The organism is Actinotalea alkalitolerans, assembly GCF_023369855.1.
Taxonomy (GTDB): Bacteria; Actinomycetota; Actinomycetes; order Actinomycetales; family Cellulomonadaceae; genus Actinotalea.
Genome location: NZ_JAMBPP010000023.1, coordinates 1 through 48,532 on the forward strand (window position 1 = coordinate 1; position 48,532 = coordinate 48,532).

Consider the following 48,532-nt stretch of genomic DNA (forward strand, 5'->3'; position numbering starts at 1 on the left):
ACCTACCCCACCACCGGCCAGTACCCCATCACCCTGACCACCACCTGGACCGGCACCTACCAGACCACCCCCACCGGACCCTGGCTCACCATCGACGGCCACGCCACCACCACCGCCACCACCCCACCCTTGGACGTCCTCGAAGCCCGCACCCACCTCGTCGACAGCTACTGACCACGGTGCGCGTGTCTGACCACAGTGCGCACGTCGTGTCGGCGCTCTGATCTGCTGGACGGACCTGCACCCGAGTTGAGGAGTGATGACCGTGCACCCCACGGCCAAGGCCTGTATCCGGTGGGCTGTGGCGCTGACGGCCGTGGGCGCAGTCCTGCTCGCCTTCGGGCCTGACCTCTACGCACGTCTCGTGGACCTCGCGGGCGCCAACGCCACCACGGGGCTCCACCTGGTGAACCTCGTCCTGACGTTCGTGCGGGCGGCGATCTTCCCGATGGGGGCCGTGCTCGTCGGCACAGCCATCGTCATCCAGACACTCGCGGGCTCGGGCGTCGACGCACGCACACTGGCCCCGCACGACGAGCACACCGACCGCTGATCCCTACGGGTCAGCGGGCCTGCTCCCGACCCAGCCTGCGTACCGTTGCCTCGACGATCCGCTCGACCGGGTCCTCGAAGGAGTGGACCCATCCGGGCTCGTCCGGGTCGAGGGGCTCGAGGGTCGCCAGCTGGGAGTCCAGCAACGACGCCGGCATGAAGTGACCCGGACGCTCGGTGAGGCGTCGGACCAGCGTCTCGCGGTCACCGTCCAGGTGCACGAAGACCAGGCGAGGTGCGGCCTTGCGCAGCAGGTCGCGGTAGGTGCGGCGCAGCGCCGAGCAGCCGATGACCGCGCCGTCGTCCTCGTGCTGGGCGAGCCAGGCACCGACGCGCGCGAGCCACGGCCACCTGTCCTCATCGCCCAGCGGGATACCCGCGGCCATCGTGGCGACGCACTCGGGACTGTGGAAGTCGTCGGCGTCGGCGTAGACGCTGCCGGTGCGCTCCGCGAGCGCCTGGCCGACGGTCGACTTCCCGGAGCCTGAGACGCCCATCACCATCACGATCGGCGGTCGGAGCAGACCGTCACCGTCGTCCGGCTCCTCGACCCCGCGCGGGCCCGTCAGCATGTCGGGAACGCGGAGTCGACGGCCCGCTGCGCCTCACCGACGATCTCCCTCATGCCCTGCTCGGCGCCGGCGGCGTCCCCCGAGGCCACAGCCTGCGCGACGTCGGCGTGGAGCCTGACGGCCGACGGCTCGGGCCGGGCAGGCATGAGGTCGTGGTGGGTGCGCCCGGCGAGCACCTCACCGACGATCGAGGCGAGGGCTGCGAAGAGCTCGTTGCCGGATGCCTCGAGCAGCGCACGGTGGAAGGCGACGTCGTGCTCGAGGTAGGCGGTGAGGTCACCCTGCCGGCCCGTCACGGCCATGCCGATCGCGGCAGCGGTCAGGCGCCCGCAGTGCTCAGGAGTGGCCCGCTCGGCGGCGAGGGCGGCGGCGCGGGGCTCGACGCCGTGGCGCATCTCGTGCAGGGACCGGAGCACCGCCGCACGGTCGGGCCCGGCCAGGCGCCACCGGATCAGGCGGGGGTCCAGCACGTTCCACTCCGAGCTCGGACGCACCGTCAGTCCCACGCGCGGGCGAGCGGTGACCAGGTGCAGCGACTCGAGCACCTTGACGACGTCTCGCGCGACCGTGCGCGACACCTGATGCTCGATGACGATCCCGTCGATGGTCAGCACGGTGCCGGCGGGAACCTCACCCGAGGCGAGGGCGGGGCCGACCGTGCTCAGGACCCGCTCGTGCAGCCCGCTGAGAGGTGGGGAGTCGGTGGTCACGCCACCAGTGTGCCGCAGAACTCCGATTAGTACTACTATTTCGTGCCGGCTATTGTAATCATCATAGGAATAGGTCACTGTGGGACGAGCGCTCGGCCCGGGCGCGTCGCACCCAGGACGACCGCGACCCGTCGCGAAGACCAGGAAGAGCCCGATGCGCGCACTCGTCATCCACGGCCGGAACGACCTCCGCGAGTCCGAGGTCCCGACTCCCGAACCGGGTGACGACCAGGTCCGGGTGCGCATGGCGTACGCCGGGATCTGCGGCTCCGACCTGCACTACTACAACGAGGGCGCCAACGGGGCCTTCGTCGTGCGCGAGCCCCTGGTACCCGGGCACGAGGTCAGCGGCACGGTCGACCTGGACCCCTCGGGCTCCTACCCGCCCGGCACCCCGGTGACCGTGCACCCCGCGACCTTCGGCGTCTGCGAGCCCGGGCTCGAGCAGCACCGCCACCTGTGGCCCCACGGCGCCTACCTGGGCAGCGCGTCGACCATGCCGCACACCCAGGGCGGGATGAGCGAGTACCTGCTCGTGGCCCGCGAGGCGATCCGGGTGCTGCCACCCACCCTGCCGCTGCGTCGTGCAGCCCTCGCCGAGCCCCTCGCGGTCGGGCTGCACGCGGTCGCGGTGGCCGGTGGGGTCGGGGGAAGACGGGTGCTCGTCTCCGGCTCAGGCCCGATCGGCCTGCTGGCCGCGGCCGCGGCGCTGGCGTCGGGCGCGGCCGAGGTCGTCTGCACCGACGTGCTGCCCGGCCCCCTCGAGCGAGCCCGTGCCCTCGGCGTCCAGGGGACCGTGCAGGTGGGCCAGGAGAGTCTTCCCGAGTCCCACTTCGACGTCGCGATCGAGTGCTCAGGAGCGGCGCCGGCCATCAGCGCCGCGATCGTCGCCGTTCGACGCGCCGGCATCCTCGTGCAGGTCGGCATGATGGCCGCCGGACCCCACCCCATCGCCCTGGCACCGCTGGTCGCCAAGGAGATCCAGCTGCGCGGCTCGTTCCGCTTCAACGACGAGATCGACGAGGCCGTGCGCCTGCTCGACTCGACCCCCTCGATCGAGGCGGTCGTGACCCACGAGCTGCCCGCGTCGAGCGCCGTCGAGGCCTTCCGCACCGCCACCGACTCCGCCGGCTCCGGCAAGGTCCTGGTCAACCTCTGGCACGACCCGTCCTGACCGAGCCCCCGCCGAGATGGGGCTTTCCGTCGCTTTCCCGGAGCGGATAGCGACGGAAAGCCCGACCTCGGGCTACGGCAGGCCCTGGACGCGCGGTCAGGTGGTGGACGGGCGGTCAGGGGCTGTCGTGAGGCGGGCGAGCAGTCCGGCACGCACGTCGGGCCACTCGGGGGCGAGGATCGAGAAGTAGGCGGTGTCCCCGCGTGAGCCGTCGGCCGCGAGACGGTGCCCGCGCAGCACACCCTCGGCGACCGCCCCGAGCCTGCGCATCGCGGCGACGCTGCGGGCGTTGCGGGCGTCGGCACGAAGGGCCACCCGGTGCATGTCCCAGCCGTCGAAGGCGTGGGTGAGCAGCGCGAGCTTGCACGCGGGGTTGGTCCGCCCGCCCCACCACCCCCGGCCGTAGAAGGTGTGGCCGATCTCCAGGCGCCGGACGGTGCGGTCGACGTCGTAGAAGGACGTCGAGCCGCGCACCTCGCCGGAGGCCTCGTCGACCACGGCGAACGCGTACCGCCCCGGGGTGGCCAGCGCCGCGTCGACCCAGGCCGTCAGGTCTGCCACGCCCCGGGGGACGGGGGTGGTCATCCCGGCCCACAGCGGCTCGTCGATCAGGCCGAGCAGCGCCTCGGCGTGCTCGTGGCCGAGCGGCACGAGCGCCACACCGTGCGTCGCGAGCCTCAGGTCGTGGTCCACCGCTCCCCCGTCGCCCCTCTCCCGGCTGCCCGGCCTCCTCCCGCACCGGCACCGGCACCGGCAGCTCTCACCACCCGAGCAGCCCCAGCACCTGGCCCGCCACCTCGCGGGCCGGCCGACCGTCGTTGTCGACCACGGCGTCGTCCAGGTCCAGCGCGGTGAGCACGGCCTCGAGCTCGACGGTGCGGGCGAACGCCAGGTCCTGCCAGTACCCCTCGGGTTCACGCGCGGTCAGCCGCTCCACGCGCACGTGTTCTGCAGCTCGCAGACGCACGACGGTGACGTCGGCACCGTCGAAGGCCATCTCATACCGCTCGCGGTCGGCGGGGTCCTCGACGACCCGCGCCAGCACGACCCGCCGGTAGCCCTGCGCCGCCAGACCTGGGGCGAGCCCCGCCAGCCCGAGGAAGACCAGTGACTGCGCGTACGGGTCCTGCTCCGACGTCGGCCACACCTGGCACAGCGCGTCGACGTCGACCCAGCCGTGCGGCACCTCCCGCTCGCGCAGCAGGTCGCTCATCGCCGAGGCGACGGTCGTCTTGCCCGCGCCCATCGTGCCGTTGACCACCACGACCCGGGTCCCCGTACCGTCGAGCCACCGGGCGTAGCAGACCGAGTCGGCCTCCTCGACGTAGGGGCCGTAGTTGGGGATGCGCCGGTAGCCGGCCGACCGGTACAGCCCGATCGCCTCGGGCTGACGCACGCCCGTCTCGAGGAGCAGCCGGCGCAGCCCCTGCTCGACGGCCCGGCGCTCGAGCTCGGCGAGGACCAGCCGGGACAGACCACGCCCGCGGAAGGGCGGCCGGACGAACATCCGCTTGAGCTCGCCGACGCCGTCCCTGTACCCGTCCGCAGCGCGCAACGCACCGCAGCCCGCGACCTCACCGTCGACGCTCACGACCACGGTCGCGAGCATCTGCTCGACCGGCAGATCGGGCTCGATGTCCTCGACGCCGTCGTAGCGGGCCGCGAGCTCGGCCTGCTGCTCGTCGCGCAGCCGGGCGGCACGCTCGTCGTCCCACGGGACGGTGAGCACCTCGATCACTGGCGTCGTGACGCCGGGGTCGCTCATCTGTCCTGGCTCAGGAGACGAGGACGCCGAGCACCGAGGAGAACAGGCCCAGGCCGTCGGTGCCGGTGCGCGGCCCACGGGGCCCGTCCGGTCCGAAACCTGGCTCGACGGCGTGCTCGGGGTGCGGCATGAGGCCCACGACGTTGCCCGCCGCGTTGGAGATCCCGGCGATGTCGCGGCGCGAGCCGTTCGGGTTGGACCCCTCGTAGCGGAAGACCACCCGGCCCTCGCCCTCGAGCTCGTCCAGCACGTGCTCGTCGGCGACGAACTGCCCGTCCTGGTTCTTGACCGGGATGGTGATGTGCTGGCCGCGCGAGTAGCTGCGGGTCCAGGCCGTGTCGACGTTCTCGACGGTGAGCACCTGCTCGGTGCAGATGAACGTCCGATGGTCGTTCTTGATCATCGAGCCGGGGAGCAGGTGCGCCTCGCACAGGATCTGGAAGCCGTTGCAGATGCCCAGCACGGGCAGCCCGCCGTTCGCGGCGTGCACGATCTCACCCATCACCGGGGCGAAACGGCTGATCGCGCCGGCCCGCAGGTAGTCGCCGTAGGAGAACCCGCCGGGCAGCACGACGGCGTCCACCCCGTGCAGGTCGGCGTCGGCGTGCCACAGCGGGACGGGGGTGCCGCCGGCGAGCCGGACCGCGCGGGCGGCGTCCCGGTCGTCCAGGGTCCCGGGGAAGGTCACCACCCCGATGCGGGTCCCGGCCACGGCCGATGCCGCGTCGTCGGTGGGGGTCTGCGTCTGGGCCATCAGCCCTCGCCCTGGTCGGCCGCCACCCGCACGACGTCCTCGATGACCGGGTTGGACAGCAGGGTCGCGGCGGCCTGGCGCACGGTCTCCAGGACCTCCTCGGTGACCTCGCCGTCGACCTCGAGCTCGAAACGCTTGCCCTGCCGCACGCTGGTGAACCCCTCGAACCCGAGTCGCGGCAGCGCAGCGGCCACCGCCTTGCCCTGAGGGTCGAGGATCTCGGGCTTCGGCATCACATCGACGACGACACGTCCCACGTCAGGCTCCAGGGTGCTGGTTGGGCTGCGGCAGCGGTGGCTACGGAGAAGGCACTGCACGACGCCGTGCGCGGCCGGGTCCAGGGTACCCGGGCGCCTGGGCCGGATGTGGCGTCCGCCCACGCAGCGGTCCGGTCAGCCGGTCGCGGGCCACGGTGGGTCGTCGTGGAGCCGGAGTCCCTGGACCGCTCCGTCGGGAACCGGGCCGGCCAGCGGGGCCAGGGTGGCGACGGGCCGGGCCACGCCGGGCGCCGTGCCGCGCATGGCGATGTGCCAGACGTCGCGGTCGGCGAGATCAGCGGCCCGCGGCCCCTGGCAGAACCGCAGCGCGATCCACGCCCCCGGCAGCAGGACCAGGGACAACGCCCCGAGGGCGATCCCTGCACCGAGGACCAGCCGTCCGGTGACCTCGAACCATCCCAGGGCCAAGGCGGCACCCGACCAGACGGCGGTGACCACGACGCCCTGGGTCGAGATGCGGCGCAGGTACCGGTGCGGCTGCTCGGGGCACCGGTCGACCAGCCGGTCCAGGCGCCGACCGGTCAGCACACCACCGAGCAGGCCGAGCAGCAGTGCGCACACGAGGACCACCACGCCCACCCCGCGGTAGCCACCGATCGGACCCACCACGTTCTGCCAGGCACCGGGGTGATCGGGATCGAGGACGACGTGCAGGACCTTCGGTGCCACGAACGCCGAGACCACGGACGTCGCCGCGACCACGGTCAGGAGTCCCACCGCCCACGGGAGCACCGACCGGGCGGACGCCCTGCTGCCCGGGACTGCGGCGGGCACCAGGGAGCCCTCGACGAGGGGCTCGCCCAGCCTCGGCGCGAGCTGCCTGACCCGCGCCTGCCGACGCCGGCCCTCGGGCCACACGGCCATCGAGAGGAGGTTCGTCGCGAGCAGCACCCAGAGGAACGACACCGGGGGTAGCAGCGGTTCACCTCCGACCAGCTCCAACGTGACAAGGAAGGGGAGTACCAGCGACAGACCCGCGAGGTTGACACGAAGGACGTACCAGAACCCGTCGATGTCGTCGGCAGCCCACGGCCGGTACCTCTCCGGGAGCCTCCGGTCGAGGCAGCGGTACAGCAGCCACCGGCCCAGCGGCGGGTGCTCGCGCCACCGGGTGGCCCAGCCACCCCGGACGAGGTCGACGACGGCGCGCGCGTCGAGGCGGCGAGACCCGGGGGCTGCGAGGTCCACCAGCAGGCCCTCGAGCTCCGCGCCACGCGCGGCCCGCCAGCGGCGCGGGTAGGCACGCATCCACAGCCGCACGCTGCGCCCGAACCGTGGGTCCGGACCGACCGGCACGTCAGCACCCGACGGCTTCATCACACGCCCCCGAGCGCCGGACGGTTCGTCAGCACCGAGGTCGCGCGCCGGGTCAGCGCCCGCAGGCGAGCGGTCTCGGCTGTCACGGCGGCCGAGCCGGTCTCGGTGAGCCGGTAGTACCGCCGCAGCCGGCCGTCCACGACCTCTTCGCCGCAGGGCTCGACCATCCCGGCGCCGCCGAGCCGGTCGAGCAACCCGTACAGGGTGCCGGCCCCGAGGCGTGTGGCGCCGTCCGACAGGGCGGTCACCTCCTGGACGATCCCGTAGCCGTGACGCGGACGGTCGGCCAGCGAGAGCAGCACCAGGTACGCCTGCTCGGTCATCCGGAACGTCATCGACGATATATATCGTGCGACGACCTATCAGAACAAGCCCCGGGGATCACGGTCGACCCCGACGCTCAGCGCCTCGAGCGCGACCGCCCCCGGGCGTGGCCGCTCGAGCCGGCCCCACCGCTGAAGAAGATCGACACACCGAGCAGGAAGCCGAAGTCGTACCAGCCGCCCGTGTTGTGCACCTCGTAGACGCCCACGCCCTCGGCGAAGAGCGAGACGACGAAGGTCACCGGGGCGATGAACCCGTGCCACAGGCCCCACCAGAACCCCACCGCCGCGGTGCCGTCCGGGGCTGCGGTACCCACGGCCTCGTTGGCCCCGGGCGCGCAGGCGGCCAGCAGAAGCAGGGCGACGGCCGTGAGCACGAGGAGCGCACCCGTCCGCGGGGCAGGAGGGGCCGCAGAAGGGGACGTCGAACGTGGTGCCGGGCGAGGTGTCACGTGCAGGGACATGGGGGCCTCCCCCACCAGGCAAGCCCTGCGGTCGACCCGCCGCCAGGGACCAAGGTCGCGCTGCGAACCTCGCCACCGGACCGCGGCACCACCGGACCGCGAGGTCACGGCACCACCACGGTCATCCCCGCGCCGCCGCCCGGTCGATCCATCGCCGCGAGCGCGGCACCGGCGTGGTCCAGGTCGATCGTCCGCCCGACGAGCAGCTCGGGACGCAGCTCGCCGCTCGCGACCCGGGCGAGCATCGCGGGGTACTCGTGCGCGGCCATGCCGTGGCTGCCGTAGAGCTCGAGCTCCCAGCCGACCACCCGGTCCATCGGCAGGGCGGTGCGGGCGTGGTCGGCCAGCAGCAGACCGACCTGCACGTGCCGGCCGCGACGCCGCAGACCCAGCACCGAGGCGAGCGCCGTCGCGGGGTGCCCGAGGGCGTCGAGGGAGACGTGCGCACCGCCGTCGGTCAGCTCGGCGACACGTGTCGCGACGAGCTCGGGTGTGCTCACGTCGTCAGTCCCGGTCAGCGCCCCCGGGTCCACCACGGACTCGGCCCCCAGGACGAGGGCGGCCTCACGCGCCTGCGGGGAGACGTCGACCGCGATCACCCGTGCACCGCTCGCCGCGGCGATCATCACCGCGGACAGGCCGACCCCGCCGCAGCCGTGCACCGCGACCCGGTCGCCCGCCCGCACCCGGCCGTGGACCACGAGCGCGCGGTAGGCAGTCGCGAACCGGCAGCCCAACGACGCGGCGGTCACCGCCGTCATCCCCGGAGGCAGCCGGACCAGGTTCACGTCGGCGTGCCCGACAGCGACCTGCTCAGCGAACGACCCCCAGTGGGTGAACCCCGGCTGGGTCTGCTGCTCGCACACCTGCTGCTCCCCGGCCAGGCAGGCGGCGCACTCCCCGCATGCGCACACGAAGGGCACCGTGACCACGTCACCAGGCCGCCAGGCCGTCACCGAGGCGCCGACCTGCACCACGGTGCCGGCGAGCTCGTGCCCGGGGACGTGCGGCAGGGTGATGCCGTCGTCATGCCCCTGCCAGCCGTGCCAGTCGCTGCGGCACACCCCGGTGGCCTCGACCCGGATCACCGCGCCGTGCGGCGGGCAGGCCGGCACGGGGACGTCGCGCACCGAGGGCTCGACCCCGAACTCCTCGACCACCACGGCGCGCATGAGGTCCGCCGTCGACGGGCCGTGCCCCTGACCGCTCACGGCCGCAGCAGCACCTTGATCGCGGTCCGGCCGTCCATCGCCACGTACCCCTGCGCCACCTGGTCCAGCGGGAGCTCGAGGTCGAAGACGGGTGACGGGTCGATCACCCCGTCGAGCACGTCCTGCAGGAGCTCGGGCAGGTAGGCGCGCACCGGGGCGACCCCGCCGTGCACCGCGATGTTGCGGGTGAACAGGGTGCCCAGGGGAAGGCCGTCGGTGACCCCCGCGGGGACCCCCACGTACCCGACCGTGCCACCGGGCCGGGTGATCCCCACCGCGGTGTCCCACGAGGACTGCATCCCCACGCACTCGAGCACGTGCGGCACCCCGAGCCCGTCGGTCATGTCCGAGATCCGCGCGACGGCGTCGTCGCCGCGCTCGGTGACCACGTCCGTGGCACCGAAGAGCCGCCCGACGGCGATGCGGTCGGGGTGACGGCCGAGCAGGATGATGCGCTCGGCGCCGAGGCGTCGTGCCGCGAGCACCCCGCACAGCCCGACGGCGCCGTCGCCGACCACCGCCACGTGCGACCCCGGTCCCACCCCGGCCGAGAGTGCTGCGTGGTGCCCGGTGCCCATCACGTCCGAGAGGGTCAGCAGGGCCGGCAGCCGGGCGTCATCGGGGCTCACCGGCGCGACCACCAGGGTGCCGTCGGCCTGCGGGCAGCGGACCATCTCGCCCTGGCCGCCGTCGACCCGGTCATCGCCCCACCCACCACCGTGCAGGCACGAGGTGTGCACCCCGGCGCGGCAGTGCGGGCACGTCCCGTCGCTCCACATGAACGGGGCGATGACGACGTCACCGGGGCGCACGGTGCGCACGTCGGCGCCGACCTCCTCGACGACCCCGAGGAACTCGTGGCCGATGCGGGCCGGGCCGCCGGGCCGCTCGGCGGTCCTGCGGTAGGGCCACAGGTCGCTGCCGCAGATGCATGACAGCAGCACCCGCACCACGGCGTCGGTCGGTGCGAGCAGGACGGGGTCGGGGACCTCCTCGACGCGCACGTCGAAGCCACCGTGGATGATCGTCGCCTTCATGCCCTCATCCTGCCTGCCGTCACAGCGTCGTGTGGGTCCACCGGCCTGCGAGCATCGTCGCCACGACGGGCATCTGGCGCAGGGCGGTGGCCGGATCACGCGGGTCCGTGTCGAGCACGACGAGGTCGGCGGGCTGGCCGGCACCCACGTGGGTGCGCACCGAGCCGTGCAGCGCGGTCAGCCGGTCGAGCCGCTGCTCGGGGTGCCAGGCGGGGCGGCCGCCGCGGGTCCGGTGCACCGCGGCGTCGATCGCGACCCACGGGTCCAGGGGGGCGACGGGCGCGTCGGAGCCCAGCGCGAGCCGTGCACCGGTCCGGGCCAGGGTCGCGTACGCGAACGCCCGGTCGGTGCGTCCCACCCAGTGCCGGTCGGCGACGTCCCGGTCGTCCATCGCGTGCTCGGGCTGGATGCTCGCGACCACTCCCAGGGCAGCCATCCGCTCGGCGTCGGGCACGGTGAGCAGCTGGGCGTGCTCGATGCTCCCTCGTGCGCCGGTGGCCTCGAACGCGTCGAGGGCCAGGGTGTTGGCGTGGTCGCCGATGGCGTGGATCGCGCAGCTCAGACCACCGCCGTGGGCACGGGCCATCAGGGGGACGAGCTCCTCGGGCGGCACCGTGAGCATCCCGTGGGCGTGGGGCCCGCTCAGGCCCGGGTAGGGGTCGTGGCAGAAGGCGGTCCGGGTGTTGAGCGACCCGTCGCTGATGACCTTGAGGGGTCCCAGGGCGAGGAGCCCGCCGTCGAGCCCGGGCAGGAGGTCCCCCGAGGCCAGGCCGAGGGCGAGCGCGTGGTCGAGGTGCTGGGGCCACACCCCGGCCTCGACCCGCAGGGAGCGTGACCCCTCGCGGATGCGGCGGGCCCACGCGGAGATGTTGTCGGCGATCTCGAGCTCGACGATCCCCACGACCCCGCGGGCGGCGGCGGCGCGTGCGGCGTCGTGCACCCAGCGGTCGAGCACGTCACCCGTCACCTCGTCGATGCCGCCCGCCACGGCGAACCACTCGGCCTCGCGCAGCAGGCCGGTCTCGTGACCGGTCGACCCGAGGCGCACCAGGGCCGGGGAGCTGAGCCACCCGCAGTGCAGGTCGCTCGAGACCGCGACCACCGGGCTCGGCGGCAGCCCGGCTGCGGCGATGGCCCGGTCGAGCAGGTCGGCCGTCGGCGCGTCGTCCCAGAGCCCGTCCCGGAAGCCGTGGGCCACGAGCATCGCGCCCTCGGGAAGGGGCCGGTCGCGCAGGCGTGCGGCGATCAGGGTCGCCGCGTGGGCCGCCGACGTCGCACCCGCGAGGTCGAGGCGCTGGCGGGCCAGGGCCCACTGGTCCATGTGGACGTGCGCGTCCCACAGCCCGGGCATCAGCCAGCGCCCGTCGAGGTCCAGCACCTCGACCCCGGGTTCCACGAGCCGAGGCCCGACGGCGGCCACCAGCCCGTCGCGCAGCAGCACGTCCACCGGCGCGTCCTCGGGGGACGCGCCGTGCAGGGTGTCGACCACGCGGACCCCGCGCAGCAGCAGCGGCCGCGCGGACGCCGCGCCCCCGCCCACGCCGCTCACCGGCCCGGCCATGCGGCGTGCCGGGTCATCTCCGCGCGCATCTGGGCCGCGAGACGTGGGTTGGTGTACGGATGGTCGGCGTCGTGCGGGTCACGTTCGAGCTCGGCGACGACCCGCTGGGCGACCGCGAGCGGCTTGTCCTGGCTGAGCTTGGACTTGCCCTGCCATCGGGTCACCCGCAGCCGGAAGCCAACCGCCCCGGGGGCGATCTGGTGCGCGTACTCCTCGACCTGGGGCAGCGTCACCGGGTCGGGCATGACCCGCTCGTAGCGGTCCGTGGTGTCCGAGAGCACCGTGTAGGTGTCCTCGGGGCCGAGCAGCTCGGGCACCCCGTAGAGGTGCACGGCGAGGTAGTTCCAGGTCGGCACGGCCGGGCTGGTCCCGTACCAGCCGGGCGAGACGTAGCCGTAGGGCCCCTCGACCACGAGCATCACCTCGCTGCTGCCCAGGTCGTGGTGCACCTCGTCAGGCCGTCCCACGTGGCTCACCACGGTGAACGCGTCGGCGTCCTCGACGAGCACCGGGACGTGCGAGGCCACCAGGCCCTCGGCGGTGTGGCTCACCAGGGTGGCCCAGCCGTTGTCCCGGACCAGGGCACGCGCGCGGTCCTCGTCGGTCAGCGCGTAGACGGGCGTGTGGATCATGAGCGGCCCTCCGAGGTCGAGCGTGTCGCGGATGACGCCCCGAGGGGCGCGTGGACCCCAGCACCGCGGTCAGAGGCAGACTCTGCCACGAGCACCGGGCATCTGCGCCGCAAGCCGCCGTCGGCCTGTCCTGCGGCACGCCGGGCCAGGACGGGAGTCCTCGACCCGCTGACGGTCAGGACCCTGCGGCCCCGGCCGCCGTGACGGCGGCGATGCTCGCGGCCGTGGCAGCCGCCACGGCCTCGACGGCCTTGCGGACGGCTTCGCCGGCGAAGCCGCCCGCGGCGACCGCCTTGGCACGCCTGCGCAGCTCCCGCTTCGGGATGCCGACCTCACGCAGGACCTTGGGCACCTGGTCGACGGCCTGGAGCAGGGCGATGAGGGCGGACTCGTCGTGGGTCGGTGTGCGGCCGACGACGAGCACGTCGTGCAGAGCGTCCCGGAGCCTGCGCTCGTGCGCGACATCCACGGCGGGCCACGACCGCGTCGGGAAGACGCCCAGGATCCTGCCCTGCTCGGCACGCAGGACGCCACGGGACGTCAGCCGGTGCAACAGCTCGGGCCGCAGCCCCTTGCCGAGCGTCGACAGGGCCGACTGCGGCTTCTTGGGGCCCATCACCTGGATCCGGCGCAGCGCCTCGTCGAGGACCGTGTCACCGGTGGGCGTGAGGTCACGGACGACGAGCAGGCCCGCCCTGACCGGCTCCCCCGGACCGGTCACGTCCACCCGTCCGCGGGTCGCCAGGTCGAGCATCACCGCGCCGGACAGCGCCAGGTCGAGACGCGTCGTGTCCACGATCGCCTTGCCCGACACGTCGTCGAGCAGGAGGAGCAGCACGTCCTCGGCCAGGATCATCTGCCCACCGTAGGGCGCCGGCACGGTGGGCGCGGTGGGTTCCGGGCAGCGTCCCCGCCGGCGGGGTGGTGGTTCGCGCCGGGCCCTCAGGGATGGCTCGTCAGCCTTCCGCGCGGCCGACCCGCCAGTAGCCCATGAAGGCCACCGCGGTGCGGTCCACGCCGATGTCACGCACGAGGAAGCGACGCAGCGACTTGACCACGCCTGCCTCGCCCGCGATCCAGGCGTAGACACCGTCCGGCGCACGGGCCTCGAGGGGCACCTCCCACAGGGTGCCGTGGTCGAGGTCGACGTCCTCCGGCTCGGACCCCGCACGCCGGGCCGCGAGGCGCTCGGTGACGAGGAGCTCGGCGGCCTCCCGGACCGCTCGGTCCAGCAGGGACCCGTGCGCCGCGGTGGACCCTTCGTGGGCCCGGGGCAGCCAGCGGACCTCGACACCCGCGGCCAGACGCAGGTCCAGCTCGTCGTGCTCGGTCGGCACCTCGAGAAAGGCCTGCGCCTGCGTCCCGGCGGGCAGCGACTCGAGGATCGAGCAGATGGCCGGTACCGCGGTCTCGTCGCCGGCGAGCAGCAAGGTCGTCGCGTCAGCGGGCGGGCGCCACTCGATCCCGGTGGGCGGGCCGTCGTGGCGAGCGTTCGGGCCGATCAGCACCAACGGGTCGCCCGGTCGGGCTGCGGCGCACCACCGCACGGCCGGACCCACGTCGGCGGTGCAGCTGCAGCCGAGCACCCGGGCCAGGCCGCAGCCGCGGGTGGTGACCTCACCGGGGGCGACGCCGTGCAGCACCACGTCGACGTCGACCTCGCACTGCTCGGGACGCACGGCCCGGACGGTGTAGGTGCGCAGCGACTCGCGCTCGTGGTCGGGCTTGCTGCGCCATGCGGTGAACCAGTCATCGGCCACGAACATGCCCACGTCGACCCGCGCCCCGCAGGCGGCGGGCAGGACGAGCTTGATCCGCTGGTCCAGGCCGGTGGTCCCGAAGTCGCACAGGTCGGGACCGGTGAAGGTCATCCGCAGGAAGCTGGGGCTGAGCCGGCGGGCACGGAGCACCTGGACCTCGAAGCCCCGGTACGCCGGTTCGGCGCGCTGTGGGGCCGTGATCAGGGTGGCGGCCGACATGGTGCTCCTCGGGAGAGACGAGGGCCCACGGGCCCGCTCTGACGACCCGAGTAAAGCATAGGCTTACCTTAGTGAGGTAACCCTGTCTCGCCGTCCGGCTGTGAGCCCTGTCACGTCCCGACCGACGGCAGCTCGAGCTCCCGTCCGGTCAGCCGGCGGAACGCGTCCAGGTAGCGCTCGCGCGTCAGGTGCACCACCTCGTCGGGCAGGGGCGGGGGCGGGCGGTCCCCCGCACGGTCCCAGCCCGAGGCCGAGGACGTCAGCCAGTCCCGCACGTACTGCTTGTCGAAGCTGGGCTGGGCCCGGCCCGGGGCCCAGCCGTCGACCGGCCAGAAGCGCGAGGAGTCGGGGGTGAGCACCTCGTCGCCCAGCACGATCTCCCCGGCGTGCGGACCACCTGTCGCCCGTCCGAACTCGAGCTTGGTGTCGGCCAGGATGACTCCACGCTCCCGGGCCAGCCCCTCGGCCCGGGCGTAGACCTCGAGAGTCAGGTCGCGCAGCCGCTCGGCGTCCTGCGCACCGATCTGCGCGGCGACCGTCTCCAGGCTCACGTTCTCGTCGTGCTCACCCACCGCGGCCTTGGTCGCCGGGGTGAAGATCGGCTCCGGGAGCCGCGAGCCGTCCTCGAGTCCCGCAGGCAGCCGCACCCCGCAGACCGCTCCACCGGTGCGGTACTCGACCAGGCCCGACCCCGTCAGGTAGCCGCGGGCCACGCACTCCACCGGGAACATCTCGAGCCGCCGGCAGACCATCGCCCGACCCGCCACCTGCACCGGGACACCGTCGGGCCCGTCGCTCGAGGCCGTCACCACGTGGTGCGGCACCAGGTCGGACAGCTGCTCGAACCACCACAGGCTGAGCTGGGTCAGCACCGTCCCCTTGCCCGGCACCGTGGTGCTGAGCACGTGGTCGTAGGCGCTGATGCGGTCGCTCGCCACGACCAGGACGACGTCCCCCTCGGGGTGGTCCCCGGCGGGCAGGTAGAGGTCACGGACCTTGCCCGAGTACGCATGCGTCCAGCCCGGCAGATCGAGGATCGTCATGCCCTCAGCATCCCAGCAGGTCCACCGAGCCGGCAGCGCGGTCCGCGTGGCGACCCGTGGCGGCTGGGAGCACTCAGAGGGTCGGCATGGTCGCGGCGATGTCGGACCGGTGGTGCGCGCCCCGCAGCTCGATCAGGGCGAGCCCCGCGTACGCGGTCTCGCGAGCGACCGCGAGGTCGGGCCCGACACCCACTACCGACAGCACCCGCCCGCCCGAGGAGACCAGACGACCGTCGTCGTCGGCACTCGTCCCCGCGTGCAGCACGTGCACCCCGGCCAGCTCCTCGGCGTCGTCCACGCCGGCGACCTCATCTCCGGCCCGCACCGTCCCGGGGTAGCCGTGCGCCGCGAGCACCACCGTCACCGCGGCGTCGTCGAGCCACCGCAGCGGCGGCTGGTCGGCGAGGTGACCCGTCGCCGCAGCCAGCAGCACCTCGGCCAAAGGGGTCGCCAGCCGGGCCAGGACCACCTGCGTCTCCGGGTCGCCGAAACGCGCGTTGAACTCGATCACGCGCACCCCACGGCTGGTCAGCGCCAGACCGCAGTACAGGACACCCGCGAAGGGTGTGCCGCGACGGTGCATCTCGTCGACGGTGGGCTGCGCGACCCGCTCGACCACCTCGGCCACCAGGTCCTGCGGGGCCCACGGCAACGGTGAGTAGGCGCCCATCCCGCCGGTGTTGGGGCCCTGGTCGCCGTCGAGCGCACGCTTGAAGTCCTGGGCCGGGGCGAGCGGCACCACGGTCGTGCCGTCGCTCAGGCAGAACAGCGACACCTCGGGACCGTCGAGGAACTCCTCGATGACCACGGCCGCCTCGTCCTGCGCACGGCGCACCAGGCAGGCCCGTGCGTGCGCGAGCGCCTCGTCCCGGTCGGAGGTCACGACCACGCCCTTGCCCGCTGCGAGGCCGTCGTCCTTGACCACGTACGGCGGGCCGAAGGCGTCCAGCGCGTCGACGACCTGCTGCTCGGTCGTGCAGACGTGGGCCATCGCGGTCGGCACACCCGCCGCAGCCATCACGTCCTTGGCGAAGGCCTTGGAGCCCTCGAGGGCGGCAGCCTGCGCGCTCGGCCCGAAGCAGGCGATGCCCGCCTCACGCACCGCGTCGGCGACCCCCGCGACCAACGGCGCCTCCGGGCCCACGACGACCAGGTCGGCCCCCAGCTCGGTGGCCAGCCCCGCGACCCCGCGCGAGTCCATCGGGTCGACGTCGTGCAGGGTGGCCAGGCGCGCGATGCCGGGGTTCCCGGGGGCCGCATGCAGCTCATGACCCTCGGGAGCGTCCTCCCGGTGCAGCGCGTGGACGATGGCATGCTCGCGGGCACCCGAACCGACGACGAGGATCCTCACGGGCGGACGGCCTCCCGACCCTGTCGGCCCAGCAGGTCGTGCCGGACGATCGTCGCCTCACGGTCGGGGCCCACGCCGACCGCGGAGACCCGCGTGCCGGACATCTCCTCGATCGCCAGGACGTACCGCTGGGCGTTGACGGGCAGGTCCTCGAAGGTGCGGCACTCGGTGATGTCCTCCCACCACCCGTCGAGCTCCTCGAGGACGGGCGTCGCGTGGTGGAAGTCGCTCTGGTCGGCGGGCATCTCGTCGTGGCGCACGCCGTCGACGTCGTAGGCCACGCACACCGGGACCTTCTCCAGACCGGTCAGGACGTCCAGCTTGGTCAGGACCAGGTCGGTGAGCCCGTTGACCCGGCTCGCGTAACGTGCGATCACGGCGTCGTACCAGCCGCACCGGCGCGGGCGGCCGGTGGTCACGCCGTACTCGCCACCGGTCTTGCGCAGCCACTCGCCGGTGTCGTCGAGCAGCTCGGTGGGGAACGGCCCCTCACCCACGCGGGTCGTGTAGGCCTTGATGACGCCGATCACCGTGTCGATCCGGGTGGGCCCGACGCCCGACCCGGTGCACACCCCGCCCGCGGTGGCGTTCGACGAGGTCACGAACGGGTAGGTGCCGTGGTCGACGTCGAGCATCGTGGCCTGGCCGGCCTCGAACAGCACCGTCCGTCCGGCGTCCAGGGCCTGGTTGATCACCAGCGAGGTGTCGGCCACCATCGGCCGCAGCCGCTCGGCGTAGGCCAGCAGGTCCTCGACGGTCTCCTCGACGGTGATCGCGCGACGGTTGTAGACCTTGACCAGCAGGTGGTTCTTCTGGTCCAGGGCACCCTCGACCTTCTGGGCCAGGATGTGCTCGTCGAAGAGGTCCTGCACACGGATCCCGACCCGGCTGATCTTGTCCGCGTAGGTCGGTCCGATGCCGCGCCCCGTGGTCCCGATCTTGCGCTTGCCCAGGAACCGCTCGGTGACCTTGTCCAGGGTGCGGTTGTACGGCGCGATGAGGTGCGCGTTGCTCGAGACGAGCAGACGCGAGACGTCGACCCCGCGCGCGGTCAGCGCGTCGAGCTCCTGGAAGAGCACCGCGAGGTCGATCACCACACCGTTGCCGATCACGGGGGTCACCCCGGGCGACAGGATCCCCGAGGGCAGCAGGTGCAACGCGTACTTCTCGTCGCCCACCACCACGGTGTGACCCGCGTTGTTGCCGCCGTTGAACTTCACGACGTAGTCCACGCGCGAGCCGAGCTGGTCGGTCGCCTTGCCCTTGCCCTCGTCGCCCCACTGGGCACCGACGACCACGACGGCTGGCATGGCAGGTCCTCTTCCTTCGACGGGTGATCGCGGCGGACGCGCGTCCGACGCCTGGACGAGGTTACCGCTCAGCGCAGGGCGGCGACCTCGTCGGCCGAGGCACCCGAGTCGGCGAGGAAGGTCAGGCACCGGTCGGCCTCGTCCTGCTCACCGATCGCGTGCGCCGCCTGCCCCAGGGCGAGCAGCGCCCGCAGGAAGCCCTGGTTGGGCACGTGGGTGACCGGGACGGGACCGGTGCCGCGCCAACCGGCACGGCGCAGCGAGTCCAGACCCCGGTGGTAGCCGGTGCGGGCGTAGGCGTACGCCGCGACCGGGTCGGGAGCCTGACCGTCGGCACCCTCGAGCGCCTCCTCGGCCAGCAGCGCCCACAGGTAGGACGAGGCCGGGTGCTCGTGCACGGCCTCGCGGACCGTGGTCCGGGCCAGTGCGGCGCGCGCCGCGGTGTCGGGGTGGTCCTCGGGCAGCAGCGTGGGCGCAGGCCCACCGAGCAGGTTCTCCGGGTGCATCCCCCCATCCTGCCCCGGGCAGGGCGGCCCGAGCGACCACAGCCCACCAGGAGGGCTGTCCCCCTGCGTCGAGCGCTCGCCCGGAGTGCGCAGGACGAGGGGTACTGGTTACAGTCGACGGTGCCCGTACCCCCCCGGGCGACGCGAGGCACCGGAGTCCTGATGATCGAGATCGCGATGTCGCCCGCCACGACGACCCTGGCCATCGCGGGCGACCTCGACCTCGCCGAGCGTGAGCAGTTCCCGGAGATCGCCGCCCGGGTCACCGGGCTGCGCCGTCAGCTCCTGGTGATCGACATGTGCCGGGTGACCTTCATGGACTCGACCGGTGCCGCGTTCCTCATCTCGCTGGCCGACTCGAGCCGCAAGCGGGGAGGGGCGACCGTGCTGCGCGGCTGCGACGACAGGGACCTGTTCGTCCTGGAGGTCTGCGGCGCGCTGGAGATGTTCCGGATCGACGCCGACCACGCCTGCCCGCGGATCGTCGCCTGACGGCTCCCGAGGTCGTCGCGGAGCGAGGTCAGCTCCGCGAGGGCGACCGGCCCCCGGCCAGCGCCGCCGAGATCGGCAGCGGTCGCACCCGCGCCCACACCAGCTTGCCCGCACCGGCCGGCCGCCATCCCCAGTCCCCCAGGCGCTCGACGATCTGCATCCCATAGCCGCCGATCCGCCCCGGGTGCCCGTCCGTGGTGACCGGGGGCGCCGGGTTCGCGTCCTCGACCTCGATCCGCAGCCCCTCTCCGGTGTCGAAGAGCCGCAGCACCACGTGGCCCCAGCCGTGCAGCACCGCGTTGGCGACCATCTCCGAGACGACCAGCTCGGCACTCGCGGCGCCCTCGATCTCCCAGGCCGCGCACGTGCGCACCACCGCGTGACGTGCGCGCGCGATCGAGGCGGGGTCGCTCGGCAACGACCAGCGGCGCCGACGCGGAGCGTGAACCCCGGGCGTCTGCGCGGCATCGGGGTCAGGGACCCGCACGACGACGAGGGCGACGTCGTCCTCGGGAGCGTTGGCCAGGCGCGAGAGCAGCTCTTCTCCCAGGCCGGCAGCCTCCTGGACGCCCAGTCGCCCGCTCACGTCGACGAGAGCGGTCAGCCCGTCCCGCAGCGACCTGTCGCGACGTTCGATCAGGCCGTCGGTGTACAGCAGCAGCACGTCGCCCGGCTCGAGGTGGTGCGCCGCGGTGCTGCGGGCCTCGTGGCCGAAGCCGAGCATCGGGCCCATCGCCCCGGACAGCTGCACGACCTCGCCGTCACGGATCACCAGCGGTGGCAGGTGCCCGGCACGTGAGTACTCGAGCAGCCAGCCGGTGTCCTCGCGGCTCAGCGTCGCGAAGACCAGGCTCGCCGCACGAGGGATCCGCATCCCGGTGATCAGGGTGTCGACACGCTCGAGGACCGGGCCGGGCACGGTCACCTCGAAGGCGTAGGAGCGTACGACCGACCGCAGCTGACCCATGGCCGCGGCGGCCTCGACGTCGTGACCCACCACGTCACCGATGACCAGCCCGACGACGTCCGTCGAGATCTGCAGCACGTCGAACCAGTCGCCGCCCACCTGGGCGTGGCCCGCACTGGGTGCGTAGTAGCTCCACACGTCGAGATCGTCGACCTCGGCCTGCTCGGGGAGCATCGCACGCTGCAGGGTCTCCGCGAGCAGGTGCTCACGGGCGTACAGGCGGAGGTTGTCCACCGCCATGCCGACACGGCGCACCACGAGCGACAGGACCGCACGGTCGTCCTCGGCAAGGTCGGCGCAGGCCCCGCCGCCGTGCGGGGCCACCACGAGGAGACCGAAGGGGCGACGTCGGCCCGGGACGACCGTGACCACCACGCGAGAGATCTCGGGCGCGTCGACGAACCTGCTCCGCAGGTGCTCGACCAGCCAGGTGGTCGTGGGTCCGACCGGCGGGTCGGTCAGCGAGAGGTCGAGCGGTCCGTCGGCCACCCCGTCGAGAAGCTCTCGCACAGGGTCCGGGGGCGATCGCCGAGGGTCGCCGACGTCTCCGACGTCCTGCGGCGGGCGGTCCCCACGGGACCGGTGATGCTCGGTCTGCAGCGTCACGGCGGGGTGCAGGCCCGCGTCGTCGTCCACGAAGAACCCCGCCCACGCGACCATCTCCTGACGGAGCAGGCTCGCGATCTCCCGGAGCAGGTAGGGGTCGTCGAGGTCCAGCAGCAGGTCGGAGACGTGGGCGAGCAGGGTCAGGCCCGACCGCGCCCGACGCTCGACGTCGATCGACCGCTGCTGCGCATCGGCGTGGTCCATGTGACCGGTGACGTCGACCTGGATCCCGACGTGGTGGGTGACCCGCCCGGACTCGTCACGCACCGGCGAGATCGAGACCTGGTTCCAGAACGTCTCGCCGTCGGCCCGGTAGTTCAGCACGGTCGCCGTGATCGGCTCGCCCTGCGCGATGGCCCGTCCCATCCGTGCCACCACGGCCGGGTCGGTCGCGGGACCCTGGAGCAGGTCCGGCCCTCGGCCCAGGACCTCGGACAGCGCGTACCCGGTGGTGCGGGTGAACGCCTCGTTGACCCAGACGATCGGCCATCCGGGCTGCAGGGCGTCGGTGAGGACGAACGAGACATCGGTCGAACCCAGCGCCCGGTCGCGGATCCCAGCAAGCGTAGGGTTGTGATCTGGCGGGACGGAGTTGACCATCACCACCTCCGATCGTCTAGCGTTCTCACCATCTGCCGATCCGTGACGACGCACCACAACGGTGCACGTCGGGCGGGCAGTCCAGCCGAGGGGATCAACGTGCGAGACGGTAACAGCCCGACGGGCAGCGGGCCCGCTGAGGGCGGCTCCGCCACCACGGTCCAGGATGCCTCGACTTCGGGATCGGCGCGTGCCGAGGGCACCGGGTCCGAGGTCACGGTCACCGAGTCCCGCGTGTCCGAACCGGGCTCGGTGCACGTCATCGTCGAGCAGGACCGGACACGCATCGTGCTCTCGGGTGAGGTCGACGCCGATCTGGCGGCCGACCTGAGCGAGGCGACGAGCGACGCCGAGGCCACCGGCCTGCCGATCGAGGTCGACGCGCAGCACGTGACGTTCATGGACTCCTCGGGGATCGCCTTCCTGGCTCGCCTCGCGACCCGCAGCAGCACCAAGGTGCGTGTCATCCGCGCCCCCGAGACCGTGCGGTTCCTGCTCGCGGTGACCAAGATCGGTGACCTCGTCGAGATGGTCGAGGACGCCGCCCCGGCCGACGGTCTGCCGAGGATCGGCCCCGCGGGCCGGGCGCCGAGCACGCTGCCCACCCCTGACGACGACGTCTGACCCAGCCAGCAGCGCCGGCCAGCCGCGGGACGCAGGCCTCCACCCGGACGAGGTCCGGGCGCCTGCCCGCACAGGGACCGGGCGTGGCAATCCGACCATAGGCCCTGACACGCCTGCGTGAACAGGGTCCTGACGCACCTGCGTGAACGACGACGGCCGCGCCCCCCGCGGTGAGCGGGAGGCACGGCCGTCGGGTGTCGCGGTCGGTCAGCCGAGCTTGTTGCCGGCCGAGCGCAGCTGGCGGCTCGCCTCGACGATGCGCTGGGCCATGCCCGCCTCGGCGAGCTTGCCCCAGGCGCGCGGGTCGTAGGCCTTCTTGTTGCCCACCTCGCCGTCGATCTTGAGCACGCCGTCGTAGTTGCTGAACATGTGACCGACGACGGGACGCGTGAACGCGTACTGGGTGTCGGTGTCGATGTTCATCTTGATGACGCCGTTGTCGACCGCCTCGGAGATCTCGGCCTCGGTCGAGCCCGATCCGCCGTGGAAGACCAGGTCGAACGGGTTCTCCTTGCCGATGGACTCACCGACGGCCTTCTGGATCTCGGCGAGGATCGACGGGCGCAGCTTGACCGCTCCCGGCTTGTAGACGCCGTGCACGTTGCCGAAGGTCAGGGCCGTCAGGTACCGGCCCTTCTCGCCCGAGCCGAGGGCACGGACCGTGGCCAGGCCGTCCTCGACCGTGGTGTAGAGCTTGTCGTTGATGGCGGCCTCGTGGCCGTCCTCCTCGCCGCCGACGACGCCGACCTCGATCTCGAGGATGGTGCGGGCCGCGTTCGAGAGCTCGAGGAGCTCCTCGGCGATCACCAGGTTCTCGTCGAGCGGCACCGCGGAGCCGTCCCACATGTGCGACTGGAAGGTGGGGAGCTTGCCGGCCTTGACCTGCTCGGCCTCGAGGGCGAGCAGCGGGCGCACCCAGGAGTCGAGGTTCTGCTTGGCGCAGTGGTCGGTGTGCAGGGCGACCGTGATCGGGTAGCTCTTGGCCACCTCGGCCGCGTAGGCGGCGAGGGCCAGCGAACCCGCGACGCGGTCCTTGATGGTCGAGCCCGACGCGTACTCGGCGCCACCGACGGAGACCTGGATGATCCCGTCGGACTCGGCCTCGGCGAAGCCCTGGAGAGCCGCCGTGATCGTCTGGGAGGAGGTGATGTTGACGGCCGGGTAGGCGAACTTGCCTGCCTTGGCCCGGTCGATCATCTCGGCGTAGACCTCAGGGGTGGCGATGGCCATGAAGACTCCTGCTGATCAGAGGGGTGGTGTTCGCGGTCCATCGTGTCACGGATCACCCCCGGCACGCCGGGACCTCTCGCCGCGCGAGACCCCCGCCGACGACACCCACGTCCACCCCCACGCGCCGGGCACCGCCCACCCGGCCCTCACGCGCACCAGCGCCCAGCAGCCCGTCCCGACCCAGCGCCCAGATGGGGCTTTCCGCTGCTTTCCCGCTGCGGTAAGCAGCGGAAAGCCCCATCTCGGCGGGCGGGCGGGCGGGAGCGCGTGCGGGCGGGCGGGGTGCGGGCGGGCGGGTCGAGCGCTCAGGCGTGCTGGGCGATCCAGGCGTGCATCGCGATCGCTGCGGCGGCGCCGGCGTTGATCGAACGGGTCGAGCCGAACTGGCGGATGTGCAGGACGTCCTGGCAGGCCGCTCGCGCCTCGTCGGAGAGGCCGACGCTCTCCTGCCCGAAGAGCAGCACGCACCCGCGTGGCATGGGGTAGCCCTCGAGATCGACCGAGCCGGGCAGGTTGTCGATCCCCAGCAGGGGGAGCCCGGCGTCAACCGCCCACGTCACGAGCTGCCCGACGTCCTGATGGTGCCGTAGGTGCTGGTAGCGGTCGGTCACCATGGCTCCGCGTCGGTTCCACCGCCGTCTTCCGACGATGTGGACCTCTGCCGCCGCGAAGGCGTTGGCCGTCCGCACCACCGACCCGATGTTCAGGTCGTGCGCCCAGTTCTCGATCGCCACGTGGAACGGGTGCCTACGCGTGTCGAGATCCGCGACGACGGCCTCGAGGGTCCAGTAGCGGTAGCGGTCCACGACGTTGCGCCGGTCACCCTCGGCGAGCAGCTCGGGGTCGTAGCGCCGGACGCCGTCGACGTCCAGCGCCGGCCACGCAGCAGGACCTCCGGGCCACGGCCCGACACCGACCTCGACCGGACCGGCCTCGCTCTCAGTCACCCGATCCCCGCCACGCCTGGCTGGCCTTGAGCCGCTGCGAGGTGTGCAGCACCGATCCTCGGTAGAGCCGGGCCCCGAGGGCCACGAAGAGCACCGAGGTCGCCAGCACGATCGCGGCCGCGACCACCGGTTCCCACGGCTCGGCGTTGCCGAGCACCACCCGCGCGGGCATGAGCAGGGGCGAGGTGAACGGGATGTACGACAGGAGCCGCTGCGTCGGGCCGGGGTCGGTCGCGAAGACGGCGGCGAAGAACGGGATGATCACCAGCACCTGCATGAAGATGGTCGTGGAGTTGAGGTCCTCGACCCGTGAGGCGAGCGACCCGGCCACGGCCCACAGGCAGGCCAGCATCACGAAGCCCAGCAGGAAGAACAGCACGAACCATCCCGAGGCGTCGACGATCTGCCGCAGCACCGCGCCCTGCCCGACGAGCCAGGCCCCGATCAGCCCCACACCGAGGATCAGCACGATCTGACCGACGGCCATGATCGTGTTCCCGATCACCTTGCCGGCCAGCAGCCACCTCACCGGGACCGCGGCGACCAGCAGCTCCACGACGCGCGACTGCTTCTCCTCGACGACGCTCTGCGCGATCGACATGCCGAACGTGAGCACCGACAGGTAGAACAGGAAGGCGAACGCGAGCACCAGGAACTGGGGCGGCACCGACCCCGTGGGGCGGGCCTCGAGCAGCACCACCTGGGGCGGCACAGGACTGGTCAGCGCCTGCACCTGGTCCGCGCTCAGCCCGCCGTCCTGCGCCGCGCGGGCGATCTGCAGCTGAGAGGCGGCAGCCCGGAGCAGCACCTCGAGGTCCTCGGGCACGGACTGGGCGCCGAGCACCTCCAGGGCCTGGACGTCGTCCCCCACGACCGTCGCCGTCACGTCGCCGTCACGCACGAACCGTGCGGGGTCGGCGTCGGCCTCGAGCACCACCGACGTGATGTCCGCCGCGGGCAGCCCGCCCGCCCCCATCAGGGTCAGCATCGGGGGGGTCTGCTGCGCGGGGTCCTGGGCGTCCAGGCCCATCTCGGCTGCCAGGGCGACCACCTGCTCGGCCACGTCACCCTGGACGGCCACGCGGTAGGACGGCGTCTGCTGCGAGATGAGGACCGGGATCACCGCGGCGACGCTGATCAGCACCAGCATGAAGAGCGTCGTGCCGATGAACGCCTTGTCGCGCAGCTTGACGTACATCTCGCGTCCCGCCACGACCCGCACCGTGGTCCACCCGTTCATCGGACGACCTCCCGGAAGATCTCGGCGAGGGTGGGCAGCACCGGGGCGAACTCGCGGACCGCACCGTAACGCTGGGCGGCGGCCAGCAGGGCCTGGTCGTCGGCGTCGGGCGCGAGGTCCATCACCACGAGGGGTCCGTCCTGCGTGTGCAGGCTCGCACCCGGCACCTGGTCGAGGAAGGACGCCAGGCCCGTGGGCGCCCCGGCGGGCTCGGTCAGATCCGGACCGGCCGAGTCGTCGAAGGGGTCCACGACGATCCGGACCCGGCGCCCCGCCTGCTCGGTGCGGACCTGGTGGGCGTCCCCAGCGGCCGCCACCCTGCCGTGGTCGATGATGACGACGTCATCGCAGAGCCGCTCCACGAGCTCGAGCTGGTGCGAGGAGAACAGCACCGGGACGCCTGCGTCCGCACGGGTTCGCAGCTGCTCGGCCATGATGTCGACGGCCAGCGGGTCCAGGCCCGAGAACGGCTCGTCGAGCACCAGCAGGACCGGGTCGTGCACGAGCGCGGCAGCGACCTGGACCCGCTGCTGGTTGCCCAGCGACAGGGTGGTGAGCTGGTCCTGGGCACGGTCGGCCAGGTCGAGCCGGTCGAGCAGGACGGCGACCCGCGCCCGCGCGGTACGTCGGTCCAGGCCGTGGATGCGCCCCAGGAAGACGAGCTGGTCGACGACCTTCATCTTGGGGTAGAGGCCGCGTTCCTCGGGCATGTACCCGAACCGGCGCCGGATCTCGGGGGTGAGCTCGCGGTCGCCGAGGGTGATCCGCCCGGAGTCCGCCGCCAGCACGCCCAGGATGATGCGCATGGCCGTGGTCTTGCCGGCACCGTTGGCCCCGATGAACCCGGTCATCCGGCCCGGTCGGACGCTGAAACCGATGTCGTCCAGGGCCCTGCGGTCCCCGAACGTGCGCGTCACACCCGCGAGGGTGAGCACTTCCTGCACGGCGTTCCCTCCTGCTCGCAACCCGCCACGACCCTAGCGGGACTGCCGGCAGTGGACCCGGTCGAGCACGCCTCCGCCACGAGCGGTGCACCCGGGGCGGCGACGGGTCCTAACCTGGTCGCGTGACCCCGACCACGCCCCGCCCGTTGGCCTCGACCGAGGTCCGGGAGATCCACAGCTGGCTCACCGACATGGACGGCGTGCTCGTCCACGAGGGCAAGGCCCTGCCCGGTGCCCCCGAGTTCGTCCGCGCGCTGCGCGACGCCGACCGGCCGTTCCTGATCCTGACCAACAACTCCATCTTCACCGCACGCGACCTGCGTGCCCGGCTCGCATCCTCGGGGATCGAGGTTCCCGAGGAGGCGATCTGGACCTCGGCGCTGGCCACGGCCCAGTTCCTGGCGCAGCAGGTGCCCGCCGGCAGCGCCTACGCGATCGGCGAGGCCGGCCTGACCACGGCCCTGTACGAGGCCGGCTACACGCTGACGGAGTCCTCCCCCGACTACGTGGTGCTCGGTGAGACCCGCACGTACTCCTTCGAGGCGATCACCCGCGCCGTCCGGCTCATCCAGGGTGGGTCGCGCTTCATCGCGACGAACCCCGACGTGACCGGCCCGTCGGCCGAGGGCGACCTCCCGGCGACCGGCGCGGTCGCGGCGATGATCACCGCAGCGACGGGTCGCACGCCGTACTTCGTCGGCAAGCCGAACCCGATGATGTTCCGCTCGGCCCTGAACCGCATCGACGCCCACTCCGAGACCACCGCGATGGTCGGCGACCGGATGGACACCGACGTCGTGGCCGGGATCGAGGCCGGGCTCCAGACGTTCCTCGTGCTCACCGGCTCGACCGCGGCAGGCGACCTCGACCGTTTCCCGTTCCGACCCAGTCACGTGGTCGACTCCGTCCAGGACCTCGTCGCGCTCGTCTGACATGCCGGCGCCGCCCATCACCCCCCGCCCCGTGGGACGACCGCGCTCTGGCTCCCGTGGCGGGCCTCGCCGCCGCAGCCCGGGATGGGTCCCCAACCAGCACGGTGCCTGGGCGATGCTCGTGGTCCCCGTGGTCGTCGGCGCGCTGCGCGGCGGGCCCGCCTGGTCCCACCTGCTCCTGCTGGTCTCGTGGCTCGCGGCGTACCTCGCGTTCTACGCGACCGGCCTGTGGCTCCGGTCGCGACGTCGAGCGCGCTACCTGCCTCCGGTGCGCGCCTACGCGCTGGTCACCGCGGCCCTGGGAGGCGCGTTGCTCGTCCTCGAGCCCGGGCTCCTGGCCTGGGCGCCCGTCTACCTGCCCCTGCTCGCCCTCAGCCTGTGGCTCTCGGCCCGGCGGCAGGACCGGTCGGTGCTCAGCGGGATGCTCACCGTGACGGCCGCCGGACTGATGGCAGTGGTCGCGCAGGGCCTGGGGACGCGGGGGGACGACGACGCGTGGTGGGTCGCGGCCGTCCTCGTCACGTACTTCGCGGGCACCGTCCTGTACGTCAAGACGATGATCCGCGAGCGCGGGAGCCGGCCGGTGTACCGGGCCTCGGTGGGCCTGCACGCGACCGCCACCGCGGTGCTCGCGGTGCTGCTCGCCGCGGGATCAGGGCCGCCCGCGGGCCCCGGGCTGGTCGTGCTGGCCGTCCTGCTCACCCTGCGGGCCGCGACGGTGCCCCGGCGTTGGCCACGCGCCACCCCCCGGGCCGTGGGCCTCGGAGAGATCCTCGCGACCAGCGTCCTGGCGGTGCTCCTGGTGCTGGGCTGACCCTCAGGCGCCCGTGGCACCCGAGGTGCCGAAGTCGACCCGGGGCGCGGCCCGCACGGCGGCGTCCTCGATCTCGAAGTACTCCGCGCGGGTGAACGAGAACATGCCGGCGACGACGTTCGCCGGGAACTGCTCGACCTTGGTGTTCAGCTGGCGCACGTTGGCGTTGTAGAACCGGCGCCCGGCTGCGATGCGGTCCTCGGTGTTGGTCAGCTCGGCCTGGAGCTGGGCGAAGTTCTCGCTGGCTCGAAGGTCCGGGTAGGCCTCGGCGACCGCGAAGAGCCGACCCAGTGCCTGGGTCAGCTGGTTCTCCTGGGCCGCCTGCTGGGCCGGGCTCGAGCCGGGCTGCGCGGCCGCTGCCCGGGCCGTGGTGACGGCCTCGAAAACGCCGCGCTCGTGGGCCGCGTACCCCTTGACCGTCTCGATCAGGTTGGGGATCAGGTCGTGGCGCCGGTGGAGCTCGACGTCGATCTGCCGCCAGGCCTCCTGGACGAGGTTGCGCAGCCGGACGAAGCCGTTGTAGGTGGCCACACCCCAGAGCAGGACGACGACCACGATCACGATCGGTACGGCGATGAGCAGCTCCACGATGTCCCTCCCAGGGATCAGCTTGTGCCCGGATCGTAGCCGTGATCGAGCCACACGAAGCGAGGCACGGCGTTCACCACCGCGGCCATCACCTGCAGGCGGGGCCCGATGACGTCCAGCCTGGTCGCCCCCGGGGACCAGCACAGGATGTCGGTGCCCTCGATCCTCATCGACAGGCCGCGGGCATCGGCGCGCAGCAGCCGCTCCATCAGGCGCGGGTGCACGACGTCGTGGGCGAACCGGTTGTCCGGGGCGACCACCCGCCAGGCCTGGTTGAAGTCCTCGGACTCGAACTGGATGTCCTGCCCACCCAGGACCTTCGCGAGACGCGCCCCCAGCCCGTCCGGGGTGAGCTCGAGCGTCGGCAGGAAGGCCGGCAGCCGCATCGCCAGGACGTGGTGGGTCACCGTGGTCTGGTTCTTGCCCGAGCCGGTGGTGTAGCGGTAGGTGAAGGACACCGCCTGACGGCCCTGGAACGGGCCGGTCAGCGCCTCGGACACGCGCCGGGCGTGACCGGTGCCGAACGGCTGCCTGCTCCAGCGCGAGGCGAGCGAACGGTCCGAACCGACGTAGGACCAGCCCATCCGGCCGGCCCACTCCTTGATCCCGGTCAGGCGGCGGTGGTGGTACCAGAGCGCTGCGGCCGCGGCCACCGGGACCAGCAGCAGGACCAGCAGGAACACGCCCCCCGAGGCGTCCACGCCTCAGGCCGGCAGACCGAGGTCGGCCAGGTCGAAGACCGACAGGTAGGGCAGACCCTCGGCCTCGATCCTCTCGCGGGCACCCGTGCCCCGGTCGACGATCACGGCCACGCCGACCACCTCGGCACCGGCCTCGCGCAGGGCCTCGACCGCCGTGAGCACCGAGCCGCCCGTGGTCGAGGTGTCCTCGACGGCCACGACCCGCCGCCCCGCGACGTCCGGTCCCTCGATGCGTCGCTGCAGACCGTGGGCCTTGCCCTCCTTGCGCACGACGAAGGCGTCGAGGTCCTGCCCGCGGGCCGAGGCGGCGTGCAGGAGGGCCGAGGCGACCGGGTCGGCACCCAGCGTGAGGCCTCCGACCGCGTCGATCTCCGCGGTCCCCAGCCCCGCCTCCTCGAGCACGTCCAGCAGGACGTGACCCACCAGCGGCGCGGCACGGTGGTGCAGCGTGATCCGACGCAGGTCCACGTAGTAGTCGGCCTGCTTGCCCGAGGACAGCGTCACCGCCCCGTGCACGACGGCGAGCTCGGCGATCAGCAGGCGCAGCTGCTCACGCGGCGCGGGGTCCATCACGAGGTCTCGGTAGGCAGGGCTCACGGGGCCAGGCTACTGGCTGGGCTCAGGCCGACGGGGTCGGAGCGTCCTGGGCGGACGGAACGTCCCCGGCGCCGTCCGTGGCCTCGGCGTCGGGTGTCTGGGCCGAGGCCTGCCGTGCCCGCGCGCCCGCCGAGAACGCGCGGATCGCCGCGCGAGGAAGCAGCCGGGCGACCTCGGCCGCGAGCCCGTACCGCAGGCTCGGGGTGGAGATCACCGCACCGCGTCGCACGTCGGCAAGGGCTGAGGACACGACCGCGTCGGCGTTGAGCCAGGCGAACTCGGGGAACTCGTCCGCGCCGACCCCGGCGCGCTCGTGGAACTCGGTGTGCACCAGTCCGGGGCACAGCGCCGTCGCGGTGACCCCGGTGCCGCGCAGCTCGACCGCGAGGGCCTCGGTGAAGACCCGCACCCAGGCCTTGTCCGCCGAGTAGGTGCCCATGGTGGTCAGGGCAGCGACCGACGAGACGTTGAGCACCGCGCCCCGGCCCCGCTCGACCATCGGGCCGACCGCGGCGTGCGAGAGCACCATGACGGCGCGCACCATCACCTCGAGGGCTCGTTCGTGCAGGGACAGGTCCCCACCCACGAAGTGGTCGCGCAGCCCGAAGCCCGCGTTGTTGACGAGCAGACCCACCGGTCGCTCGGTGTCCCTGAGCCGCTCCGCGACGCGCTCGACCTGGTCGCGGTCGGCGAGGTCGGCAGGCAGGACCTCGACGTCGATGCCGGCGGCGGCGCGCAGCTGCCCGGCGAGACGCTCGAGACGCTCGGCGTCACGCGCGACCAGGACGACGTCGTGCCGTGCCGTCGCGAGCTGCCAGGCGAACTCCAGACCCAGGCCGACGCTCGCGCCGGTGATCAGTGCCGTTGCCATGCCGCCAGCCTACGGGCACGGACCGGTCGGGGCCTGGTGCACCGCCGGTCGGGCCGTCCGCGCCGGGGTGCGCGGGGCGGGTAGCGTTCGATGCATGCGGATCGCGACCTGGAACATCAACTCGATCCGTGCCAGGGCCGACCGTGCGGTCGCCTGGCTCGAACGCACCGGCACCGACGTGCTCGCGCTGCAGGAGACCAAGTGCCGTGACGAGCAGTTCCCGCACGCGGTGTTCGAGGCCGCGGGGTACGAGGTCGCCCACGTCGGCCTGAGCCAGTGGAACGGGGTCGCGGTGGTCTCCCGGGTCGGGATCCAGGACGTCGAGGTCGGCTTCCCGGACCAGCCGACCTTCGGCGCGGACACGCCCGTCGTGGAGGCACGGGCCCTGGGGGCCACCTGCGGCGGGGTCAGGGTGTGGAGCCTGTACGTCCCGCACGGTCGCTCGCCCCACGACCCGCACTACGCCTACAAGCTCGAGTGGCTCGAGCGGCTGCGCGCCGCCGCACGGACCTGGACCGACCCGACCACCGGTGACCCGACCGCGCAGGTCGCCCTGCTCGGCGACTGGAACGTCATCCCGCTCGACACCGACGTGTACGACGTGACGGCCTTCGAGGGCGCGACCCACGTCACGCCTGCCGAGCGCGCGGCCTTCGCGGCGTTCACCGACGTCGGCTACACCGAGGTCACCCGCGTGCACGTGCCCGGAGAGCACACGTACACCTACTGGGACTACCAGCAGCTGGCCTTCCCCAAGAACAAGGGGCTGCGGATCGACTTCGCCTACACCTCACCCGCCCTGACCGATCGAGTCCAGGGGGTCATGATCGACCGGGACGAGCGCAAGGGCAAGGGTGCCTCCGACCACGTCCCGGTGGTGGTCGACCTCAGGGACTGATCGGGTGACTTCGTCCACCCAGGTCCGGGCTCCTCTGCCGATCGGCCCTGCGCCCCGCTAGGTTGGCGGCCATGAGCACGACGCCGGGATGGCCGGCCCCCGATCCTGCTGGCTCGCTGCAGCCCTCCGGCACGCCACCCAGCGGGTCCTGGCAGCCCGCGGCCGGGCCCGGCCCGGTTCCGCCGCCCCCACCACCACCACCGATCGTCGCCCCCGGGTACGCCACCGGCCAGCCCTACGGCGCCGTACCTCAGCCGTACGGCGGGTACAGCGCGACGTCCGATCCGTACGACGTCGATCCGTACCGCGGGTCCAGCACGACGCCCGGTCCGTACAACGTCGATCCGTACCGCGGGTCCAGCGCGACGCCCTTCGGCGGTCACGGCGCTCCGCCCCAGCCCTACGTCGAGTACGCCGCCCCGCCGACCGGCTACGGCGCACCCCCGTCGACGGGCTACGGCGCACTCCCGGCTGCCGGCTACGGCGTACCTCCGTCTGCCAGCTACGGCGCCGCGCCCCAGCCCTACGGCGGGTACGGTCCGCCGCCGCAGTGGGCACCCCCCGCGATGAACGAACCGATGGCGGTCGCGGCTCTGGTCTGCGGCATCGCGAGCCTGTTCATCTCGATCACCGGACCCGTCGGTGTCGTGCTGGGCGCGGTGGCACTGCGCCGCATCGCGCGCACGGGCAACCAGGGTCGCGGGATGGCGATCGCCGGGATCGTGACGGGCGTCCTGGGCACCCTGTCCCTGCTGCTGCTCGCGCTGCTGCTCGCGGTGGGGTTCAGCGAGGGGTTCCAGGACGGCTACTCCTCCACGGCCACCGCGCTGCCGACCACGTCGTCCAGCTCGATCCTGCAGTCCTTCGCCGCCCCGGTCGCCCTGCACCGATGACCGGGACCGGCGCCGGGCCGCCCTACGGGAGCCCTCCCGGCGGCTACTACCCGCAGGAGGCGTACTACGCCCCGGGGTGGAGCGCACCCCTCGGGCCGCCGCCGCGACGCCGTGGCCGCCGCCGCGCGGGGATCGCCGCGATCATCGTCGGCGCGGTCGTCCTGCTCGGGGTCGCCGGGGCCGCAGCCGTCCCGCTGGTCCGCACCTGGACCCTGCGGCCGATCGGTGAGGTCACCGAGCCCCGTGAGGTGCATGCCCGCCGACTGGTCGTGGGCAGCTGCATCCAGGAGCTGGGGCCCGACGGCTCGGTCACCCGGGTCACCGTGGTGCCGTGCGACCAGCCGCACGAGGCGACAGTGGTCGGGGTGCTCGGTCTCGACGACGACAGCTGGCCGGGTCAGGGCGCCGTCGACTCCCGCGTGGGGGCCTGGTGCGAGATGGACACGACCCAGCTCGCCGAGGGGCTCACCGCTGTCGTGTGGTCGCCGTCGCAGGAGTCGTGGGAGCAGGGCGATCGCCGAGGGCTCTGCCTGGCCCGGTCCGGGAGCTGACCACCAACCCGCGCCCACCGACCCGGGCCCTGGCGGCGTCTGACGCGACAGCAGCACACTCCCTGGGACGTCAGCGGTTCAGCCCCGAGTGGTGCGGGACGGATGCGGTGATCACCGTGCCGTCGGCACGGAGCGTCCCGCGCAGCGCCGTCGCGTCCGGCTCACCGCTGATCTGCGGTCCCTGACCGTCCAGGGGCACGGTCACCGGCTCCGCACGGGACAGCATGACGTCCTGACCTCGCACCGAGACGACGAGGGCGGGGCCGGTCTCGACCGTGAGCTCGATCGCCTCCGCACGCACCTGGACCCGGACCCGGGTGCCTCGCACGGTGAGCCGGAACGTCAGCGACGGCCAGGACACCGGCAGGCGAGGGTCGAAGGACACCTTGCCCTCGTAGTCCCGCATGCCACCGAAGCCGTGGACCAGGGCGCTCCACACGCCGCCGGCCGAGGCGACGTGCACGCCGTCCGAGGTGTTGTGGTGCAGGTCCCCGAGGTCCACGAACAGGGCGTCGTGGAAGTAGCGCAGCGCGAGCTCGTGGTAGCCCACCTCGGCGGCGACGATCGACTGGACCACCCCGGACAGGGTCGAGTCCCCCGTGGTGATCGGGTCGTAGTACTCGAAGTCGGCCCGCTTCTCCTCGGCGCTGAAGTGCTCGCCCTGCAGGAAGAGCGCGAGCACGACGTCTGCCTGCTTGAGCACCTGGAACCGGTAGATGACCAGCGGGTGGTAGTGGAGCAGCAGCGGGCGCTTGTCGGCCGGGGTGCTCGGCAGGTCCCAGACCTCGCGCTCGTGGAAGTGCGAGTCCTGGGGGTGGATGCCGAGGTTGGCGTCGAAGGGGATCGCCATCGCCTCGGCGGCACGATCCCACTCGGCGACCTCACCGCCCCGCAGGTCGAGCCGCGCCACCATGCGGGCGTGCTCCTGCGGCCAGCTGGCCTCGAGGTGGCGCACGGCCTCCGCGGCCCGCCGGAGGTTGAAGCGCGCCATCACGTTCGTGTACAGGTTGTCGTTGACCACGGTGGTGTACTCGTCGGGACCGGTGACCCCGTGGATGTGGAACGAGTCCTCGCCGTTGCCCCGCCAGAAGCCGAGGTCGGCCCACATCCGCGCGGTCTGCACCAGGATGTCCACTCCCTCGCGGGCCATGAACTCCTCGTCACCGGTGGCCTGCACGTACTTGCTCACCGCGTAGGAGACGTCGGCGTCGATGTGGTACTGCGCGGTCCCCGCGGCGTAGTACGCCGAGGCCTCCTCGCCGTTGATGGTGCGCCAGGGGAACAGCACGCCGTGCTGCGTGAGCTCCTGCGCCCGCCGCTTGGCCGCGGGGAGCATCGTGTAACGGAAGCGCACCGCGTTCCTCGCGAACAGCGGCGAGGTGTAGATGAAGTACGGCACGACGTAGATCTCGGTGTCCCAGAAGTAGTGCCCGCTGTACCCCGACCCGGTCACCCCCTTCGCGGAGATCCCGTTGCCCTCGGCCCGCGCGGCCGCCTGCGCCAGCTGGAAGAGGTTCCAGCGGATCGCCTGCTGGACCTCGGGGTGGCCCTCGACCTCGACGTCGGACCGTTCCCAGTAGGCGTCGAGCCACGCTCGCTGGTCGGCGAACTGCTTGTCGGTGCCCTCCTCGCGCACCCGGTCCAGTGTGCGGCGGCACCGGTTGACCAGCTCGACGGCCGGCACGTTGCGCGAGGTGTGATAGCTGATCGTCTTGGTGATCCGGATCTTCTTGCCGGGCTTGGCCCGGAACCGGAACACGTGCTTGGCCTGGTCGCTCTCCACCTCGGTGAGAGTCTCGTAGTCGTTGTCGGTCTCGACCGTGTGGTCGGCCGCGACGGCGAGCGCCATGCGCGAGTTGGTGCAGCGGTACCCGAGGACCACGCGGTCGTCATCGCCCCAGTGGGTCATCGGCTGGAGCACCCGCTGCTCGAACTGCTCGCCACGGCGCGGGTCGACCATGCCCCCGGCGGCGGTGCGGCTACGGAACTCGTCGAGGCCGTCCTGGCGGTTGAGGATCTGCGAGGACACCACCACGGGCACGGGGTTGTCGAGCACCGTGACCTCGAGGGTCAGCACCGCGAGGTGCCGCTGGGTGAAGGACACCATGCGTCGCGACCGCACGTGCACGCGGTTGCCCGCGGGGGTGCGCCACAGCAGGTCGCGGGTCAGCACACCGTCGGCGAAGTCCAGCGTGCGGTCGTAGGAGATGAGGTCGGCGACCGAGAGCAGCATCGGCTCGTCATCGACGTAGAGCCGCATGATCTTGGCGTCGGGGACGTTGACGATGGTCTGCCCGACCTGCGCGAACCCGAACGCCTCCTCGGCGTGGCGGATCGGCCAGGTCTCGTGGAACCCGTTGATGAACGTCCCGTGGCTGTGGCTCGGTCGCCCCTCGGTGAGGTTGCCGCGCATGCCCAGGTACCCGTTGCCCACCGCGAAGAGGGTCTCGGTGGTGCCGAGGTCCTCCTCGTCGAAGAAGGCCTCGGTGAGCCGCCACGGGTCGGCGGGGAAGCGGTTGCGGTCGACGTGGTCGGGCAGGTCGCCGAGGGTGCCCACCGAGGGGCTGGGCGCCTCCCCGGTCATCGCGTCACCAGCTCGGCGAGGTCCTGCACCACGATGTCCGCACCGGCGTCGAGCAGCGTCTGCACCCCGGCGCCGCGGTCGACCCCGACCACCAGGCCGAAGCCCCCGGCGCGCCCGGCGGCAACGCCCGAGACGGCGTCCTCGACGACGACCGACCGTTCCACGCTGGCTCCCACGGCCTGCGCCGCGTGCTCGTAGGTCGCCGGGGAGGGCTTGCCCGCGAGTCCCGTCGCCCGGGCGACCTCGCCGTCGACGACGACCGTGAAGCGGTCGGCCAGGCCTGCCGCGGCCAGCACCGCCGGGGCGTTGCGCGAGCTCGAGACGACGGCCACCGCGGTGCCCCGCTCGAGCAGCGCGTCCAGCAGCTGCACCGAGCCGGGGTAGGGCTCGACGCCCTCGGTGGCCAGGATCGAGGAGAACACCGCGTTCTTGGTGTTCCCGAGCCCGCACACCGTCGGGGTGCCCGGGGCGTCCGACGGGTCACCCTCGGGCAGCACGACCCCGCGCGAGGCGAGGGCGGACCGCACGCCGTCGTACCGGGGCTTGCCGTCGACGAACGCGAAGTAGTCGTCATCGGTGTACGGGGGCTGCACGTCGTGCGCCTCGAAGTAGTCGGTGAACATCTGGCGCCACGCGTGCATGTGCACGTCGGCCGTGGGGGTCAGCACGCCGTCGAGGTCGAACAGCGCTGCGTCGTACAGGTCCCAGTCCATGGAACGACGCTATCCGGTGATCACGGCGCTCCACGACGTTGCCCGGGTGAATCGCCGTCGGTGTCAGCCCGCGGTCAGCACCAGGCCCGCCCCGTCCTGCTCGCCGCGGTCGACGACCACGGTCGAACCGTCCTGGACCTCACCCGAGAGCAGCAGACGTGCGAGCGTGTCCCCGATCTGACGCTGGACCAGCCGGCGCAGCGGGCGCGCCCCGTAGGCCGGGTCGAAGCCCTCGATCGCGAGCCACTCGCGGGCTGCTGCGGTCACCTGCAGGGTGAGGCGGCGGTCGGCGAGCCGCTCGGCGAGTCGCTCGATCTGCAGGTCCACGATGCTGCCCAGCTCGGCCAGGCTCAACGCGTCGAAGATGACGACGTCGTCGAGGCGGTTGACGAACTCGGGCTTGAACGCGGTGCGGACCGCACCCATGACCGCCGCGTGCTTGGCGGTGTCGTCGAGGAGCGGGTCGACCAGGAACTGCGAGCCGAGGTTGGAGGTGAGCACCAGGATCGTGCTGCGGAAGTCCACGGTGCGGCCCTGACCGTCGGTCAGGCGGCCGTCGTCGAGCACCTGGAGCAGGATGTCGAAGACCTCGGGGTGGGCCTTCTCGACCTCGTCGAGCAGCACGACCGAGTAGGGCCGTCGGCGCACCGCCTCGGTGAGCTGACCGCCCTCCTCGTACCCGACGTACCCGGGAGGGGCACCGACGAGCCGGGCCACCGAGTGCTTCTCGGAGTACTCGGACATGTCGATGCGGACCATCGCGCGCTCGTCGTCGAAGAGGAAGTCGGCGAGCGCCTTGGCGAGCTCGGTCTTGCCGACCCCGGTGGGCCCGAGGAACAGGAAGGAGCCGGTCGGGCGGTCGGGGTCGGCGACGCCCGCGCGCGAGCGGCGGACGGCGTCCGAGACCGCGCCGACGGCGCGGCGCTGCCCGATCAGACGGGCCCCGATGACCTCTTCCATCCGCAGGAGCTTGGCGGTCTCGCCCTCGAGCAGACGCCCGGTCGGGATGCCGGTCCAGGCCGAGACGACCTCGGCGATCTCGTCGGGGCCGACCTTCTCGGCGATCATCGGCGCCTCGGCCTGCTCGGGGGTCACGCCGTCGACGGCACCGTGACCCGCGCCACCCTTGCCGCGCTCGGCGGCCTCGGCGGCGGCGATCTCCTTCTCGACCGAGGGGATCTCGCCGTAGAGCAGCCTCGAGGCGGTCGCCAGGTCCCCTTCGCGCTGCGATCGCTCGGCGGCGACCTTGAGCTCGTCGAGGCGGACACGCAGGTCACCGAGGCGGTTCTGACCGGCCTTCTCGCGCTCCCACCGGGTGGTCAGCGCCGCGAGCTCCTCGCGCCGGTCGGCGAGCTCGGCCCGCAGCTTGTCGAGCCGGTCGCGCGAGGCGTCGTCCTCGGCCTCGGAGAGGTAGGACTCCTCCATGGTGAGCCGGTCCACCGCACGCTGCAGCGCGTCGATCTCGACCGGCGAGGAGTCCAGCTCCATGCGCAGCCGGGAGGCCGCCTCGTCGATCAGGTCGATCGCCTTGTCGGGGAGCTGGCGGGCCGGGATGTACCGGTCGGCGAGGGTCGCGGCGGCCACCAGGGCTGCGTCGGAGATCCCGACCTTGTGGTGGGCCTCGTAGCGCTCCTTGAGACCGCGCAGGATGGCGACCGTGTCGGGCACGCTGGGCTCGCCCACGAAGACCTGCTGGAAGCGCCGCTCGAGGGCCGGGTCCTTCTCGACGTGCTCGCGGAACTCGTCGAGCGTGGTCGCGCCGACCATCCGCAGCTCGCCACGGGCCAGCATGGGCTTGAGCATGTTGCCGGCGTCCATCGACCCTTCGGCGGCTCCGGCACCGACCACGGTGTGCAGCTCGTCGATGAAGGTGACGATCTCGCCGTCGGAGGACTTGATCTCCTCGAGCACGGCCTTGAGCCGCTCCTCGAACTCCCCGCGGTACTTGGCGCCGGCGACCATCGAGGCCAGGTCCAGGGAGATCAGGCGCTTGCCCCGCAACGAGACCGGGACGTCGCCGGCGACGATCCGCTGCGCGAGCCCCTCGACGACGGCGGTCTTCCCGACGCCGGGCTCCCCGATGAGGACGGGGTTGTTCTTGGTTCGCCGCGAAAGCACCTGCACCACGCGGCGGATCTCGCTGTCGCGGCCGATCACCGGGTCCAGGCGCCCGTCCCGTGCGGCCGCGGTCAGGTCGACGCCGTACTTCTCCAACGCCTGGTAGGTCTCCTCGGCGTCGGGCGAGGTGACCCGTGCGGAGCCCCGCACCGTGGGCAGAGCCGCAGCGAGCGCGTCACGTGTCGCTCCGGCGGAGCGCAGCACCTCGCCCGCGGCCGAGGCACCCGCGGCGATGCCGAGCAGGAGGTGCTCGGTCGAGACGTACTCGTCGCTCAACGCCTGGGCCTCCGCCTGCGCGGTGCTGATCACCACGCTCATCGAGCGGGAGAGCGTGGGCTGTGCCATCGAGCCGCCCGAGGCTGCGGGGAGGGCTGACCGCGCGGCCGCGACCCGCCGCGTGACGGCGGCACGGTCGGCACCGACCGCGTCGAGCAGGCCGCTCGTCACCCCGCCGGGGCGGCTGAGCAGCGACTCCAGGAGGTGTACCGGCTCGAGCTGGGGGTTGCCTGCGGCGGAGGCCGCCTGCAGGGCGTGTGCCAGCGCCTCCTGGGCCATGGTGGTGAACTTCGGTTCCATCCGGGCGTCCTCCGCATCGCGATGTCGTCTGGTCACGACAACCGCCTCAGACTTGAGCCTATTCCGCTCAACTCCGAGACGCGAGCCCGCCGCGGCCCGCGCCCGGCCCACGATCTCGGCCTGCGTCTGCCCGCATCCCTGTGGGAGGGTCGAGCATGCGCACTCCACGACTGCTCGAGGCCACGGTCCTCGCCGCCCTGACGACCCTCGCCCTGAGCGGCTGCGTGCGCCTGGACGTCGACCTCGCCCTGCAGCCCGACGACACCGTCGACGGGTCGATGGTCTTCGCGATCTCCTCCGAGCTCGCCGAGCTCTCCGGGCAGGACCCGGCCGACCTCTCCCAGGAGCTGCAGGACCAGCTCCTGGCCAGCCAGGACGGACCGGAGAACGCCCGCACCGAGCCCTACGAGCAGGACGACTTCACGGGGACCACCCTGCACTTCGAGGGCGAGCAGCTCGACCTCTTCGGGGGCGAGGAGGGTCAGGACGGGCTGGACGTCGTCCGCGAGGGCGACGAGTTCGTCGTCACCGGGGTGCTCGACCTCACGCAGGTGGCCGACGCCCAGGAGCAGGGCCTCTCGCAGGACTTCGACGTGCGGGTCGCCGTGACCTTCCCGGGATCGGTGAGCGACCACAACGGCGTCATCGACGGGCGTCGCGTCACCTGGGTCGCGGTGGCCGGCGAACGGCTCGAGATGCAGGCGCGGGGTAGCGCCGTCGAGGGCGGCGGCGGACTGTCCGCCGGCCTCCTGGCTGGGCTCGTCGCAGCGCTCCTGGTCGCCGCCGGCCTGGTCGTCCTCCTCGTGACGCGGTCCCGCAGCACTCCCGACCGCGACGACGCGGTCGCGGTCCCGCAGGGCATCCCCCAGCAGGCCGTGGTGAGCGACGGTCCGGCGGCCATCGACCCCTCAGGCCCTCCGGAGCCGGTCGCGCCCGCCGCTCCGCCGGCAGCCACCGATCCGCCCGCACCTGTCGCTCCCCCGGCACCCGCAGCGCCCTACCCGCCGACCGCGCCCCCGGTCGACCCGACCGAGGTCGTCCCCCCCGAGGAGGACCGACCGACCTCCTGAGACGAGTCGCCGGGCCGCCCGCGCCTGCGGGCACCCGCAGGCCCGGGCCTGGCATGATCACACCTGAGCGGCAAGGTCACCGTCGACCCGGTCGCACGAGGAGGACGACATGTCGATCATCGTCGGCTACACCCCCACCCCCCAGGGCGAGGCCGCGCTGCAGCACGCCATCGTCGAGGCCCGGACGCACGGGCACGACCTGGTCCTGGTGAACGTGTCCCCGGTGAGCGAACCCAGGTCGAGCTTCGCGACCGACGAGGACGTCGCCCGGGTCCGCGCGGCCCTCGACCCCACGGGTCTTCGGTACTCGATCCGCCAGCTGGTGCGCGGCAAGGACGTCGCCGACGAGATCGTGGGCATGGCCACCGAGCTCTCGGCAGCCCTCGTCGTCATCGGGCTGCGGCACCGGACCCCGGTCGGCAAGCTCCTGCTGGGCAGCAACTCCCAGCGGATCCTGCTCGAGTCGCCGTGCCCGGTGACGGCCGTCAAGGCCCCTCACCGACGTCGTGACGCGGGACCGAGCTCTGGCGCCTGACATGGGACACCCGCCGAGCACCGACGACCGCGCCAGCACCGGCGCCACCGTGCCCGCACCGTGGCGGCCCGACCTCCTGGGCGAGGGCTGGCAGGCCCGGACCCTGAGGCTGACGCCCGACGACCACGGTGAGGCGGTCGCCACGCTGGTGCGCCGCACGCCGTCGGCCGAGGCACCCCGTCGCCGGGCAGTGCTCTACGTCCACGGCTACGTCGACTACTTCTTCCAGCGACACCTCGGTGACTTCTGGGACGCCGCAGGCTACGACTTCTACGCCCTGGACCTGCGCACCCACGGCCGCTCCCTGCTGCCCCACCAGCTGGCGAACTACTGCACCGAGCTCGCGGTGCACGCCGAGGAGCTGGACCTCGCGGTACGGATCCTGCGCGAGGAGGAGGGACACGACCTGGTCGTCGCCAACGGGCACTCCACCGGCGGGCTGCTGGTCAGCCTGTGGGCCCACGCGCGCCGCGGGAGCCCGTCGGGCCCGGACGCCCTGGTGCTCAACAGCCCCTGGTTCGACCTCAACAAGCCGTGGTTCGACCGGGTCGTGACCACCCGGGTGGTCGACGTGGTCGGCCGGGTGCTCCCACGGCTCGTGGTCGGCGGGGTCGACCGCTACTACGGGGAGTACCTGCACGAGACCGCGGGCTGGGAGTACGACCTGGCGTGGAAGCCCGACCTGGGCTTCGGCGCACGTGCCGGGTGGCTCCGGACCATCCGGCGGGCCCACCGGGCGGTCGCCCGTGGCCTCGCGATCGACGTCCCCGTGCTGGTCTGCGCCTCGACCGAGACCGGGCCCTCGGACCGGTGGCACGACCGCCTGGACCGCACCGACAGCGTGCTCGCGGTCGAGCACATCGTGCAGCGTGCCCCCCTGCTGGGCCCCGACGTCACCGTGGTGCAGATCGAGGGTGGGATCCACGACCTCGCGCTGTCCCCCGAGCCGGCGCGCAGCGCATACTTCGACGCGATCCGCTCGTGGCTCGGTGACCGGCTGCCCTGATCGGGACCGCTCCTCAAGGACGGCCGTCTCGGTGTCGACAGCCCAGGCATGACCGCGACCCACGTCCAGCCTGGCTGGTACCCGTGCCCCGCGACCGCCGGGCAGCTGCGCTGGTACGACGGCGTGCAGTGGACCGACCAGGTCACCCCCGTGCCACCCCCGGCGGCTCCCGTGTGGCAGCACGGTGCACCCGCGACCGCACCACGGGGCTCGGGCGAGGAACCCTCGGACCCGCTCCACTGGATCGTCCCCACCGGTCGCTCCGGGGTCTCCATCGTGGCCGGCTACGTCGGTCTGATCGCCCTCCTGGTGTGGCCGTTGGGTCCGGTGGCCGTGTGGCTCGGGACCTGGGGTCTGCGCAAGGCCCGTCACGGGGGTCACGGATCGGGCCGTTCGGTCTTCGCGATCATCGCGGGAGCACTCGGCACCGTCCTGGGGGTCCTGGCACTGACCGGCGCCCTGTTCTGAGACCCGTGGGCAGCGCTTCGGAGACCAGTGGGTAGCGTGACGGGCGTGACCTCGCCGACCGACCGCTTCTCGCACGTCCCGGCCTCCGCGCACGACCCGATCCGGACCTTCCACCCTCGCCGCAGCCCGCTGCGACGCGGGCAGCGCAAGGCCGTCGAGACGCTCTGGGACGCCTACGGCTTCTCCGTGCACGACGACACGAACGGTGCACCACCGCTGACCCCGCAGGGTCACCTGGACACCACCACGCTCTTCGGCCGGTCCGCCCCGGTGGTGCTGGAGATCGGCTCAGGGATGGGCGAGGCCGTGGCGGCCACCGCGGCGGCGCACCCCGAGCACGACCACCTCGCGGTCGAGGCGCACGTGCCGGGGGTGGCCAGCACCTTGCGCCGCATCCGATGGCTGGGGCTGACGAACCTGCGGGTCGCCCACGGCGACGCTCTGGACCTGCTGCGCGACCAGGTCACGCCGGGCTCGCTGCACGCGGTGCACGTCTTCTTCCCCGACCCGTGGCCCAAGGCCCGTCACCACAAGCGCCGCATCATCTCGCCCGAGCACGTCGCCCTGATGCGTTCCCGGCTCGCGCCCGGGGGCACCCTGCACTGCGCGACCGACTGGGCCCCTTACGCCGCCTCGATGCTCGAGACGCTCGAGGCGGACCCCGGCCTGGTCAACCCCCACGACGGGTACGCACCGCGCCCGGCGGACCGACCGGTGACCAAGTTCGAGCAGCGCGGCCTGGACCTCGGCCACCCGATCCACGACCTGGTCATGACCCGCACGACGGCCTCCGTCCCGTAGCCGCCGTGCGGGTCACCGCCTCACGCGGGCGCTCGTCCCTCGGCCGCGAGCAGGGCCCGGGACTCGTCGTCGTCGAAGAGGCGCGAGCGGATGAGGAACCGCACCCCCTCGGGCGCCTCGAGGGAGAACCCGGCGCCCCGGCCCGGGACGACGTCGATGGTCAGGTGGGTGTGCTTCCAGTACTCGAACTGGTTGCGGCTCATCCACACCGGCACGGTGAAGGGCTCGGCGTCGGGCCCGGCGTCCTGGCCGGCACCGGGCCCGCCGTCCACGTCCCCCCCGGGCACCTCGCCGGGGACGCGCAGCAGACCCAGCTGCACGTCGGCGTCACCGGTGAGGAAGTCGCCGTCGGGGTAGCACATCGGGGACGACCCGTCGCAGCACCCCCCGGACTGGTGGAACATCAGCTCGCCGTGCTGACGACGCAGCGTCCGCAGCAGCTGCTCCGCGGCAGGCGTCAGCGCCACCCGTTCCGGGACCGCGCTCACCTCGTCCATGCCCGAACCCTCTCCCTCCGGCCGCCGCTCAGAAGAACCCGAGCTTCTGGGCCGAGTAGGAGACCAGCAGGTTCTTGGTCTGCTGGTAGTGGTCGAGCATCATCTTGTGGTTCTCCCGGCCGATGCCCGAGCCCTTGTAGCCACCGAAGGCCGCTGCTGCGGGGTAGGCGTGGTAGCAGTTGGTCCACACCCGGCCCGCCTGGATCTCGCGCCCGGCCCGGTAGGCGAGGTTCGCCTCACGGGTCCACACCCCGGCGCCCAGGCCGTACAAGGTGTCGTTGGCGATGGACAGCGCGTCGTCGTAGTCCGAGAACCCGGTCACCGCGAGCACCGGCCCGAAGATCTCCTCCTGGAAGATCCGCATCGAGTTCTTGCCCTCGAAGATCGTCGGCTGCATGTAGTAGCCCCCCGCCAGGTCGCCCTCGAGGTGGTTGCGCTCGCCGCCGGTGACCAGCGTCGCCCCCTCGGCCTTGCCGATGTCGACGTAGCTGAGGATCTTCTCGAGCTGGTCGTTGGAGGCCTGGGCGCCCATCATCGTCGCGGTGTCCAGGGGGTTGCCCTGCACGATCGCCCGGGTGCGCTCGACCGCGTCGCCCAGGAACCCGTCGTAGATGGACTGCTGGATCAGCGCGCGGGACGGGGCCGTGCACACCTCACCCTGGTTGAAGGCGAACATGGTGAAGCCCTCGAGCGTCTTGCTGTAGTAGTCGTCCTGCTCGCGGGCGACGTCCTCGAAGAAGATGTTGGGGCTCTTGCCGCCGAGCTCGAGGGTCACCGGGATGAGGTTCTGGCTCGCGTACTGCATGATCAGTCGGCCGGTGGTGGTCTCACCGGTGAAGGCGATCTTGCGGATGCGGGGGGAGGACGCGAGGGGCTTGCCTGCCTCGACACCGAACCCGTTGACGACGTTGAGCACGCCGGGGGGCAGGATGTCGGCGACCAGCTCCATCAGGACCATGATCGACACGGGGGTCTGCTCAGCGGGCTTGAGCACGATGCAGTTGCCGGCCGCGAGCGCCGGCGCGATCTTCCACACCGCCATCAGCAGCGGGAAGTTCCACGGGATGATCTGCCCGACGACCCCGAGCGGCTCGTGGAAGTGGTAGGCGACGGTGTCCTCGTCGATCTGCGAGATCGAGCCCTCCTCGGCACGGATCGCACCGGCGAAGTAGCGGAAGTGGTCGATGGCCAGCGGCAGGTCGGCGCCGATGGTCTCGCGCACGGCCTTGCCGTTGTCCCAGGTCTCGGCCACCGCGAGCATCTCCAGGTTGGCCTCCATCCGGTCGGCGACCTTGTTGAGGATCACGGCACGCTCGGTCGCCGTCGTCCTCCCCCAGGCGCGAGCCGCGCCGTGCGCGGCGTCCAGCGCGCGCTCGATGTCCGCGGCATCACCGCGCGCGACCTCGGTGAAGGTCCGGCCGGTCACCGGCGACGGGTTCTCGAAGTAGCGACCCGAGACGGGTGCGACGTACTCGCCGCCGATCCAGTGGTCGTAGCGGTCGCGGAAGGTGGCCAGGCTGTCGGGCGAGCCGGGAGGGGCGTAGACGGTCACGGGTGGAACCTCCATACCGGTGGGCCGGGTCCAGGTCGTGGGCCCGGGGGCGTCGCACCGTTGCGACGCGCCACGCCGTGACCGTAGGTCGGCCGAGGTTGCACAAGGGTTGCGCGGGACACCCTCGCGGACGGGCGGCGGACGTCTCAGTCCGTCACGCCGCCCAGCGTCCGGTCGAGCAGGCGGAGGCGAGCCCTCGCCCGGGCCGCCCCCGGTGACCCGGCAGGCATCAGCGCGGTCAGCCGCTGCCACGCGGACCAGTCCTCGGCGCCCGCCGCGCTCAGGGTCCACGCCACGACGGCCGCGACGTCGTCGGTGTCCTCGACCGCTGCCCGCACCTCCGCGTCGACCTCGTGCCGCAGGGCGACCACCCCCGGAGCCTGGGAGCGCGGCAGCACGGGGCCGGCGTAGCGGCTCACCGCCGCGGCGACGTCCCCCCGGGCCAGGTCCTCACGCACGTCGTCGACGTCGGTGCGCAGCGGCGTCGCGAGCCGGTAGGGCCGTGACGCCCCGAGCAGCGGGCCGACGGCGCGACGCAGCCGGGAGATCTCCGCCCGGACCGTCACGTCCGAGAGCGTGCCGGGGTGCAGCTCGACCGCGAGGCCGTCGGCGGAGAGCCCCGCGGGGTGGGTCGCGAGCAGCAGGAGCATCTCGGAGTGGCGCAGACCGAGTGCCAGGGTGGTCGACCCGCGACCCTCGGCAGCCGCGTGCAGCGCCCCCGCGGACCGCCCCAGCACCTCGAGCCTGGGCGCCGGTGCGGCGGCGGGACGCGGGCGAGCGCGGGTGACGGCCCGTCGTCGGACCGGACGGCGTGCGTGCGCGGCGTCGCGCAGCGCACGCACGGCCAGCTCGGCCTCCATCGCCGCGACGGTGGCCCGGGCCAGGGAGAGCATGTGGGGAGAGGCCGCAGCATCGCCGCCCGTGATGTCCAGGACGCCGAGCAGCGCACCGCTCACCGGGTCGTGGACGGGTGCGGCCGAGCAGCTCCACGGCTGGACCGCCCGGCTGAAGTGCTCGGCGGCGAAGACCTGGACCTCGTGGTCGGTGGCCAGTGCGATCCCTGGCGCGCTCGTGCCCACGTCCTGCTCGAGCCACCGGGCGCCCTCGACGAAGCCGGCGTCCTCGACCGCGCGCAGCACGGCCCGGTCGCCCTCGACCCACAGCAGCCGCCCGGCGTCGTCGGCCACACCGACGACCACGCCGTCGGAGCCGGCTCCGTCGATCAGGATCCTGCGGACGATCGGCATCAGGGGCGCCAGCGCGTGGTCACGCCGGTAGGCCGCGAGGTCCGGCGAGTCGAGGTCCAGGCCGATCTGGGGGTGCTCGGGGTCCACTCCCGAGCGCCGGCTGCGTTCCCAGGACTCCAGGACGATGCGACGCACCGCTCCCGCCGACCCTCCGGCGAGGAAGGACTCGTGGGCGCGGTGCAACCGCGAGGCCAGCTCGGTCGGGTCCGACCCGGACGGCCAGGCCAGCCACGGGCTGGTGGTCATGCCGATCCCTGCTCCCCTCGACACCGTCGTCGGGTGATGGTGCACGGTTCCTGTCTGACGACCGCAGCCTAACCGTCTGTGCGCTCCGTCGTCCGGTCGCCGTCCGGGCTGCGGGACGTCCACTAGCATCGGCTCACGACGAGCCCGACGGACATCTCTCGGGCGAACCCCACCGGGTACCTGCAGGACGCCCGGGCGGGGTGCGGTCCGCTGCGAGCCGAGGGAGAGGCGTGACACCGTCGAAGCCGGCGCGTACGCGAGCCAACCTCGAGGACGTCGCCTCGGTCGCCGGGGTGTCACGCGCCACCGTCTCGCGCGTGGTCAACGGCTGGGCGTCGGTGGCCCCCGAGCTGCGGGAGCGGGTCGAGCGGGCCGTCACCGAGCTCGGCTACGTCCCGAACAGCGCGGCCCGCACGCTGGTCACCCGACGGACCGACACCATCGCCCTGGTCGCCTCCGAGCCCGACCCACGCGTGTTCGGGGACCCGTTCTTCTCCGGGATCGTGCGCGGCGTCAGCCAGGAGCTCATGCAGGCGGGCGTGCAGATGGTCCTGGTGATGGCTCAGTCCGCCGACGACCTGGACCGCATCGGACGGTACCTGCGCACGGCACCGCTGGACGGGGTCCTGCTGGTCTCGGAGCACGCGAGCCACGACCCGATCCCCGGCGCGATGCTCCAGGCGGGGGTCCCGGTGGTCATCGGGGGGCGCCCCATGCGCCCCGAGCTGGACATCCCCTCGGTCGACAACGACAACGTCGGCGGGGCCCGCGCCGCCGTGACGCACCTCCTCGGACGGGGGCGGTCCACGATCGGCACCGTCGCCGGGCCCGCCGACATGGCCGCCGGACGCGATCGCCTCGACGGGTTCCGCGAGGGGCTCGGCACCGGCTTCGACCCCGACCGCGTCGAGCACGGCGACTTCACCCAGGCCGGGGGCGAGGCCGCCACGCGCCGGCTGCTCACCCGGGCACCCGACCTCGACGGGCTGTTCGTCGCCTCGGACCTGATGGCCCTGGGTGCGCTGCGCGCCCTGCGCCTCGCGGGACGCCGGGTGCCCGACGACGTCGCGGTCGTGGGTTTCGACGACATCCCGCTCGCGGCGACGGCCGAGCCACCGTTGACCACGGCTCACCAGCAGACGGTGCTCCAAGGGCGGGTCATGGCGCGGATGCTGCTGTCCCGGGCACGGCCCGACCTGGATCTCGCGGCCGACCCGGAGGTTCCCGACCTGGCCGGGCTCGACCGGGTGGTGCTGCCGGTACGACTGGTCGTACGCGAGTCCACCTGATCGGACCGCCGATCCTTCTCGCCCTCCGCCCTGCCCGCCGGTACGCATGACCCAGGGTGGTCGGTCGCCCGCCCGGCGCGGCCGGTCGCCTCGTCGCCTCATGGCCGCGTCGCCTCGTGGGCCCGCAGACCTTGTCTGCTCGAAAGCCGTGTGGATTCCGCAGAGAGCACTCTCTCGCGTCTCGGCCAGGGGCGCGACAACTCAACGGCGAGCTCGTCACGCCGGCCCTTCACCTGCACCAGGAGAGGCCTCGTCATGTCCGCGATCCAGTCCCTAGCCCTGCCCCGGCACGGTGGTTCCCCATCCCGCGGGCGTCCCCGCACCGCTTCCCTGTCCCGCTCGCTGCCCCGCGCCGGTGCGGCCCTCGCGGAGGCGGCTGCCCTGCTGGTCGCGCCCGCGGTGCTGCCAGCCGTGGCCGACGAGCACGAGGAGGTGCTCCCACCCACCCTGGTCGACGACTTCGAGCAGCCCCTGGAGCAGGGGTCCCAGGGCGCGGTCCCGCTCGGCTTCACCGCCGCCCAGTCGCCCGGCAGCACGGTGTCCTTCGACCGTTCGACCGCGCAGCTGACCGACCGGGGCCCGTGCCCTGCCGAGCGGCTGCCGGCAGGGCACGGGCCTCGTCTCGCCCGACGTTGTGGGGCCGCGCATGGTCGTGCAAGGCGCATCCCACTCGAAAGCGGACAGCAGAAAGGGCCACCCCTCACGGGGTGGCCCTTTCTGAAAGGGTGTTCGGCGGCGACCTACTCTCCCACACAGTCTCCCATGCAGTACCATCGGCGCAGAAGGGCTTAGCTTC

At 72.8% G+C, this 48,532-nt stretch carries 49 protein-coding genes and 1 rRNA gene; 15 read left to right on the forward strand and 35 right to left on the reverse strand.

The window, feature by feature from the left end; genetic code table 11:
* The first annotated feature begins 259 nt into the window (after positions 1-259).
* Complete coding sequence (locus M1R94_RS19250; RefSeq protein WP_249383353.1) at positions 260-553, forward strand: hypothetical protein; 294 nt, start codon at positions 260-262, stop codon at positions 551-553.
* Positions 554-563: 10 nt separating this feature from the next.
* Here M1R94_RS19250 and M1R94_RS19255 read toward each other — a convergent pair whose 3' ends face one another.
* Together M1R94_RS19255 and M1R94_RS19260 are read right to left on the reverse strand one after the other, a co-directional pair.
* Entirely contained in the window at positions 564-1,124 is a 561-nt protein-coding gene (locus M1R94_RS19255) for a gluconokinase (protein WP_249383354.1), read from the reverse strand.
* The gene (locus M1R94_RS19260) at positions 1,118-1,834 is read right to left on the reverse strand and encodes a FadR/GntR family transcriptional regulator (protein ID WP_249383355.1); all 717 of its coding nucleotides are present in this window, start codon (positions 1,832-1,834) and stop codon (positions 1,118-1,120) included. The genes M1R94_RS19255 and M1R94_RS19260 overlap by 7 nt, the downstream gene beginning before the upstream one ends.
* A 154-nt stretch (positions 1,835-1,988) precedes the next feature.
* On the opposite strand from M1R94_RS19260, the gene M1R94_RS19265 reads away from it, so the two are divergent.
* Positions 1,989-3,008 carry a zinc-binding dehydrogenase gene (locus M1R94_RS19265; protein WP_249383356.1) on the forward strand — a complete coding sequence of 340 codons (1,020 nt, stop codon included), beginning with the start codon at positions 1,989-1,991 and terminating at the stop codon, positions 3,006-3,008.
* Between the two features lie 96 nt (positions 3,009-3,104).
* Here the strand turns inward: M1R94_RS19265 and M1R94_RS19270 are convergent, their stop codons facing one another.
* The 17 genes from M1R94_RS19270 to M1R94_RS19350 all read right to left on the reverse strand — a co-directional run bounded on the left by M1R94_RS19270 (position 3,105) and on the right by M1R94_RS19350 (position 18,539).
* Positions 3,105-3,701, reverse strand: coding sequence for a GNAT family N-acetyltransferase (locus tag M1R94_RS19270; RefSeq protein ID WP_249383357.1), 597 nt, complete (start codon positions 3,699-3,701; stop codon positions 3,105-3,107).
* 67 nt (positions 3,702-3,768) lie between these two features.
* Entirely contained in the window at positions 3,769-4,773 is a 1,005-nt protein-coding gene (locus M1R94_RS19275; RefSeq protein WP_249383358.1) for a GNAT family N-acetyltransferase, read from the reverse strand.
* A gap of 10 nt (positions 4,774-4,783) precedes the next feature.
* Positions 4,784-5,527, reverse strand: coding sequence for a phosphoribosylformylglycinamidine synthase subunit PurQ (gene purQ, locus M1R94_RS19280; protein WP_249383359.1), 744 nt, complete (start codon positions 5,525-5,527; stop codon positions 4,784-4,786).
* A complete protein-coding gene (purS, locus tag M1R94_RS19285; protein WP_249383360.1) occupies positions 5,527-5,784 on the reverse strand; it encodes a phosphoribosylformylglycinamidine synthase subunit PurS in 258 nt (85 codons plus the stop codon). The genes purQ and purS overlap by 1 nt, the downstream gene beginning before the upstream one ends.
* A gap of 135 nt (positions 5,785-5,919) precedes the next feature.
* Complete coding sequence (locus M1R94_RS19290; protein ID WP_249383361.1) at positions 5,920-7,101, reverse strand: hypothetical protein; 1,182 nt, start codon at positions 7,099-7,101, stop codon at positions 5,920-5,922.
* A gap of 20 nt (positions 7,102-7,121) precedes the next feature.
* Entirely contained in the window at positions 7,122-7,457 is a 336-nt protein-coding gene (locus M1R94_RS19295; RefSeq protein ID WP_249383362.1) for a PadR family transcriptional regulator, read from the reverse strand.
* A 65-nt stretch (positions 7,458-7,522) separates the two neighbouring features.
* On the reverse strand, positions 7,523-7,822 hold the full coding sequence (locus M1R94_RS19300) for a hypothetical protein (protein WP_249383363.1): 300 nt from the start codon (positions 7,820-7,822) through the stop codon (positions 7,523-7,525).
* A gap of 191 nt (positions 7,823-8,013) precedes the next feature.
* Positions 8,014-9,081 (reverse strand): zinc-dependent alcohol dehydrogenase family protein, encoded by a 1,068-nt coding sequence (locus M1R94_RS19305; RefSeq protein WP_249383396.1) that lies wholly within the window; start codon positions 9,079-9,081, stop codon positions 8,014-8,016.
* 35 nt (positions 9,082-9,116) lie between these two features.
* A complete protein-coding gene (locus M1R94_RS19310) occupies positions 9,117-10,157 on the reverse strand; it encodes a zinc-dependent alcohol dehydrogenase family protein (RefSeq protein ID WP_249383364.1) in 1,041 nt (346 codons plus the stop codon).
* Between the two features lie 19 nt (positions 10,158-10,176).
* Positions 10,177-11,706: an amidohydrolase gene (locus M1R94_RS19315; protein ID WP_308199937.1), complete on the reverse strand. Its 1,530-nt coding sequence runs from the start codon at positions 11,704-11,706 to the stop codon at positions 10,177-10,179.
* Positions 11,703-12,350, reverse strand: coding sequence for an FMN-binding negative transcriptional regulator (locus M1R94_RS19320; RefSeq protein WP_249383365.1), 648 nt, complete (start codon positions 12,348-12,350; stop codon positions 11,703-11,705). The genes M1R94_RS19315 and M1R94_RS19320 overlap by 4 nt, the downstream gene beginning before the upstream one ends.
* A gap of 175 nt (positions 12,351-12,525) precedes the next feature.
* Entirely contained in the window at positions 12,526-13,206 is a 681-nt protein-coding gene (locus tag M1R94_RS19325; protein ID WP_249383366.1) for a GOLPH3/VPS74 family protein, read from the reverse strand.
* A gap of 100 nt (positions 13,207-13,306) precedes the next feature.
* Positions 13,307-14,329 carry a siderophore-interacting protein gene (locus M1R94_RS19330; protein WP_249383367.1) on the reverse strand — a complete coding sequence of 341 codons (1,023 nt, stop codon included), beginning with the start codon at positions 14,327-14,329 and terminating at the stop codon, positions 13,307-13,309.
* A gap of 110 nt (positions 14,330-14,439) precedes the next feature.
* On the reverse strand, positions 14,440-15,372 hold the full coding sequence (locus tag M1R94_RS19335) for a phosphoribosylaminoimidazolesuccinocarboxamide synthase (protein ID WP_249383368.1): 933 nt from the start codon (positions 15,370-15,372) through the stop codon (positions 14,440-14,442).
* A gap of 73 nt (positions 15,373-15,445) precedes the next feature.
* On the reverse strand, positions 15,446-16,723 hold the full coding sequence (gene purD / locus M1R94_RS19340) for a phosphoribosylamine--glycine ligase (RefSeq protein ID WP_249383369.1): 1,278 nt from the start codon (positions 16,721-16,723) through the stop codon (positions 15,446-15,448).
* Positions 16,720-18,033: an adenylosuccinate synthase gene (locus M1R94_RS19345; RefSeq protein WP_249383370.1), complete on the reverse strand. Its 1,314-nt coding sequence runs from the start codon at positions 18,031-18,033 to the stop codon at positions 16,720-16,722. Before M1R94_RS19345 ends, purD begins: the two co-directional genes overlap by 4 nt.
* A gap of 68 nt (positions 18,034-18,101) precedes the next feature.
* Positions 18,102-18,539 carry a DUF3151 domain-containing protein gene (locus M1R94_RS19350; protein ID WP_249383371.1) on the reverse strand — a complete coding sequence of 146 codons (438 nt, stop codon included), beginning with the start codon at positions 18,537-18,539 and terminating at the stop codon, positions 18,102-18,104.
* Between the two features lie 162 nt (positions 18,540-18,701).
* On the opposite strand from M1R94_RS19350, the gene M1R94_RS19355 reads away from it, so the two are divergent.
* On the forward strand, positions 18,702-19,031 hold the full coding sequence (locus M1R94_RS19355; RefSeq protein ID WP_249383372.1) for an STAS domain-containing protein: 330 nt from the start codon (positions 18,702-18,704) through the stop codon (positions 19,029-19,031).
* Positions 19,032-19,059: 28 nt separating this feature from the next.
* Here M1R94_RS19355 and M1R94_RS19360 read toward each other — a convergent pair whose 3' ends face one another.
* Positions 19,060-21,204, reverse strand: a complete 2,145-nt coding sequence (locus tag M1R94_RS19360; RefSeq protein ID WP_249383373.1) for a SpoIIE family protein phosphatase — start codon at positions 21,202-21,204, stop codon at positions 19,060-19,062.
* Positions 21,205-21,303: 99 nt separating this feature from the next.
* On the opposite strand from M1R94_RS19360, the gene M1R94_RS19365 reads away from it, so the two are divergent.
* The gene (locus tag M1R94_RS19365; protein ID WP_308199938.1) at positions 21,304-21,828 is read left to right on the forward strand and encodes an STAS domain-containing protein; all 525 of its coding nucleotides are present in this window, start codon (positions 21,304-21,306) and stop codon (positions 21,826-21,828) included.
* A gap of 207 nt (positions 21,829-22,035) precedes the next feature.
* Here the strand turns inward: M1R94_RS19365 and fbaA are convergent, their stop codons facing one another.
* From fbaA to M1R94_RS19385, 4 genes are all read right to left on the reverse strand, one after another.
* Complete coding sequence (gene fbaA, locus M1R94_RS19370) at positions 22,036-23,058, reverse strand: class II fructose-bisphosphate aldolase (RefSeq protein WP_249383374.1); 1,023 nt, start codon at positions 23,056-23,058, stop codon at positions 22,036-22,038.
* Between the two features lie 305 nt (positions 23,059-23,363).
* Complete coding sequence (locus M1R94_RS19375; RefSeq protein WP_249383375.1) at positions 23,364-24,005, reverse strand: TrmH family RNA methyltransferase; 642 nt, start codon at positions 24,003-24,005, stop codon at positions 23,364-23,366.
* Positions 23,998-25,245, reverse strand: a complete 1,248-nt coding sequence (locus M1R94_RS19380) for an ABC transporter permease (RefSeq protein ID WP_249383376.1) — start codon at positions 25,243-25,245, stop codon at positions 23,998-24,000. Before M1R94_RS19380 ends, M1R94_RS19375 begins: the two co-directional genes overlap by 8 nt.
* Entirely contained in the window at positions 25,242-26,180 is a 939-nt protein-coding gene (locus tag M1R94_RS19385) for an ABC transporter ATP-binding protein (RefSeq protein WP_249383399.1), read from the reverse strand. Before M1R94_RS19385 ends, M1R94_RS19380 begins: the two co-directional genes overlap by 4 nt.
* Positions 26,181-26,380: 200 nt before the next feature.
* Between M1R94_RS19385 and M1R94_RS19390 the strand changes: the two genes are divergently transcribed.
* Together M1R94_RS19390 and M1R94_RS19395 are read left to right on the forward strand one after the other, a co-directional pair.
* Complete coding sequence (locus M1R94_RS19390; protein ID WP_249383400.1) at positions 26,381-27,121, forward strand: HAD-IIA family hydrolase; 741 nt, start codon at positions 26,381-26,383, stop codon at positions 27,119-27,121.
* A gap of 31 nt (positions 27,122-27,152) precedes the next feature.
* On the forward strand, positions 27,153-27,935 hold the full coding sequence (locus M1R94_RS19395; RefSeq protein ID WP_308199939.1) for a YwiC-like family protein: 783 nt from the start codon (positions 27,153-27,155) through the stop codon (positions 27,933-27,935).
* Positions 27,936-27,938: 3 nt separating this feature from the next.
* Here the strand turns inward: M1R94_RS19395 and M1R94_RS19400 are convergent, their stop codons facing one another.
* Genes M1R94_RS19400 through M1R94_RS19415 form a run of 4 tightly spaced genes read right to left on the reverse strand, consistent with a single transcriptional unit; the run spans position 27,939 to position 30,692 of the window.
* Positions 27,939-28,523, reverse strand: coding sequence for a LemA family protein (locus tag M1R94_RS19400; protein WP_249383378.1), 585 nt, complete (start codon positions 28,521-28,523; stop codon positions 27,939-27,941).
* Between the two features lie 17 nt (positions 28,524-28,540).
* Complete coding sequence (locus M1R94_RS19405; RefSeq protein ID WP_249383379.1) at positions 28,541-29,206, reverse strand: hypothetical protein; 666 nt, start codon at positions 29,204-29,206, stop codon at positions 28,541-28,543.
* 21 nt (positions 29,207-29,227) lie between these two features.
* Entirely contained in the window at positions 29,228-29,794 is a 567-nt protein-coding gene (gene pyrE / locus M1R94_RS19410; protein WP_249383401.1) for an orotate phosphoribosyltransferase, read from the reverse strand.
* A 49-nt stretch (positions 29,795-29,843) separates the two neighbouring features.
* Positions 29,844-30,692: an SDR family NAD(P)-dependent oxidoreductase gene (locus M1R94_RS19415; protein ID WP_249383380.1), complete on the reverse strand. Its 849-nt coding sequence runs from the start codon at positions 30,690-30,692 to the stop codon at positions 29,844-29,846.
* Between the two features lie 94 nt (positions 30,693-30,786).
* Between M1R94_RS19415 and M1R94_RS19420 the strand changes: the two genes are divergently transcribed.
* The 3 genes from M1R94_RS19420 (at position 30,787) to M1R94_RS19430 (ending at position 33,034) form a co-directional block, all read left to right on the forward strand.
* Positions 30,787-31,590 carry an exodeoxyribonuclease III gene (locus tag M1R94_RS19420; protein WP_249383381.1) on the forward strand — a complete coding sequence of 268 codons (804 nt, stop codon included), beginning with the start codon at positions 30,787-30,789 and terminating at the stop codon, positions 31,588-31,590.
* Between the two features lie 71 nt (positions 31,591-31,661).
* Complete coding sequence (locus M1R94_RS19425; RefSeq protein WP_249383382.1) at positions 31,662-32,483, forward strand: DUF4190 domain-containing protein; 822 nt, start codon at positions 31,662-31,664, stop codon at positions 32,481-32,483.
* Positions 32,480-33,034: a septum formation family protein gene (locus tag M1R94_RS19430; protein ID WP_249383383.1), complete on the forward strand. Its 555-nt coding sequence runs from the start codon at positions 32,480-32,482 to the stop codon at positions 33,032-33,034. Before M1R94_RS19425 ends, M1R94_RS19430 begins: the two co-directional genes overlap by 4 nt.
* Positions 33,035-33,104: 70 nt before the next feature.
* Here the strand turns inward: M1R94_RS19430 and M1R94_RS19435 are convergent, their stop codons facing one another.
* From M1R94_RS19435 to clpB, 3 genes are all read right to left on the reverse strand, one after another.
* Positions 33,105-35,618, reverse strand: coding sequence for a glycoside hydrolase family 65 protein (locus tag M1R94_RS19435; RefSeq protein ID WP_249383384.1), 2,514 nt, complete (start codon positions 35,616-35,618; stop codon positions 33,105-33,107).
* Positions 35,615-36,331 carry an HAD family hydrolase gene (locus tag M1R94_RS19440; protein WP_249383385.1) on the reverse strand — a complete coding sequence of 239 codons (717 nt, stop codon included), beginning with the start codon at positions 36,329-36,331 and terminating at the stop codon, positions 35,615-35,617. Before M1R94_RS19440 ends, M1R94_RS19435 begins: the two co-directional genes overlap by 4 nt.
* A gap of 63 nt (positions 36,332-36,394) precedes the next feature.
* Entirely contained in the window at positions 36,395-39,025 is a 2,631-nt protein-coding gene (gene clpB, locus M1R94_RS19445; protein WP_249383386.1) for an ATP-dependent chaperone ClpB, read from the reverse strand.
* A gap of 155 nt (positions 39,026-39,180) precedes the next feature.
* Here clpB and M1R94_RS19450 point away from each other — a divergent pair, with 155 nt between their 5' ends.
* From M1R94_RS19450 to trmB, 5 genes are all read left to right on the forward strand, one after another.
* A complete protein-coding gene (locus tag M1R94_RS19450; RefSeq protein ID WP_249383387.1) occupies positions 39,181-40,095 on the forward strand; it encodes an LppM family (lipo)protein in 915 nt (304 codons plus the stop codon).
* A 109-nt stretch (positions 40,096-40,204) separates the two neighbouring features.
* Positions 40,205-40,630 (forward strand): universal stress protein, encoded by a 426-nt coding sequence (locus M1R94_RS19455; RefSeq protein ID WP_249383388.1) that lies wholly within the window; start codon positions 40,205-40,207, stop codon positions 40,628-40,630.
* A 1-nt stretch (position 40,631) separates the two neighbouring features.
* On the forward strand, positions 40,632-41,636 hold the full coding sequence (locus M1R94_RS19460) for an alpha/beta hydrolase (RefSeq protein ID WP_249383389.1): 1,005 nt from the start codon (positions 40,632-40,634) through the stop codon (positions 41,634-41,636).
* Between the two features lie 48 nt (positions 41,637-41,684).
* Positions 41,685-42,104 (forward strand): DUF2510 domain-containing protein, encoded by a 420-nt coding sequence (locus M1R94_RS19465; RefSeq protein ID WP_249383390.1) that lies wholly within the window; start codon positions 41,685-41,687, stop codon positions 42,102-42,104.
* A 45-nt stretch (positions 42,105-42,149) separates the two neighbouring features.
* Positions 42,150-42,905 (forward strand): tRNA (guanosine(46)-N7)-methyltransferase TrmB, encoded by a 756-nt coding sequence (gene trmB / locus M1R94_RS19470; RefSeq protein WP_249383391.1) that lies wholly within the window; start codon positions 42,150-42,152, stop codon positions 42,903-42,905.
* Between the two features lie 20 nt (positions 42,906-42,925).
* On the opposite strand, the gene M1R94_RS19475 is transcribed toward trmB, so the two are convergent.
* The 3 genes from M1R94_RS19475 to M1R94_RS19485 all read right to left on the reverse strand — a co-directional run bounded on the left by M1R94_RS19475 (position 42,926) and on the right by M1R94_RS19485 (position 46,447).
* Positions 42,926-43,402 (reverse strand): DUF779 domain-containing protein, encoded by a 477-nt coding sequence (locus tag M1R94_RS19475; protein WP_249383392.1) that lies wholly within the window; start codon positions 43,400-43,402, stop codon positions 42,926-42,928.
* 28 nt (positions 43,403-43,430) lie between these two features.
* Positions 43,431-44,954: an acetaldehyde dehydrogenase ExaC gene (gene exaC, locus M1R94_RS19480; RefSeq protein ID WP_249383393.1), complete on the reverse strand. Its 1,524-nt coding sequence runs from the start codon at positions 44,952-44,954 to the stop codon at positions 43,431-43,433.
* A gap of 146 nt (positions 44,955-45,100) precedes the next feature.
* Positions 45,101-46,447 carry a GAF domain-containing protein gene (locus tag M1R94_RS19485; RefSeq protein ID WP_249383394.1) on the reverse strand — a complete coding sequence of 449 codons (1,347 nt, stop codon included), beginning with the start codon at positions 46,445-46,447 and terminating at the stop codon, positions 45,101-45,103.
* Between the two features lie 230 nt (positions 46,448-46,677).
* Here M1R94_RS19485 and M1R94_RS19490 point away from each other — a divergent pair, with 230 nt between their 5' ends.
* Positions 46,678-47,736 (forward strand): LacI family DNA-binding transcriptional regulator, encoded by a 1,059-nt coding sequence (locus M1R94_RS19490; RefSeq protein ID WP_249383395.1) that lies wholly within the window; start codon positions 46,678-46,680, stop codon positions 47,734-47,736.
* 727 nt (positions 47,737-48,463) lie between these two features.
* On the opposite strand, the gene rrf is transcribed toward M1R94_RS19490, so the two are convergent.
* Positions 48,464-48,532: ribosomal RNA gene (gene rrf / locus M1R94_RS21015) — 5S ribosomal RNA — on the reverse strand; the annotation flags it as partial.

Excerpts from the sequence above, each read along its gene's own strand:
- purQ (WP_249383359.1), bottom strand. The coding sequence starts at position 5,527 with ATGGCCCAGACGCAGACCCCCACCGACGACGCGGCATCGGCCGTGGCC.
- M1R94_RS19465 (WP_249383390.1), top strand. The coding sequence starts at position 41,685 with ATGACCGCGACCCACGTCCAGCCTGGCTGGTACCCGTGCCCCGCGACC.
- M1R94_RS19275 (WP_249383358.1), bottom strand. The coding sequence starts at position 4,773 with ATGAGCGACCCCGGCGTCACGACGCCAGTGATCGAGGTGCTCACCGTC.
- M1R94_RS19320 (WP_249383365.1), bottom strand. The coding sequence starts at position 12,350 with ATGATCCACACGCCCGTCTACGCGCTGACCGACGAGGACCGCGCGCGT.
- M1R94_RS19435 (WP_249383384.1), bottom strand. The coding sequence starts at position 35,618 with ATGACCGGGGAGGCGCCCAGCCCCTCGGTGGGCACCCTCGGCGACCTG.
- M1R94_RS19325 (WP_249383366.1), bottom strand. The coding sequence starts at position 13,206 with ATGATCCTGGCCGAGGACGTGCTGCTCCTCCTGCTCGACGACGTGTCG.
- M1R94_RS19450 (WP_249383387.1), top strand. The coding sequence starts at position 39,181 with ATGCGCACTCCACGACTGCTCGAGGCCACGGTCCTCGCCGCCCTGACG.
- M1R94_RS19265 (WP_249383356.1), top strand. The coding sequence starts at position 1,989 with ATGCGCGCACTCGTCATCCACGGCCGGAACGACCTCCGCGAGTCCGAG.
- M1R94_RS19460 (WP_249383389.1), top strand. The coding sequence starts at position 40,632 with ATGGGACACCCGCCGAGCACCGACGACCGCGCCAGCACCGGCGCCACC.
- fbaA (WP_249383374.1), bottom strand. The coding sequence starts at position 23,058 with ATGGCCATCGCCACCCCTGAGGTCTACGCCGAGATGATCGACCGGGCC.
- M1R94_RS19310 (WP_249383364.1), bottom strand. The coding sequence starts at position 10,157 with ATGAAGGCGACGATCATCCACGGTGGCTTCGACGTGCGCGTCGAGGAG.
- M1R94_RS19425 (WP_249383382.1), top strand. The coding sequence starts at position 31,662 with ATGAGCACGACGCCGGGATGGCCGGCCCCCGATCCTGCTGGCTCGCTG.
- M1R94_RS19345 (WP_249383370.1), bottom strand. The coding sequence starts at position 18,033 with ATGCCAGCCGTCGTGGTCGTCGGTGCCCAGTGGGGCGACGAGGGCAAG.
- M1R94_RS19380 (WP_249383376.1), bottom strand. The coding sequence starts at position 25,245 with ATGAACGGGTGGACCACGGTGCGGGTCGTGGCGGGACGCGAGATGTAC.
- pyrE (WP_249383401.1), bottom strand. The coding sequence starts at position 29,794 with ATGGACCCCGCGCCGCGTGAGCAGCTGCGCCTGCTGATCGCCGAGCTC.
- M1R94_RS19440 (WP_249383385.1), bottom strand. The coding sequence starts at position 36,331 with ATGGACTGGGACCTGTACGACGCAGCGCTGTTCGACCTCGACGGCGTG.
- M1R94_RS19455 (WP_249383388.1), top strand. The coding sequence starts at position 40,205 with ATGTCGATCATCGTCGGCTACACCCCCACCCCCCAGGGCGAGGCCGCG.
- M1R94_RS19415 (WP_249383380.1), bottom strand. The coding sequence starts at position 30,692 with ATGGCAACGGCACTGATCACCGGCGCGAGCGTCGGCCTGGGTCTGGAG.
- clpB (WP_249383386.1), bottom strand. The coding sequence starts at position 39,025 with ATGGAACCGAAGTTCACCACCATGGCCCAGGAGGCGCTGGCACACGCC.
- M1R94_RS19305 (WP_249383396.1), bottom strand. The coding sequence starts at position 9,081 with ATGCGCGCCGTGGTGGTCGAGGAGTTCGGGGTCGAGCCCTCGGTGCGC.
- M1R94_RS19475 (WP_249383392.1), bottom strand. The coding sequence starts at position 43,402 with ATGGACGAGGTGAGCGCGGTCCCGGAACGGGTGGCGCTGACGCCTGCC.
- M1R94_RS19485 (WP_249383394.1), bottom strand. The coding sequence starts at position 46,447 with ATGACCACCAGCCCGTGGCTGGCCTGGCCGTCCGGGTCGGACCCGACC.
- M1R94_RS19430 (WP_249383383.1), top strand. The coding sequence starts at position 32,480 with ATGACCGGGACCGGCGCCGGGCCGCCCTACGGGAGCCCTCCCGGCGGC.
- M1R94_RS19360 (WP_249383373.1), bottom strand. The coding sequence starts at position 21,204 with ATGGTCAACTCCGTCCCGCCAGATCACAACCCTACGCTTGCTGGGATC.
- M1R94_RS19295 (WP_249383362.1), bottom strand. The coding sequence starts at position 7,457 with ATGACGTTCCGGATGACCGAGCAGGCGTACCTGGTGCTGCTCTCGCTG.
- M1R94_RS19250 (WP_249383353.1), top strand. The coding sequence starts at position 260 with ATGACCGTGCACCCCACGGCCAAGGCCTGTATCCGGTGGGCTGTGGCG.
- M1R94_RS19420 (WP_249383381.1), top strand. The coding sequence starts at position 30,787 with ATGCGGATCGCGACCTGGAACATCAACTCGATCCGTGCCAGGGCCGAC.
- M1R94_RS19355 (WP_249383372.1), top strand. The coding sequence starts at position 18,702 with ATGATCGAGATCGCGATGTCGCCCGCCACGACGACCCTGGCCATCGCG.
- M1R94_RS19255 (WP_249383354.1), bottom strand. The coding sequence starts at position 1,124 with ATGCTGACGGGCCCGCGCGGGGTCGAGGAGCCGGACGACGGTGACGGT.
- M1R94_RS19330 (WP_249383367.1), bottom strand. The coding sequence starts at position 14,329 with ATGTCGGCCGCCACCCTGATCACGGCCCCACAGCGCGCCGAACCGGCG.
- M1R94_RS19335 (WP_249383368.1), bottom strand. The coding sequence starts at position 15,372 with ATGACGATCCTCGATCTGCCGGGCTGGACGCATGCGTACTCGGGCAAG.
- M1R94_RS19390 (WP_249383400.1), top strand. The coding sequence starts at position 26,381 with ATGGACGGCGTGCTCGTCCACGAGGGCAAGGCCCTGCCCGGTGCCCCC.
- M1R94_RS19350 (WP_249383371.1), bottom strand. The coding sequence starts at position 18,539 with ATGCACCCGGAGAACCTGCTCGGTGGGCCTGCGCCCACGCTGCTGCCC.